This window comes from Gemmatimonadaceae bacterium (assembly GCA_019637445.1).
In the GTDB taxonomy this organism is placed as follows: domain Bacteria; phylum Gemmatimonadota; class Gemmatimonadetes; order Gemmatimonadales; family Gemmatimonadaceae; genus Pseudogemmatithrix.
The window spans coordinates 980,415-1,038,085 of record JAHBVS010000001.1 but is presented as its reverse complement, the minus strand read 5'-3'; the positions used below and the strand labels follow the sequence as shown (position 1 = coordinate 1,038,085).

The following is a 57,671-nucleotide window of genomic DNA, read 5'->3' as shown; positions in this document are numbered from 1 at the left end:
AACGAATCGAAGGCCGCGCCGGTGCCGAAGGGGCGCAGGTAGATGTAGTCGTCGATGGCGTTGCGAAAGACGCTCAGCTCGCCCGTCACGCGAGCGGCTTCGACGCGAAGGCCGAGGTCGGTGTTGAGCGACGTCTCCACACCGAGGTTGGGGTTGCCGCGCTCGAACGCACGCGTGCCCTCGTGGAATCCATAGGCGTAGAGATCCGGCGCGGCCGGCGCGCGGAAGCCGCGGCCAACGCTCGCCACAAGCGATGCCACCGGCGTCAGCCGGTAGGAGACGCCCGCCGAGCCGGTCACCGCGGAGCGGGACTGCGCATCGGCGCTGAGGCCCAGTTCCGCGTCGTCCTCGATCGAGAGGTCGCGCACATCCCAACGCGCACCGATCGTGCCGCGCAGCCGTCCGCGCTCCAGGTGCTCAAGCGCATAGACAGCGAGGCCGCGCGAGCGCGAGTTGGGAATCAACGAGGTCAGTCCACGCTTCTCGAAACGGCTGTCCATCGCGAACACGCCGATCGTGCCGCCAGCGAGCGGGCCAAGGCGATCGTGATGCAGGTGCACGAAACCCGTTGCCGTGTTCACGAGCAGGCCCAGCGTGATGTCCGAGGCGTCGGACGCCGCGAACTCGCGACGGAAGTTGCTCTCCACGCCCAGCTGCGTCTGCAGGCGCAGCGCAGGACTCAGCCACCGCTCGGCCTCCAGCGTGCCACGGTCGGTCGTGAGTCGCTGGTAGCCCGTGTAGCCGGGCACAGTCACCGGATCGTCGAAGATCTCGATGCGCTCCTCACGGCGCGCGTAGCGCAGCGAGAGCTTGCCCGTTGCGGCTGCATAGCCCAGCGCGGCATCGACGTTGCCCGTGCGATTCTCGGTGTTGCGCAGCGGACCCGTGGGCGCGCGCATATCGCCAGTGCTTCTCCCCGTGAGCGCGAGACGTGCGCCGAGGCCTTCGCGCGCGGCCTCAAGCCGAATCGTCGCGTCCGGGCCCATCACGTTGGTGTTGTATGCCGTGGTCAGCGTGCCGCGCAGGAACGGCGACTCCCCGCGCGCGCTCGGCATCGCCGGAGCGATCACGTTCACCACACCGCCCAAGGCATCGCTGCCGTAGAGCACGCTCGCCGGGCCCTTGATCACCTCCACCTGCTCCGCGTTCGCCGTCTCCACGTTCGGCGAGTGGTCGTGGCCCCACTGCTGCGTTTCGGTGCGCTGCCCGTTGTCGAGCGTGACGATGCGGTTGTGCGTGAGCCCGCGGATCACCGGCTTGCCGATGCCGGTGGTCATCGAGAGGGATCGCACGCCGGGCAGCTGCTCGAGCAACTCGCCCACCGCGGCGCCCTGGGCGCGACGAAGCTCCGCGCCGCCGAGCACCGCGACGGGCTGCGGTGCGTCGAGTACACGCGTGGGGGCGAAGGTGGCCGTCACCTGCATCGCACCAATCCGGCGGGCGGAGTCGGTGCCGACCGCGGCACGACGCAGCGAATCAACGCGGATCGAATCGAGGCGCACAGAATCGGCGGGCGCTCGCTGCTGCGCCTGGCCCACGGAGACCGCCCCAAGCAGCAGGACGGCAATATTTCGGAACGACACGTTCATTAGTTAGTATGTCCTAAATGTTGAGTATCAAGTTAGGGCAGCCTAACTTATTGTCAATGACCAATCCAGAATCCGAGCGCCCCGCGCTGACCGGTCAGGCCGAGGACTACCTCAAGGCCATCTATGAAGTCGAGCAGCGCGGATCGGCAGCGGGCACGAACGACATCGCCGCCCGACTCGGAATCGCGCCCGCCAGCGTCACCGGGATGATCCAGCGGCTTTCCCGTCTCGGACTCGTAAGCTCCGAGCGCTACAAGGGTGCGCGGCTGACCGAAGCCGGTCGCACCGCCGCGCTGCAGCTCATCCGGCGCCATCGCATCATCGAGAGCTATCTCGTGCAGCGGCTCGGTTTCGGCTGGGACAACGTGCACGACGAAGCCGAGCGTCTTGAGCACGCGGCGAGCGATGAACTGATTGACCGGATGGCCGCAGCAATCGGCAATCCCACGGAAGATCCGCACGGCGCGCCGATTCCCGCGGCGGACGGCACGGTTGATGAGTCGCGCGCCGAGCCGCTGCTTACGATCGCCGAAGGGGGACAAGCAACGGTTGTGCGCATGTCAGACCGCGACCCGGCGTTCCTGCGCTACCTCGACGAGATCGGGATCCGACCAGGCGCCAGTGTGCGCGTGGTGCATCGCGCGCCCTTCGACGGTCCCATCACGCTCACGGTGGACGGCGCCGAGCGCATTGTCGGGACGAATGTTGCGGCGCGCGTCTTCATTCGCTGAGCCGCCGAAACGCGGGCGCCCTGGACTCTGGCGCTAACGGCGTGGCGCCGCGGGTCGTCAGACGGCAACAACCATTCGACGTCCGCTGCCAGAGGACCGCCTTGCGCACGTACCACGCACTCCTGCTCGCCAGTCTCGGCGCCGCCTGCAGCGACGCCACGCTCGCGCCGGTCGACGACGGCTTCGCCGCCGTCACGGCCGTGCTGACCGTGGATCCCCGAGCGCTGCCGAACTACGCGGCGCAGGTCCTGCCGGCCTACTACACCCCGCCGCAACTCCAGCGCGAAGAGCAGAACCCGCTCGGCAACACCCTCACCAACGCGGGCGCGACACTGGGCCGCGTGCTCTTCTACGACCGGCAGCTGAGCCGCACCGCAACCGTGAGCTGTGGATCCTGCCATCAACAGTCACTCGGATTCGGCGACTCGCTGCAGTTCAGCCGCGGATTCGACGGCCTTGGCCAGACTGGCGCGCACTCGATGCGCTTGGCCAACGCGCGCTTCAACGAAAGCGGCAAGTACTTCTGGGACCTGCGTGCGCCGACGCTCGAAGCGCAGACCACGCAGCCCATTCGCGACGCGGTGGAGATGGGCTTCGACGACGCGCACGGCGGCTTCGCCGCCGTGATCGATCGCCTCTCGGCGCTGCCGTACTATCCGCCGTTGTTTCGCTTGGCCTTCGGCGACACGGTCGTGACCGAGGATCGCGTACAACGCGCGCTGGCGCAGTACGTGCGCAGCATCATTTCGGTGAATAGTCGTTGGGACCAGGCCTTCGCCCAGGTGCTTCCCGGTCCGCCGGGCGCGCCGCCGCCGTTCAACGTCCCGCTGCCCGGATTCACGGCGCAGGAACGACGCGGCCAAGAGCTGTACTTCCAGCCGCCCGCGGCCGGTGGTGCCGGCTGCCAGGGTTGCCACACGGCGCCCAGTTTTTCCTTGGCGGCGAACTCCAACGGGAATGGCTTGGATGCAGGACAGACGCAGGTGTTCCGCTCGCCGTCGCTGAAGAACCTCGGCCTCAGCCGGCGCTTCATGCACGACGGTCGCTTCGTGTCACTGGAACAGGTGGTGGAGTTCTACAACAGCGGGGTGCAGGAAGGCCCCTCGCTGGATCCGCGCTTGCGTGGGCCTGGCGCACTGCCGCAGCGACTCGCGTTGTCCGACGCCGACAAGGCAGCGCTGGTGTCGTTCCTCCGCACCTTGACCGACCAGAGCTTGCCGACGGACGCGCGCTTCGCGAACCCGTTCCGCGCGCCGTAGCTCACTCCGTCGGCGAGCCCTCGGCCTTCCAGCGACGCTCCGCCTCCTCGGTCGCGGTGCCCACGCGACCGACCGTGATCAGGATGACCGGTCCGATGAACGCGCTGCCGACCAGAATGAACACCACGCCGCTGCTCGACGGATTGCCGATGGCGGTCTGCCAGATCAGGTACTGCACGAGGAACAGCGGCAGGTGGCCGACGGCGGCGGTGATGTCGAGCGTCGCGCGCATGGCCTCGATCACCGGCGGCCGAAAGCGCGCCGGCAGGCGCAGGAATCGGTCCTTGTCCGGGAAGTTGAACCAGTGGGGCCGCCGCGGCAGCGAAGCGCGGATGAACTCCAACATCCCCTGGATCAAGAGCGCCATCAGGGGGACGAGCAGCCAGATCAGCAACGATCTCTCGCGTAGGCCCCGCGCGTTGCCCGACGCATCGATCCCGGTCGGGATCTGCTCCGGCAGCCCGCCATAGGTGCCCAGCGCGAACGCAAACAGCACCAGCACCAACGTCCACGACACGATGCGTGCGACCGGCACCGACTACTCCTTCCGGGCCAGCGCGCGCAGCGAGGCCGAGAGATAGGCAATCCGGCCATCGGGGCCCGGTATCAGCCACAGCGTCTGGCGGTCGCCCATCGGCGGCTTGATGAAGAAGCTGTTCTCGGACAGCATCAGCACCGGCAAGCGCGCGATGCCCTGCTGCAGGATCACCGAGTCGCCCTCGACCTTGAGCTCCAGCTGCGTGCGTCCCATCGCGTACACGCCGGCCATCGCGCGCGCCTCGGCGGCCGTGGGCTTGCGGCCAGGCGGCAGCGAGTCGCTGGGCACCGTGAACGGCACGCCACCGAACTCCTTGGCGAACTGCGCGCTGATGGCCGGCATCGGATTGCCACCGCGGTTGTCGAGCACCACCACGGCGAGCCGCTTGTCGGGGAACATCGTGAGCAGCGCATCGAAGCCGTTGATGGCGCCGCCGTGTTGGTAGAAGCGCTCACCACTGGTCTTGCCGCGACCGATCATCAGGCCATACGAGTAGCCGACCGTGGTGTCATTGGGGATGCGTGTGCCCGGCGTGGTCAACATGCGCACGGCATCCGCCGAGAGCACGCGACGGCCATCGAGCATGCCGCCGTCCATGATCGTGATCGCGAAGCGCGCCATGTCCTGCGCGCTGGCCATCAGGAATCCGGCCGCCCACTGCGCCGTGTTCTCGGTGAACGGCCGCACCACGGCACCAGGGTTCTGCGGCATCCCCACGTGGCCCTGTGAGAAATCGCGCGTGAGTGCGGCGAGCGGACGGAACGTTGCGTGCGGCATTCCCATCTTCGAGATCACGAGCTCATCCGCCAGCGTGCCGAAGCGCTTGCCGCCCGCCTGCTCGGCCACGTACCCGGCCATCGAATAGCTGGGATTCGAGTACGACAGGATGCGTCCGGGTTCGGTGAAGAACATGGTGTCTGAGATCTCGCGCATGACCTCGCCCAGTGCGCCCTCGCCCATCCGGCCGTAGGGGACCGCGTTGTCCAGCCATCCGGCGTTGTGCGTCATCAGCTGGTGGCTGGTGACGGTGCCGACCTTCTTGCCCTCGAGTTCAGGTACGTAACGACTGATGGGTGCGTGCAGGTCGAGCTTCCCGTCGGCGGCGAGCTGCGTGAGCACCGCGCCCGTGACCATCTTCGTCACGCTGCCGACGCGGAACAGCGTCTGCGCGCTCACGGGGCGCTGTGTCTCGATGTCGGCGACGCCGTAGCCCTTGGAGAACACGACCTTGCCGTCGAGCGCGACGGCGACCTGCACGCCCGGCGTCTTGCTGCGCTCGAGCTCGGCGGCGACGATCGAGTCGAGACGGGCAAGATTGGGGGACTGCGCGGCGACATCGACAGCGCCCACCCCAACGGCGATGAGGCTCAGCAGTAGCGCAGGCCTCGCCTGGCGCAGGCGGCGCATGGAAATATTCGGGCGGTGCGAGCGGCAGCGACTCATGCGTGTGTGCTCCATTCACGCGCGCCGCGGCAGCGCGGCACGAATACGGGTCAGGGTCTCGGCCGGATCCTCCACCTCGACGATCAGCTCGTCGTAGGCCGCGTCCGGCATGCAGTGGATGACGAGCGCCTTTGAGGCATCGCGCACGCTCCAGAAGTCGGGACGGAAGTCCGACTGGTAGAACGTACCGGCCGTGTATACGAAGGGGATGTGCGTGCCCGGGATCTTGATTCCCGGGATGAAGCGCTTCGCGCGCTCTGGGTCGTGCCGGATGTCTTTGATGTCGTGCAGCGGGATGCGCAGGCTGGACTTCATCGCCCAGAACTTGTGCATGCCCTGCACTTGGACGTCGAGCACGTCGCCGTCAACGGCTAGGGTCACCATCGCTCGCCTCCGAGAGGGTCGGCGCTATCGAGAGATGAACAGCGCCGCGACGATGCCCATCGCGAGCAGGCCGGCTGCAAGCAACACCAGGGGAACGCTCGGCGGCGGCATCGTCTTCGGATGCTGGCGCTCGTCGGCCGACGAGCGGTTCGTGCGGCCGACCAACAGGGCCACCGAGATACTCAGCACCGCGGCACCGATGGCGAGGAAGATCACTTGGGAAGCAGGCATCTACGGCTCCGGGGTTTGGTCCGCGTCCGGCACGGGTTCGTCCGGCGAGTCCTTCGCCGGACGTCCCGCACGCCGCAACGCGTCACGCAGGAGAAACTCGATCTGGCCGTTCAGGCTGCGCAGGTCGTCGTTGGCCCAGCGTTGCAGCTGGTCCAGCAACTGGCGGTCGACCCGCAGCAGGAACGCCTTCTTCTCGGCCACGTGCGAATCCGGCTAGTACAGCGTGCCGGTGTTGATGACCGGCTGTGTCGAGTGATCCGAGCACAGCACCACGAGCAGGTTGCTCACCATCGTCGCCTTGCGTTCGTCGTCGAGCTTCACGATGGACTTGGCGTTCAGGTCGTGAAGCGCCATCTCCACCATCCCCACCGCGCCCTCGACGATCTTCTGCCGGGCCGCGATGATCGCGCTCGCCTGCTGGCGCTGCAGCATCGCCGCGGCGATCTCCTGCGCGTAGGCCAGGTGGCTGATGCGCGCCTCGATCACTTCGACACCGGCCTTCTTGAGCCGATCCACCAGCGCCGCCTCGAGAGCCTGCGAGACCTCGTCGGTGTTCTGCGAGAGGGAGAGCTCGCCGTCGCTGTGCGAATCGTAGGCGTAGTGCACCGCCGTGGCGCGCAACGCGGACTCCGACTGCACCTCGACGTAGCGGGCAAAGTCATCGACCTCGAACAGCGCCTCGGCCGAGTCCACGACCTTCCACACCACGATCGCGGCGATCTCGATCGGGTTGGCGTGGTTGTCGTTCACCTTGAGCTTGGCCGTCTCGAAGTTCCGCACCCGCAGCGACACCGCCTGCTTGGTGAGGAAGGGATTCGCCCACCAGAAGCCGTCCTTGCGGACCGTGCCCTTGTAGGTGCCGAATAGCACCAGGGCCTTGGCCTCGTTTGGGTGCACGATGAACAGGCCGCCAAGCATCACGGCGATGACGATGATGGCGAGCAGGTTGGGGAACGCCAGCCAAGCGTTTTGCGCCTGGAAGCCGCTCACCATCAGGTAGCCGGCGGCGAGGCCGCCAAGCAGGAAGACGAGCAACATCACGAGGCCGTTGGCGGCCGAATACTCTTTCTCGCGGTACACGAATGACTCCGTGAGGGTGGTAGCGATATGATATCACATCGCAATCATGTCGTCAAGCACCCTTCTTGCACCGCATCTAACGAGTGTTGCGCCCTCGTTGCGGACCTGTGTGATGTGGAGCACTATAGATGGCCTCAGCCTCCGTACTTCCCCCACCATCGCCGATGATCTGCGTTCACTGCTCCACGCCCGTTCCTGCTGACGCCAAGTTCTGTCACAGCTGTGGTTCGATGGTCTCCGATGCAGGAGGCCAGGCGGCGGCCACGGCAGCGATGGACCAGTCGGCGTTCGCGCATATGGAGCGGATGCTGCGCGACGAGACCAAGGGCGAGTACACAGTGGGGAAGATGCTCGGCCGCGGCGGCATGGCGGTCGTGTATCTCGCGGAGGAGACGCGACTTGGCCGCAAGGTGGCGCTCAAGGTGCTGCCGCCGGAGCTGACCTTCGGGCACGGCGTCGACCGCTTCCTGCGCGAGGCCAAGACCGCGGCCACGCTGGACCACCCGCACATCATTCCGATTTATCGCATCGCGTCCGGGGGCAAGCTCTTCTGGTACGCGATGAAGTTCCTCGAGGGCAAGTCGCTCGAGGACGTGTTGCGCGAGCGCGGCAAGTATACGGTCGAGGAAACGATTGAAGTCCTCGAGCAGGTGGCCGATGCGCTGGATTACGCGCACGAGCATCAGGTCATCCACCGCGACATCAAGCCGGCCAACGTGATGCTGGACAGCCGGAACCGCGTGATCATCACGGACTTCGGCATCGCCAAGGCATTGTCCGAGGGCGCATTGACGGCCTCGGGCTCGGTGATCGGCACGCCGTACTTCATGAGCCCCGAGCAGGGCATGGGCAAGCCGGTCGCCGGCGCCGCCGACCAGTACTCGGTGGCGGTGATGGCGTATCGCATGCTGTCCGGCCACATCCCCTACGACGGCGATTCGGCGATCGACATCCTGCACAAGCACTGCATGATGGAGGTGCCGCGGCTCGACGAGGATGTCGAGGGCATTCCGAAGCACGTGGCGGACGCGATCGAGAAGGCGATGGCGAAGAAGGCGCCGGAGCGCTTCCCGGACATCCGCACCTTCGTGAAGGCGCTTAAGGATCCGAATCTCAAGTACACGCGGGCGAGCGCGCAGACGGTCGTCATCGACTCGAAGGAGCTGGAGAAGGCGAACAGCGGGCCGTTGCCGAAGGTGAAGGCGCGCGGGGCGGCTGCCGCGGCGGATCGCACGGTCGTGGCGTCGCCGGTGGCGGCTGGGAAGGCCGCGCCGCGTACGGCGCCGACGCCGGCGAAGTCGAGCAAGATGCCGTTGGCGGCGGCGGCGCTTGTGGTTGTGCTGGGCGGTGGTGGGTTCGGTGCGTGGAAGATGGGGTTGATTGGTGGTGGGGCGTCGGCTGCGCCGTCAGGGCAGGTGGCGAATGGTGAGCCGAACTCTGCGACGGGCACGCAGGCGAATCCCACGGTGACGCCGCCGCCTGTCGTGCCGGATACGACGGTGAATGCACCGGCGGCGCAGACGCCGCCTGCTGACAATCCGGCGCCGAGCAACCAGAAGTCAGCGCCGCCGACGAACCCGACGCGCAATCCAACGAACTCGCCGACTCGAAATCCGGCGACCACGCCGAATCGGCCAACCACGACGCCGCAGACGCAGCCGAACACCACGGCGAATACGTCGACGGGCAATCCGGCGAGTACACCCGCCTCGACGCCAGCGACCACGCCTGCCACGCCGCCTGCCGAGGCAGCGCCAACGGGTCCGGCCACGCTGCAGCTGGTGCTTTCCACGCCAGCCACGATCTTCATCGACGGCGTCTCGAAGGGAGAGCGCCGTACGCTGCAGGAACAGCTCACGCCTGGTGATCACCTGATCAAGATCCAGCGCGAGGGCTTTGTCACGGTGGACACGGCCGTCACGCTGCGCGCAGGCCCGCCACAACGCGTCAACATCACGCTTCAGCCCCGACCCTGATGCGATCGTTCCGTCTTGCTGCGCTTGCTCTCGTCGCTGCCTGCCTGCTACCGCAGTCCGCGGCGGCGCAGGACCGCGCCACCCTGATCAGCCAGTCGCGTGCCGCGACCGACGAGTTCGACACACAACGCGCGATTCGCTTGGCGCGCGCGGCGCTCGACCCCGCGCTCGGGCCGCTCGACAGTACCTGGTCAGTCGCGGTGCACGTGCTGACGCAGACACTGGTCGATGATGGGCAGCAGCAGCAGGCCGGGCTGTGGGCGCGCTGGGCCCTCCGGCAGAACCCGCAGATGCAGATCTTCACCGAGGGCTTCCTCACGTCGTTGCCCGCGCTCTTCGCGCAGGCGCGCACCGAAGTGACGCCGGAAGCGGGCGATGCATTCTCACAGTCGCGCTACACCTGGCCGAACGCGACGTCGACGGTGACGGAGGCGCGCTTTCAGGTCGCAGCGTCGGGCACACCGGTGACGGTGCTCGTCACGGGCGTGGGTCTGGTCGGCGCCGCAGGCCGCTCGCTGCCGCCTGGTTCCTACGACCTCGAAGTCAGTGCGACGGGCTTCCTCCCGCTTCGCATTCGTCGTGAGGCCCTGCCGGGCGTGACCACGGAGTTCTCGTTCACGCTCGTCTCCTCGGCATCCAACGTCATCGCCGACGACGTGCGCGACCGCCTCTTCCGCGCCACCGTGCCGCTCAATGTCACGCGCTTCGGCATGCCGCAGGCCTGCGTGGCCGGCGTCACCGCCGATGGCGGTCGTCTCGTCATCACCTCGTACCACGCCATCCGCGGCGCCGACGCCGTGGACGCCGACGGCGCCGTGCGCGTCGCCGCCTGGGATGCCACGGCAAACCTCGCCGTGTTGATGCTGCCTTCCGCGCGCCCCGACACGCTCGCGGGCGACGCGCAGATGTTGCTCGACGGGCAGGCCCTGTGGGGCGTGCAACTCGCCAACTGCAGCACGCCGAGCGCCGTGCAGACCTCGCTGGCAAGCTGGGAAGGCCGCCCGCAGGGCGCGCTGGTGCTCGACACATTGCCGCCGCTGATCATCGGTTCGCCCTTCGTGGACTTCCAGGGCCGCTACGCCGGCACGTGGAGCGGCGGGCTGCGCGCCGCGCCCGCGACGGTGATCGGCCCCCTGCTCGCGCGCGCACGAGAGAACATCATCGCGCAGAACACGCGCACGCCGCAGGAAGTCGCCACGCAGGAGAATCACCGCTATGGCACGGTGGTCGTGACCGTCACCGGCGCGCAGAACGCCTCGGTGCGGATGACGCCGCTTGAGGCCTGGCAGTGGGAGGAACTGGCTGCCAACGGGCCGGCACCGTTCACCTTCCGCGCGGCGAGTGGACGCTATCGGATGGAAGTGACCGCACCGGGTGTGCCGTCGCGCACGCAGGAGATCACCGTGGTGGCGGGCCAGACCACCCGCGCGGCCGTTCCGCTCGTCGTGGCGCAGGCCGCCGCGCAGCCGCAACGGCGCGGGATGCCGCGCTGGGCCTGGGCGGCCATCATCGGTGGAGGGGCCGCGGCCGCGCTCGCACTCGGTGGCGGTGGTGGTGGCAGTGGCAGTTCAGGCGGTTCGATCACGATTTCCGTGCCGGTCACACCGTAAGTCGACGACACCTATATGAATCGCCGTCATCTTGGCTTCGCCGCTGGGTCCGTCGCGGCTCTCCTCCTGGTCTCCTGCGATGCGCCGCTGCGCGCACCGACGGAGGGCCACATCGCACCGCGCATCGAATTGGTGCGGTTGGACACCAGCAAGGTCGCAAACGTCGTACAGCCGACCTCGGTCACGGCGCGCGTGTTCGGCACCGAGACGCGGAGCGTGGACCTCACGCAGTCGGGAGGCAACTGGACGGGCCGAATCAACGGGCTGCCCGAGGGCAGCTATGAGCTGATCATCGAGGGCCGGGCACTCGGCCAGGTGCAGTACTACGGGCGGGTGGCAGGCGTGCAGGTACAGCGCGGCCAGACGTCCACGCCGACGGTGCCGTACGCCGAGGCGGCGCCCGCGCTCGACATTCCCGCCATTCCGGACGTGTCGAGCTTCACGCAGCGGATTCCGTTCGCCACGTTGCCGGCCGCGACGGGATACACCCTGCAGTACTCCACGGACGCGACCTTTGCGACTGATCCCGGCACGACGCGCTTGTTCGCTCCCAGCGAGTTGCCGGCCCTGATCCAAGTCACGGGGCCCGGCACCTGGTTCGTACGTGGTCGTGCGACGTTCCCGCGCCTCAACGCGGATGACGTGCCGTGGTCGAATACCCGGCAATGGAACGTGGTGGAGGCAGCGCCAGTGCCGCTGCCGCCGCTGGTCCCGGAGCAGCCGGAAGTCGTCACGGGTCGCAATCTCACCGGTGCCAAGCCGTCTGATTGGTACAACGTCGATCTCCGCGCTGGCGACTCGCTCTTCGTGGAGACGCGGGCGCGTCGGCTCACCGAGAACCCGTCGCCGCTCGACACGCGCGTCACGCTGTTCCGCAATGACTCAGTCACGCAGGTGGCGCAGGACGACAACGGCGCGGGTAGCGACTCGCGGCTCGTGTTTGTCCCGACCAACACGGAGGTGCACAAGCTCCGCGTGGACGGCGTCGCGCCGAGTACCGTTGGCCACTATGAACTGACGGTCGAGATCCGTCGCCTACCGCTGGCGCCGAGCGCGCTGGGCGCGACGGTCGCCTCGGGTACGCAGGTGGACCTCACCTGGACCGACAACTCGGACAACGAGACGGGCTTCATTATCGAGCGCTGCCTGGGCACCACCTGCACGCCGGCGCCCGTTGACACGGTCCCGGCGAACACCGTCGCCTACAGCGACGACGCGCTGACGCAAGACAACAACTACCGCTGGCGCGTGCGCGCGCTCAACGCGGTGGGCACGTCGAACGCGACCGCCGTGGTCGCCGCAAACACCTTCGGTCCGGCGGCGCCCACGGGGCTGGCCGCCACGACCGTGTCCGTCACGCAGATCGACCTCGCGTGGAACGACATCGCGACGAACGAGACGGGCTACGAAGTCGAGCGCTGCGCCGGCGCGGGTTGCGACACGTTCACGAACATCGCGACGCTACCGGCCGGCGCGACGAGCTACAGCAACACCACGGGCATCGTCTACAACCAGACCTATCGCTATCGCGTCCGCGCCATCAACAACGTGATGGCCTCGGCCTACTCCACGGAGGAGGAGGCCAACACCATCCCGCCGGCCACCGCCACGGGTGTCACGGCCACGACGGTCAGCGGCACGCGGATCGACCTCAGCTGGACCGACAACGCCACAACGGAAACCGGCTATCGCATCGAGCGTTGCACCGGCGCGGGCTGCACCACGGGCTTCGCGCAGGTCGCCGACGTCGCGTCCAACGTCACCAGCTTCCAGGACACGGGCGTCACTTTCGGCAACGACTACGGCTACCGTATCCGCGCCTTCAATGCGGTGGTGTCCACGGCGACCTCGACCATCGTCGCGGGAAACACGCGCGCGCCGCTGGCCCCGACGACGCTGACAGCTACGCTCGTAAACGGCACGCGGATCGATCTCGCCTGGACGGATGCGTCGATCGCTGACGCGCCGTCGACCGGCTTCATCATCGAACGCTGCTCAGGCGGCGGTTGCACGGGCTTCGCGGCGATCGACACGGTGGCGACGACCCCGGTGTCGTTCTCCGACCTGACGGTCGTTGTCGGCGTGACGTACCGCTACCAGGTGCGGGCCACGGGCGTGGCCGGCAACTCGGCCTACACCAACATCGCCACGGCGAACACGCTGCTGCCGGATGCGCCGACGACCTTGTCGGCGACGACCATCAGCGCCACGCGCATCGACCTGGCCTGGGTGGACGCCTCGAACAACGAGAACGGCTTCGAGATCCAGCGCTGCACCGGCGTGGGCTGCGTGGGCTTCACGCCCTACGACACGGTCGCGGCCGATGTCTTCAACTACTCCGATGTCGGTGCCACCGCCGGCGCGGACTACGAGTACCGTCTCCGCGCGTTCAACCTGGCCGGCAACTCCGGCTTCTCGAACACGGCGTCGGCCAACACCCAGCTGCCTGCTGCGCCGAGCACGCTGACGGCAGTCGCGGTCTCAGCCACGCAGGTGGACCTGGCGTGGACGAACAACACCACGAACGCAACGCAGATCGAGATTGAGCGCTGCACCGGCGCAGGCTGCGCGGACTTCGCGCCTCTGCAGACGCTGCCGCCGGGGATCACCGCGTTCTCGGACGGCACGGTGACGCAGGGCAACGTCTACCAGTATCAGATCCGCGCGACCAACTCATCTGGATCGTCGGCCTACGCCGGTCCGGCCACGGCGACGACGCAGGTCCCGACCGCGCCGGCGACCTTGTTCTCTGGGGTCACCTCGGGCACCGAGATCAACCTCTTCTGGACGCTCTCCACAGGCCCGAACGTGACCTCGCAGGAGATCCTGCGCTGCACGGGCGTCGGCTGCACGAACCTCACGGTCATCGACACGGCAGACCCGGCGGACGGCGTCTACTCGGACATCACCGTCACGCCGGGCAACGACTATCGCTATGTCATTCGCGCGCTGAACGTGTCGGGCACGGGTGCGCCGTCGGACACGGTGGCGGCCAACACGCGCACGCCGGCCGACCCGACGGGCCTGAGCTACTCGGTCACCACGGGCCAGGTGCTCGTCACCTGGACGGACAACGCCGACAACGAGACGGGCTTCACGCTCGAGCGCTGCGACCTGTCCGACTGCTCGAACATCGTGGAGTCGTACGCCATCCCGGCGGCGGATTCCACGGCCTTCGTGGACGCCTCAGTCGTGGCGAACACCCTCTACTTCTTCCGCGTCCGGGCCGTCAACAACGTCGGGCCGTCGAACTACACGGCGGCCGCGGCCCTGGCGACGATCGTCGCCAACGCGCCGACGGCCTTGGTGACGACGACCCAGAGCCAGACGGAGATCGCACTGGCCTGGTTGGACAACTCGGGTGACGAGAACGGCTTCGTCATCGAGCGCTGCGTCGGTGCGGCCTGCGCGGACTTCACCGTGCTCGACTCGCTGCCGGCCGATGTGGTGGCGTACAACGACACCGGCCTCTCGGCGGACGAGTCCTACACGTATCGCGTGAGCGCGGCAACGTTGTTCGGCCGCTCGGCGCCGACCAACGAGGCCACCTCGACGACCTTCGTGCCGACGGCGCCGAGTGGCCTCGCGGCCACGACCACGACGGAGACCTCGGCCGACCTGGTCTGGACGGACGAGTCCAACAACGAAGCGGGCTTCAGCATCGAGCGCTGCGACGGCGTGGACTGCACGGACTTCACGGAGATCGCGACGGTCGGTGCGGATGTCGTGGTCTACTCCGACCTCACCCTGTCGGCGGACACGCGCTTCACGTATCGCGTGCGCGCGTTCAACGCCTCGGGCTTCTCCGGGTTCTCCGCCCTGTCGACGGTGAGCACGCAGGATCCGCCGGTGCCGACGGAGCTCACGCTGGTCGCGAACCCGGCCACCGTCCAGGTCTACTGGACCGTCGGCGTGGATCCGGCTGTGGGACCGGTCGTCTCCACGATCATCGAGCGCTGCGAGGGCGTCGATTGCCTGTCGTTCGCCCAGGTCGGGGCTGTCTTGGCCACCGATCCGCAGGTCTTCGAGGATGCGACCATCACGCCGGGCCTGACCTACCGGTACCGCGTCGCGCACTCGAACTTCGCCGATCTTTCCGCCTACACGGCCCCGGTGTCGATCCTCGTGGCCGCGCCCGCGGCGCCGTCGAACGCCATCGCCACGACGCTGTCCGGGACGTCCATCGGGATCAGCTGGACGGACCCCTCGGACAACGAGAACGAGTTCGTGATCGAGCGCTGTACGGGCCAGGCCTGCGTGGACTTCGCGCAGATCGGGGCCGTGCCGCGCGACTCGACCTCGTACACTGATGATACGGTCGCGCCGGATCTCTACTACGCGTACCGCGTGCTGTCGAACAACGCGGTGGGCTGGTCGCCGGTCTCGAACGTGACCTCGGCGAACACCTTCCTGCCGGACGCGCCGAGCGCCCTGGTTGCCACGACGTTCTCGTCGACGCGGATCGACCTCGCGTGGACGGACAACGGGCCGTTTGAGACCGCGTTCGAGGTCGAGCGCTGCGAAGGCGCCGCCTGCTCGGACTTCGTGCTCGTCGGCACCACCGGGGCCAGCGCCGTGGCGTACACGGATGCGGGCCTCACGGCCGGCGTGTTGTACCGCTACCGCCTACGTGCCGTGAATGCGGTCGGCATGTCGGCGTACTCCGGCACCGCCCAGGCCGAGACGAACCTGCCCGCCGATCCGTCGGACCTGACGGCCGTCGCGGCCTCGGCCACGCAGGTCAACCTCGCGTGGACGGACAACGCGAACAACGAGACGCAGTACATCATCGAGCGCTGCGTCGGCGCCGGTTGCGTGAGCTTTGCCCAGATCGCGCTGCTCGGCCCCAACAATACGTCGTATCCCGACGGGACCGCGCTGGCCGACCAGAGCTACAGCTATCGGGTCCAGGCGCTGAACGGCAACGGCATCTCGGGCTACAGCAACGTCTCGTCGACGAACACCTTCGCCCCGGCGGCCCCGACCGCGCTGTCGGCGACGACCATCAACGGCACGCAGATCGACCTGGCCTGGACGGAGAACGCAAACAACGAGCTCTCGATCTCGGTCGAGCGCTGCACGGGCGCGGCCTGCTCCGACTTCGCGGAGATCGTGTCGCTGCCGCCGAACAGCGCCAGCTACGAGGACACGAGCGTCCCGGTGGATGGCGAGTACCGCTACCGCGTGCGCGCCATCAACAACGTCGCGAACTCGGCCTACACCGCGGAGGCCAGCGCGAACACGCTGCGTCCGTTCTCACCGTCGAACTTCGTCGCGACCACGGTCTCGGCGACGCAGATCAACCTCGCCTGGGACGACAACGCCCCGAACGAGGACCTGTACCGGATTGAGCGCTGCGAAGGCGTGTCTTGCACGGACTTCACAACGCTGATCGATCTCCCGCCCAACACGAACATCTACGAAGACCTCTCGGTCTCCGAGGAGACGGCGTATCGCTACCGTATCTTCGGCATCAACGTGTCGGGCGCCTCGGACGCGATTCCCGAGGTCGAGGCGACGACGCTGCTGCCGGGCGTGCCGGCGAGCGTCACCGCCGCGGTGATCTCCGGCTCGCAGATCGACATCTCCTGGGCCGACGCGGCCGACAACGAGGACGGCTACCGTATCGAGCAGTGCTCGGGCGCGGGCTGCTCGTCCTTCATTGAAGTGGGCACGGTCGGGCCGGACGAGACCTTCTTCTCGAGCACCGGCTTGGCGTTGAGCACCTTCTACTCGTTCCGCGTGCGCGCCTACAACGCCGCCGGTGCGTCGGCCTACGCGCCGACGGTGCTGGCGAACACCTTCTCGCCGGTGGCGCCCTCGGGCCTCGGCGCGACGACGGTGTTTGGCGACCGGATCGACCTCGCCTGGACGGACGTCGCGGGCAACGAGTCGGGCTACCGCATCGAGCGCTGCGCGGGTGCAGCCTGCTCGGACTTCGTTGAGGTGGCGACGACGGGTGAGAACTCCGTCAGCTACTCTGACCTCGATCTCTCGGTGGGGACCGTGTACCGGTATCGCGTGCGCGCCTACAACGGCGTGAGTGCCTCCGGCTACAGCAACACCGGCCAGGCCTCCACCGCCGTGCCCGCCACGCCCACCGGCCTTGCGGGTGTGGCCACGTCGACAACCTCGACGAGCCTCTCATGGACGGACGACGCGACGGATGAGACGGGCTATCGCGTCGAGCGCTGCGCGGGCGCTGGCTGCTCGGACTACACGGAGATCGCCACGCTTGGCGCCGACGCGACGTCGTATGACGACGCCGGGCTGCCGGGCGAGGAGCAGTATCGCTACCGCGTCCGTGCGATCGGCAACGGATCCTCGTTCTATTCGACCGAGGTGACCGTGTCGACGCTGCTGCCGGCCGCGCCGAGTGCGCTCACCGCCACGTCGGCGTCTCCGTCGGAGATCGAGCTGGCCTGGACGGACCTCTCGGACAACGAGTCGGGCTTCGAGATCGCCCGCTGCGCGGGCGATGGGTGCACGCCGACGGCTGTCGTCGCGACAGTCGGGGCCAATGTCACGAGCTATCTCGATGAGGCGCTGACGCCGGGTGAGACGTATGCGTACCGCGTGCGCGCCATCAACGGTGCCGGCACGTCGGCGTACTCCGAGCCGCCGCAGCAGGCAATCACCAACGTGCCGTCGATTCCGTCGGCCCTGATGGCCAACACGGATTCGGACACGCAGATCTCGCTGAGCTGGACGGACAACAGCGGTGACGAGACGGGCTTTGTCGTCGAGCGCTGCACGGGCTTGGCCTGCACGGACTTCGCGCCGGCGGCGACCACCGCCGCCGACGCGACGGTGTATGCCGACGCTTCACTGGCGGCCGCGACAACGTATCGCTTCCGCATCCGGGCCGAGAACGCGAATGGCGTCTCGAACCCCTCGGAGGTGGTGACCATCAGCACGTCAGTGCCGGCGCAGCCGACGAGCTTGGTCGCGACTACGGTCTCGGGTTCGCAGATTGCGTTGACCTGGGTCGACGCGGCGGACAACGAGACGGGCTATACCGTGGAACGTTGCGTGGGGGCGGCGTGCAGCAGCTTCTCGCTGCTGACGGCGCTACCCGCCGGTAGCCAGGCGTACAGCGACACCGGGCTCGATCCCGAGGAGTCGTTCACGTATCGGGTCTACGCCTCCAACGACGCGGGCGACTCGCCGGTGTCGGCGGAAGCCACGGCCACGACCATCACGCCGGCGGCGCCGACGGACCTGGCGGCCACAACCATCTCCGCGACGCAGATCGACCTGGCGTGGACGGACAACGCCGACAATGAAGCCGAGTACCGCGTCGAGCGCTGCTTGGGCGCTGGCTGCAGCAGCTACGCGCTCGTCGCCACGCTCGGCGCCGACGCGACGAGCTACCAGGATATGGGCCTCGCCGACGGAGAGGACTACCAGTACCGCATCTACGCCGCGAATGCGGCGGGCGTCTCGGCCTTCTCGGCCGAGGTCCCGGCCAGCACGGACTTCCCGCTGCCGCCGACGGCCTTGAGTGCCGTGACGACCAGCGGCACGCAGATCGACATCAGTTGGACGGACAACTCGGGCAACGAGGACGAGTTCATCGTCCAGCGCTGCGTCGGCTCGCCCTGCGTGGACGACATTGACTTCGTGCAGGTGGCGACCGTGGCCGCCGATGGCACGGGCTACTCCGATACGGACGTCTCGGTGGGCAACGAGTATCGTTATCGCGTGCAGGCCAGCAACCTGGCCGGCGTGACCACGTTTACCAACGTGGCGTATGCGAACACCATCCTGCCTGGCGATCCGCTGATCACGACCTCGCAGGCGATGTCCACGACCTCGATCCAGATTGCCTGGACGGCCGACACCTTGGCGACGGACACCGAGATTGAGCGTTGCCAAGGCATCCCCTGCGGCGCCTTTGCGCCCGTCACGACGGTCACCAGCCCGACGGTGACCTATCTGGACGAGTCGCTGACGCCGGGCGAGACCTATGAGTACCGCGTCCGGCACGTGAACGCGGCCGGGACGAGCAACTACTCGGCGGCGGTCGCGGTCGGGCTGATTGTGCCGATCCCGCCCTCGGCTCTCGATGGCTTCGCGCTCTCGGGCACGCAGTCGCGCCTGGGCTGGACGGACAACTCGACTGACGAGACGGGCTTCACGGTGCAGCGCTGCGCCGGCGTGGGCTGCGTGGTCTTTGACGTGACGGTCGGCACGACGGGCGCGGATACGCTGCGCATCGATGACGCCGGCCTCGCGCCGGGGCAGACTTATGGCTACCGCGTGATGGCGTCGAACGCCATCGGCAACTCGACGCCATCGGCGACGTTCTACCTGACGATGGTGGTGCCCACCGCCGCCAGCGGACTTTCTGCCACGACGCTCAGCGGATCGTCGATCGGACTGAGCTGGACCGACAACTCGGACAACGAGCGCGGCTTCTCGATCGAGCGCTGCGCCGGTGCCGCCTGCCTCGACTTCTCGCCGGTGGCGACGGTTGGACCGAACATCACGACCTTCAACAACAACACGGGCCTCAGCCTCAACACGACGTACCGGTACCGGGTGCGGTCCTTCAACAACATTGGTCCGGCGGCGGGCTACACGAACATCGCCGCGGCCAACACCAACGTGCCGCTGGCAGCCACCGCCCTGGCGACGCAGGCGCTGTCGGGGACCAGCGTGCGCCTGACCTGGACCGATAACGCCATCACGGAGACGGGATACCGCGTCTTCCGCTGCGAGACCGGATGCGGTGACCCGCTCAACTTCACGCAGGTGGCGGATATCGCGCCGAACAGCGTGACGTATGACGACACCGGCCTGACCTACGGGACGTCGTACACGTATGTGGTGCGAGCCTTCAACATTGCGGGTCCGTCGCTGCCGTCGAACGCCTCGGCGGTGTCGACCGGCCTGCCGGTTCCGGCCTCGTCGGTGGCCAAGACGGCGGACCGCACCTCGGTGACGCTGCGTTGGACCGACAACGCGCCGTTCGAGAGCGGCTTCGAGGTCGAGGGCTGCGAAGGCGCGGCCTGCACGGACTTCGCGCTGCTCGGCACAACGGCGGCCAATGCTAGCGAGTACACGGCGACGGGTCTCAACCCGGCATCCGAGTATCGCTTCCGCGTGCGTGCGGTCAGCCCCGACGGCAACGGCGACTACTCGCCGGCGCGCCTGGCGCGCACGCCGATCGAGGTGGCGAACGACGCGGTGGTGAACGGCATCTCCGACGTTGGCGGCGGGGAGCGCCACTATGTGTTCTCGATTCCGGGCGGCCAGCCGCAGCTCCGCGTGATGATGCTCGGCGGCAGCGGCGATCCGGACCTGTACCTGCGGATCGGGCAGAGCCCGCAGGTGCTCGACTACTTCGAGAGCGATACCCTCTGCGCCCCGTACATCGGTGGGACGGTCGAGACCTGTACGATCGCCAACCCGGGTGCGGGCGACTGGTACGTGATGCTCCAGGGCTTCTCGGCCTACACGAACGTCACCTTTGCGGTGATTGTCGGCAATACGGAGTTCACCTTCACGAACTGCACGCAGGCCGGCGCGACGGGGCCGTCGCAGGCCCAGTGCAACACGGCGTACACGGGCACCGCGCTGGCGGGCGGTGTCACGGTGGCCGGCGGCATCCAGACCTTTACGCTGCCGTTCACCGGGCGGTATGAGATCACCGCGGTCGGTGCGCAGGGTGCGAACGGCAATCCATTGTTCGTCGGTGGACGCGGCGCGTCGATGCGCGGTGAGTTCGAGTTCAGCCAGGGCACGCAGTTGCAGCTGGCGGTGGGCCAGGCCGGCGTGGGTCAGGGCAGTAACCAGAACGGCGGTGGCGGCGGCGGCAGCTTCGTCGTCGACATGTCGAACACCCCGCTGCTTGTCGGCGGCGGTGGTGCTGGCGCGCGCGCGAGTTCGTCGCAGAATGGCTGCGATGCCACCACGGTTGGCTACGGCGGCGTGGGCAGCGGCGAATCGCCGTCCAACGTCTGCGCGGTCAAGACCACCGAGCTCGGGTTGGGCGGCCTGCTCACGTCGCCGTATGCGTACGGCTCGGGTGGCGGCGGGTTCTTCGGCAATGGTGCCGATGACTACGCCGACTGGTGGGCCGCGTTCGTCGGCTTCGGTGGCCGCTCCTGGGCCAACGGACTGCTCGGCGGCACCCAGGCCCTCGTCAGCGGGAATGACGCCCAGGGCGGCTTCGGTGCCGGCGGCGCGGGCAACGGTGACTACGGCGGCGGCGGTGGCGGTGGCTACTCCGGCGGCGACGGCGGTTGGGTCGCCGGCGGCGGCGGCTCGCTCAACACCGGCACCAACCAGGTGAACACCGCCGCGGTTGGCGTTGGGAACGGCCAGATCATCATCCGCTACCTCGGCCCGGTCGTCCCGTAAGGCGTTGTCGCTGCACCTCGGTTGCCAGGGTTGGAACTACCCCGCGTGGGTCGGGCCGATGTATCCGGCCCGCACCCGCGCGGTGGACTTTCTGGCCACCTACGCGCGGGCCTTCGATACCGTAGAGGTTGACTCCACCTTCTACGCCATCCCAGCGGTCAAGAACGTGCGCGGATGGCGCGACCGCACGCCCGAGCACTTCGTCTTTGCGCTCAAGCTGCCGCAGGAGATCACGCACGAGCGGCGCTTCGACGAGAGCGCGCTAGAGGTTGCGCAGCGGTTCTTCGACGTGGCGCGGGAGCTCGGGCCCAAGCTCGGCCCCATCCTGATCCAGTGCGGGCCTGACTTCGCGCCGCACGAGATTGACCCGCTCGAGGACTTCCTGCACGCGTTGCCGGACGACCTCCGTTTCGCCATCGAGTTCCGGCAAAAGGGCTGGATCAACGAGCGAACGCACGAACTGCTCTCGCAGCGCAACGTGGCGCTGGCCTTGGTCGATGCGCGCTGGATCCCGCGGAAGTGGATGCTCGAGCTCGCTACGCGGCCGACGAGCACGACACACGCCTATGTGCGCTGGATGGGACCCGACCGGAAGATCACGGACTACTCACACGTGCAGGTGGATCGCACGGCGGAGTTGGAGGCCTGGGCCGAGGTGCTGCCCGCGCTATCGGTTCGCGTGCCTGTGTACGGGTATGTGAACAACCACTTCAGTGGGCATTCGCCGGCGAATGTGCGCTGGCTGCAGGCGGCACTGGGGCAGGTGCCGACGGACCCTGCCCAGCTTGGCGAGCAGCTCGGGCTGTTCTAACTGCATTGCCACAGAGGCACAGAGACACAGAGGACTGCTACGGGTGAGCGTCAGCGTGCGAGGGCGTTACGGGTACGCTCCGCAGCTACCGGTTAATGTGCCGGACCCGGTCGCGCTTGGAATGGGGTTGTCGCAGGTGCCTTGTACGTTGATGGTGCCCGAGACGAACTCGAACGTGCCGGCCATCTCCACGCGCGCGTGAATGGTGCTGGTTCCCGTCCCGCTCGACTTTCGGATAGTACCACCAGCCAGCACCTGAATTACGTTGGCGTCTGGCGCGGTGTCGGTGCCCGTGCCGGAGAGATCTCGGGCCGTCGCGCCGTGCAGGATGTCGAACACGCCGCCGCTGCGGACGAGCATCGACGTGTACTGCCCGCTGCTGGGATCTGTCGAGAAGGTCAAGTTCCAGTCGCCCCACTCCAGTGTGCCCGCCACGTCCAGCAACCATCCGCGCACGGGGCCCTGCAGGCTTGCCGTTGCCCCCGACAACACCGCAAGCGTCCCGCTGCCGTCCATGTTTCCGATCTGACCGACGAACGACTCCCGCACGCCGACCACGCCCGTTCCGCTGAAGACCCCGCCGCCTAGGTACACACCTCGTCCCACGAACATCGTGTCCACCGGCGAATTGAACTCCATCGTCACGTTCTGCACGACCAACGAGTCGATTTCCATCCCCGCCTCGACGTTCACCGAAACCGCGTTGACGGCGTGCACCGCTCCGGTGCCCGTCAGGCTTCCATAGAACGCGTGGATACCGGTGTCCGGGCCGAGGCCGCCGGATTCGAGCTGCAGTCGCCCGCCCGTGGAAACGCTCATCGTGCCGTACGACTCGGCCGCGCCGCGCAGGTTCAGCGCCGCCCCGTCCGCGATGTTGGTGTCATAGAGCAATGAGGGCGACACCATGATCAGCGTACCGCTCTGCACGTCGAGGACGCCATCGAGGCCAATGGTGGTGAACCAGTGGATCTGCACCGTGTCCGCCGGCGCGCCGGCGATGCGCAGTGTGCCGTCCACGTACAGCGACGGATCGCCCGTGCCCACGGTCAGCGTGCGCGTGTCGGGGATCGTGAGCTCGCCGCCCGCCATCACGTAGAGCGTGGGGAAGTTCTCCACGAACAGCTGGGCCGAACCCATCGTCGCCGTGCCGCCGATCAACAGCACGCGGTCGTCGAGCACGATGTCGTCCACCGAGCCCAGCGTCGCCGTCCCACCTGCTGCCACGCTGGTGCTCCCGAAGCCCGTCATCCAGCCGTCCTGCCAGTCCAGGTTGCCAAACACCACCAAGCTGCCGTCGCCCGTGAGTTCGGCGCCGCCGCCAATGCGCAGGGTGGACGTTGTCCCGAAGAACGACAGGCTGTCGATTTGTAGGACGAACCCGGCCGTGTGCAGGAACTCCACGGCCGATGACTCCCCGACGTGGAGGTAGGCCACGTCCGCGTTGGCGTCGAGCGTGACCGTCACCGGCCCGCCGGGATTGATGACTACGCTGTCCATTGCCAGGGGCGCACGCCCTTCGCTCCAGTTGGCGGCCGTGGCCCAGAGGCCGTCCGCGCCGCCGCCTGTCCAATAGTTCGGCGTGAAGGCGCCGGGCTCCGCGGCGTCCCACCCGGGAACGCGACCTTCGCCAAGCACCGCGAGACGCCCGCCGTGGTACAGTGGCGTGATGGCACTGGCGAGCAAGGTCAGCGAGTCACCATCGACGGAGATGTCCTGCACGTCGACGAACGGCCCCGTGTGTGACGCAGTCGTATCGAAGGTCAGGATGCCGACCGTGAGCGTGTCGCCCGCGCGCTCAAGGTCGAGTTGCGGCATTGTCCCCACCATCTGCTCGAAGGTGAGGTTGCCGGTGAGGGTCATCGGCGCCGCGCCGGCGATCTGGAGGTGCACGCCGCGGAACGTGAGGTCGCGCTCGACGCTGAGGCCCTGGACCGCCAGTACCTGCGACGACGCCGAGGACACCACGGCATTCGGCCCGCCGACGGGCTGGATCAGCGAACCGCTGACGGCGGTCGGGGACTGCAGGTACCACTCCGGGGTCTCGAGCTGCAGGTCGCCGAAGTGCGAGCTGCCGGCGCCGAGCTCCGGGGTGGCGAAGAAGTTCGGCTGCAGGACACTCGCCGTAAGCTGTGTGAGGTGGCCAGGGTCAGCGGCAAACGCCTCTGCGCTGTATGTGGCGAGCTGCTGGAACTCCCCGCTGAGGAAGATCGTGCCAGCGGTGAGCAGGCCGGCCGTCGACCCGCCGTGGAAGAACGCGCCGCCGTTGGCGTAGAGCGTGGCGGCTGGATCCGTCATCCGCAGCGTGCCCTGCTGATCCGTGACCAAGTCGCCGGAAACGAAGAGCTCCTGGTTGCGCAGATCCAGCTGCGCCGTGCCGGTGATCTCGAGGCTGTCGCCCACGCTGCTGTAGCCAGCGGGAGCCGCGACGCCGGATGTCACGCGCACATCGCAACCCAGCAAGTCGCCGGTGAAGAGCAGGGTGTCCGTGGGGGCGAACACAATGCGGCCGGCGGGGCCGCACTGCAGCCCGGCGCCGTCTGAGCCTGCCGAGACGCGCTCGAGGATCGTGAGAACATCGTTGACCCCGACCACGCCCGGGTTCGCCTGGTGCAGCAGCACGCGCACCGTGGCCGGCGCCGAGATGGTCGGCATCGTCGCGACTTGCGGGATGACTACCGAGTCCGCCGCGGTCGGCACCACACCCTGCACCCAGTTGTCGGGATCAAACCAGTCCACGCTGACCGAGCCGTTCCACACAATCTCTGCGAAGCCCGGCCAGCCGGTGATCCGCGCTCCATTGGCCTCGATGATGCCACCCCCGTGCAGCTGAGGGGCTGGGTTCGAGATGGCGACGGTCAGCGTATCCAGGTCACCGGGGTTGCCATCCTCGACCTCCAGGTACGCACCACCGCTCAACACGGGATCGAAGGTCGGCGACTGCAACAGAATGGTCCCGCCCGCGCGCAGGATCCGCATCTGCGAGATCGCCGGATCCATGCCCGAGAAGACGAGGTTGAACAGTGCGCCAACGACCGGCTGCGTGTCCTGCAACTCCCATTGGACCGCCGCAAACGTCACGTCGGCGACATTGATGGCGCCGCGGGTGAGCAGCCGGTTGTTCGAGCCGTTGATCCAGTATGGGTTGTTGCCGCGGGTCTCGAGCGCGCCCGATGCGTAGATGTCGCTCCCGATGTCCATGCTCGACGAGATCGGGTGCTCGAACACGAAGGTTCCGAACTGCGATTCCGTCGGTGCGAACCCGGGGTTCGCGAACGTCACGGTGAAGCTCGCATTGCCGGCAAACACCGTCTCATGCGCCGGCGCAGCGCGGAACGCGTCCGCATTTGTGTGCTGCGCGAAGTCACCCTGCACGATCAACGCGCCGTTGGTCAGCAGCGACGGTCCGCCGGCAAACTCCACACTGCCGGCCACCACGAGCGTGTCTGCGGCATCCGACATCTGCAGCACGCCATTGTCGCGCGTGTAGAAGCCGGCGCCGACCTCAGTGGCCCCGACGATATCGAGCGCGCCACCAGCCCCCACGATGATCGCGCCGCTGTGCACGGCGTTCAGCTCGCGCGCACCCGCCACCAATGTCGGGATCGCGTCCACACTGACCACCGGCCACGGCGTGCCGGCGTTGAATGCCACCAACGTGTCCACAATGCGCGTGCTGCCGAGCAGCAGGTTGTCCGAGTACGCCACGCGCTGCGCGGAGACAACCGTGGTGTTCAGGTCCATCGTGACGGCACCGATCAGCGTGTGCCCACTCGCGCCGATGGTGTCGCCCGAGATCTGCATGCCGTTGATCGCCTTCGCGTGGCTCGCGAACACCAAGCCACCGTCGCCGATCCCCTTGAGCGACGTGAGCCGCCCGAAGCAGGCCGCCGAACAGGTCGCGCTGTAGGTGGTGTCTGCGTCGGTGATGGCCACGGTCTGCAACCCGACGCCCACCAGGTTGACCGTGTGGTCGACGGCTGCCGCGAAGGTGGTGCCGGCAGAGAAGTCTCCCTGCACGGTCATGGTGCCGCCCTGCAGGCGCCCCGCGCTGCCGTCACCCTGCAGCGAGGCATTGCGCGTGACCTGTACGTCGGAGAACGCCGGCATCACAAGTGCGCCCACACCTGACGTGAACAGGTCTCGACCCACCCCAAGCGTCCACAGTCCGACGTCGAGCACACCGCCGGTGATCGAGAGATCAAGCGTCGTGATCAGCGCGCCGTTGAGTGCGTAGCCGCCGTCGGCGATGACCACCAGCGGGATGTTGCCACGAATGCTGTGCGCCCCGGCGCCGTTGGCGATCACGCGCCCGCCTGGCGATGTGATGCCGCCTGGCGATTCCACGGTGACATTGCCGCCGACGTACAGATCGCCGATGTCCATCGCGATATTGGCACCACTGCGCACCGTGAGGCCGCCGATAGTGACATCGCTGCCCGACAGATCGCCAAAGTCCGGATAACTCGGCCGGCCCGCTGGGATCAGCACAGAGTCGGTGGCGGCAGGGATCACGCCGCCAGCCCAGTTGCCCGTGTCGAACCAGGCGCCGTTGAGCGCGTCGCCGGTCCAGCTGCGGTTCGCGACGTTTGGCAGCGGCGTGGCCGTGAACGCCAGCGCCGTGAAGCCCGGGTATGCCGCCTCGACGGTCTGCGTCGCCAACGTGTCGGGGCCCAGCGTCCACGTCACTTGCGCATCGCCGTTGGCATCGGTCAGGGCGGTGTCCACGACGAATCCGTTGCCGAGCACGCCGGCGCCACTGGTCACGGTGAAAATCACCGTGTCACCGACGACGGGGTTCGTCAGGGCATCGAGCAGTCGCACCACCAGCGGTGCCGGAAGCAGCGCAGAGGTGGGACCGGCCTGGCCGTTGCCCGACTCGATCGTGAAGCTGGCCGGCGGACCCGGGATGACCTCGAGGCTCGCGCCGATGGTCAGATCACCGCTCGCAAACTCGATGAGCCAGGGGCCCGGTGTGCCGAAGACGAGATCATCGAAGCTCGCGACGCCTCCGACCGCGGCGCGCGTCGTCGTGCCGGCGGTGAAGGCGCCGTCAGGCGCGTCCGTCGGTGTGACCGTGACGTCGTCCACGAACCAGGTGACAAGGTTGCCGTGGATGTCACGCGCCTCGACCTCGAGTGGCGGCGGCACGACGCCGCTGACAACGGTGTCAGGTGCACTCACGACCACGAGCGCCGACGGCGCGCCGGCAATGGCCGTCATCGTGAACGGCACCGGCGACCCACTCAGTCCGGCGACGCTGGCTGTGGCGCTCTGGGCGCCGGCTACCGTACCCAACGTGTACGCGATCGCGGCCTCACCACTTGCAGACGTCAGCGCGGTCGCGGCGGACACCGAGCCGCCTGTCGCCGCCCAATCGACGGACACGTTCGGTACTGGATTGCCAAAGGAGTCACGCACAAGCACGCGCAGCGAGTCGGCAAGCTCCACACCGACCGTATCCTGCTGTGCATCGCCGAGCAGGTACTCCAGGCTGAATGCCGTGGCCGCCGTGATCGTGACGTTGAACGTCGCCGGCGTCGCACCGGCAGCGTCGGCACCGATGGTGCCCGCCCCCGCCGTGGACGATGCGACGGCGGTCGTCTGCGCCTCGCCGTTGAGGTCGGTCACCACCGTGGTGTCGCTGAAGCTGGCCGCACCTGTCTGTACGTCGAACGTGACGCTCACGCCGGGCACCGGATTGCCGTGGATGTCCTCGACGCGTACGACAAACGGATTCGCATACGCCGCGCCCGCCGTCGCCGTCTGTTCATCGCCGGTCAGCGCCTGCACCACCACCGGGATGTCTGGCGTCGCGGTGGCATCGAAGAGCACCGGTGATCCGGCCACGCCGTCCACCAAGGCCTCGAACTGCACGGCGCCGGCGACCGTCCCGAGAATGGCGACGGTGCTCGCGACGCCGGCAGCGTCCGTGGTGCTTGTGGTGTCCGTGAACTGTCCCTGTCCGGCGCTCACGCCCCAGAGCACCGTGACGCCGGCGATGCCGTTGCCGAAGCCGTCCGTGACGCGCACCGACAGCGGCGTCGGCAGCGGGAGGTCCACGGTCTCCGTCTGCGTGTTGCCATCGACCAGCACGATCGATGCGGGTGCGCCTGGGGCAACATCAACGTCGAACTGCAGCACGGTGGCCAGGCCGGCGGTGGTGACGCCCACGCCGGGCTGGCCGTCGCCGGCCGTCGTGCCGAAGGTCGCGCCATTCTGCGCCTCGCCCGCGGCATCAGTGAGCACCGTGACGGCGTCGACGGCGCTTGCCCCCGCCAGCGACGTCCACGTCGTCGTGTGCCCTGGCACAGGATTGCCGAAGCCGTCGAGGACGCGCACGACCATCGGTGTCGGGAAGGCCGTGCCCACCTGGCCCGATTGTGGTGTTCCGGAGACGATCTCGAAGGTTGCGGCCGCCGCCGCGCCAACGACGAACACCGCCGATGTGGCGTTGCTCAGCGCGCCGGCGCTCAGCTCAAACTGGTAACCGGCGCCGCTCGCGGGAATCGTCGGCGCCAGGCTGGCCACGCCGCCGACGAACGCAGCGCTCGTCGTACCGCCGAGCGTAGTGAGCGTGGGATTGACCAGCAGCGTGATGTTCGCCGTCCCGACGTACGTCGGGACGAGGTTGCCGAGCGCGTCGCGCGCTTCGACCAGGATCGGGATGGTCGCGCCGGCCTCCACCGTGTCGGCGGGCTGCTGCGTGACGACCAACTGCGAAGCCGGGCCCACGGTCGCCGTGGCGGACACATCGAGCGTCACTGCCGGCACTCCCGTGAGCGAGACCCGCAGTGTCTGCGTGCCGAGCGTTGCGCCCAGCGTCCAGTTGGCGACGGCGCGCCCGGAGGTGTCGGCGGTTGTCGTCGGCGGGACGACATCACCGCCGCCCGTCAGGATGCTGAACGTGACACCAGCGCCCGGCACACGATTGCCAAAGGCGTCCACGGTGCGCAGCGCAATCACATCGGGCAGCAGCGTCGCGGCCACGGCAGTCTGTCCGTCGCCGCCGAGCAAGGTCAGTCCGGCAACGGCTGCCGGCGTGATCGTGAACGCGGTTGTGGTGTCTGGCTGCAGCGCGCCGCTGAACGCGCGCAGGGTATACGCATCGCCGATCAGGTCGACGCTGAGGTCAGCGAAGGTCGCGACGCCGGCCACTGCAGCCACGCTCGTCGTGCCACCCAGCGTGCCCGTGCCATCCAGCAACTGCAGCGAGATGCTGCCCGTGAAGCCTGTCGCGTCGTTTCCGAACGCATCGAGCGCCCGCACGGTCGTGGTGGGCGCCAGCGTCGTGCCGGCGACTCCACCGGACGGCCAGGTGATGAAGGTCAGCCGGGCGGCGGCCGCCGCGGTGACGGTGATGGCCGCCGTGGTGTCGGGCGTCAGCGCGCCGCTCGTGGCGATGAGGCCGTACGCGCCGACGATGTCGAGGTTGAGGTCGTTGAACGTCGCGAGGCCGGCGACGGCATTCACCGTCGTCGTGCCGCCGAGCGTGGCGTCGGCAGCGGGCGGCAACGCGAGCGTCACGGCACCCGTGAAGGTCTCGACGAGGTTGCCCTGCTCGTCCTCGACGGCAATGACGATGGCGGGCGCCAGGGTCTCGCCGGCCACACCTGCGACCGGCTGCGAGACGACGGCGAGCTGTGCGGGCGCTCCTGCGCTCGCAGTGGCACTGACAGTGAGCGGTGAGCCGCTGAGGCCCGCGGCCGTTGCGGTGATGGTCTGCACACCGAAGGCGCTGCCCAGTGTCCATCCGGTGGAGACCTCGCCGTTGGTGTCGGACGTGTCGGTCGTGACCGTCAGCGAGCCGCCGCCCGTGCTCACGGCGAAGCTGACGATCACGCCGGAGACGGGGACCGCGTCGCTCGCTAGTGTGCGAAGGACAATCGGCGCGCCGAGTGGGTTGCCGAGTGGCGCAGTCTGGAGGTCGCCAGAGCCGAGGACCAACTGCGAGGCGGGCAGCGTGACGCTGATGCTCGCGGTGTCTGCCCGCGAACCGTCCGGCAGCGCGGCGACGATGCGTGCCGTCCCGCGCGACGGCAGCCAGGTCGTGGCGCCGGTCGAGGGGTTGGTGACGGACGCTCGCGTGGAGTCGAGCGTGTAGAACAGCAGCGGCGTACCCGCGATCGGCTGGCTTTGGCCGTCGAGTGCGGTCGCCGTGAATCCGCTGGAGCTCCCGGCCACTCGCGTTCCGGTGTCCGGCGTGATCTGCACCGACGCGGCACCGGCGCCAACACCGGTATAGCGAATCGGCGTGCTCACGGGCGGCTGGGTCACCCCGTCGCGGACGGGAGGGACAAGCACCGACTGCGGCCCGGCCCTGAAGACGGTGTCGCCCGCCGCATTGATGTACGCCATCGCGAGCGCCATCGACACGCCCTCAGCGGGCGCGTTGACCGGCAGTGGAACCAGGAACGCCAACGTGAGTGAATCCACGGTGGCGGGGAAGGCAATCAGGGTGTCCAGCGCCACGGCACCGTCCGTGCGGCGCAGCACCAGCCGCACACGCTCGAAGGGCACCACTTGGCTCCCGCCGAGTACGGAGGCCATCAACGACGGATACTCGGGGGCCACCGCCAGGGCACCGACGCGACGCCCGCCGCTGAAGACGCCGTTCTCCGGGCCCGTCACCTCACGGCCGCAGGAAAGGAGCGAGAGCAGGAACACCGCCGCGGGAATCGCGAGGCGGCCGGGGGCCGTGGCGCGCAAGGAAGGTGGGGCTGGAGGTGAGCGACAAAACTAGGCGCGCTGCCCCCTCGCCGACAGTATTACGGATGCGCTTTCTGGGGTGACTCTGGTCACCGAGTCGCTAGCTTTGGCGGATGCGAATCAAGTCCGCGCTCGCCCTCGTCATCCCGCTGGCCTGCTCGGCCCTCTTTGTCCGGCTTGGCGTCTGGCAGCTGGATCGGCACGCCGAAAAGGCGGCGTTCAATAGTGGATTGACCGAACGGCTAGCAACTGCTCCTGTGGCGGTGCGGTCGGTGTGGTCGGATACGGCACTGGCTCGCTGGAGACAGGTCGCAGCCGAAGGTCTATTCCGATTTGACCTAGAGCAGGTGCACGCAAGCCGCGCAAACAACGGATCTCCAGGTGTGCACTTGATTACACCGTTGGAGTTTGAAGGTACTGATACTGTTGTTATGGTGGCTCGTGGATGGGTCTATTCACCCGATGCGTCCACCGTCGATCTCGCACGGTGGCGAGAGCCAGACTCAGTGAGCCTGCGCGGCTACTTGCTGCCGTTGCTAGACAGCGGCCCTCCGGCACCTACCGAACGATCAGCGCCTCTCCGTAGTCTCAATCGGGCCGCACTCGAGTCCAGGATTCGCCGACCCGTCGCGCCCGTCCTGCTCATGATGACCTCGGACTCCGCCGCCCGCGCCGACTCGGTGCCGAGACGCCTCGAACCCCCGGTACTCGACAACGGCCCGCATCGCTCGTACGCGATCCAGTGGTTCTCCTTCGCCCTCATCGCCCTCATTGGCGGCATCGTGCTGTTCCGGCGCAGTGCCGTTGTGCGGCCGGGCGCCGACGGGTAGCTATAGATACGCTGCGGGAAGCCCTGCGACCCGCCATTGCTGGACCCACAATCCTGGAGGTGGCCCCCGTGGCCGACCAATCCCACGCCCTCGCCTCCGAGCAGGAGGCCCGCGACGTCGCCGAAGACGCGCGCGAATCCGAATGGGCGCACCCGAGCTTCGTGAAGGAGCTCTTCCTCGGCCGATTCCGGCCTGAGCTCATCCATCCATTCCCGGCCAGCGACAACGCCGACGCCGCCGACGCCAAGGTCTTCCTCGGCAAGCTCGCCGAGTTTCTGGGGCGTTACGACGCGGATATGGTGGACCGCACCGGCGACATTCCCGAAGCCTACGTGCAGGAACTGCGCGAGATTGGCGCCTTCGGCATCAAGATCCCGAAGGAGTACGGCGGACTCGGCCTCTCGCAGATGACCTACGTGAAGGCAATGGAGCTGGTCACCGCCAAGTGCGGCTCGCTCTGCGCGTTGCTCTCCGCCTCGCAGTCCATCGGCGTGCCGCAGCCGCTCAAGCTCTTCGGCACGGACGAACAGAAGAAGGAATTCTTCCCGCGCATCGCCAAGGGCGGCATCACGGCCTTCGCGCTGACCGAAGTGAACGCGGGTTCGGATCCCGCCAACATGAGCACCACCGCCACGCCCAGCGAGGATGGCACGCACTGGGTGCTCAACGGCGAGAAGCTCTGGTGCACGAACGGCACGCGGGCCGACCTCTTCGTCGTGATGGCGCGCACGCCGGACCGCATGGTGAACGGCAGGCTGCGCAAGAAGCAGATCACGGCGTTCATCGTAGATGCCAAGTCGGCGGGCATCTCCATCAAGCACCGCTGCCGCTTCATGGGCCTCAAGGCGATCGAGAACGGCTGGCTGTCCTTCGAGAACGTCAAGGTGCCGAGCAAGAACATCCTCTGGGGCGAGGGCAAGGGACTCAAGCTCGCGCTCATCACGCTCAACACCGGACGCCTGACGATTCCCGCCAGCGTGGCGGGCGCCACCAAGGCGCTGCTCAACGGCGTACGGCAGTGGGCCAACGAACGAGTGCAGTGGGGCCAGCCGATCGCCAAGCACGAGGCGATTGCGCAGAAGATTGCGCGGCTCGGGGCCAGTGCCTTCGCGATGGAATCCGTGGCCTACCTCTCCACCGCGCTCTACGAGCGTGGCGGGACGGACATCCGGCTCGAGGCGGCGATCGCCAAGATGTTCAACACGGAGCTGGCCTGGCACAGCGTGGATGACGCGCTGCAGATCCGCGGCGGCCGCGGTTACGAGACCGCCGATTCACTCCGTGCGCGCGGCGAGACGCCGTTCCCGGTCGAGCGCGCGATGCGCGACTCGCGCATCAACCTGATCTTCGAGGGCTCGAGCGAGATCATGCGGCTGTTCATCGCCCGCGAGGCAGTGGACGCGCACTTCTCGATCGCCTTCCCGATTGTGGACCCGAAGAGCTCCTTCGGCACGCGGGTGAAGTACCTGCTGAAGGCGGCGCCATTCTACGCCACCTGGTATCCGGCGCGCTGGATCCCCTCGCTCGGGCTCTACGGTGAGTTCGGCCGCAATGCCAAGCACGCGCGCTACGTGGCGCGCGCCACGAACCGGCTCGGCCGCGCATTGTTCCACGCGATGCTGCGTTTCGGTCCCGCGCTGGAGAAGCGACAGATGGTGCTCTTCCGCGCGGTGGACATCGGCGCCGAGCTGTATGCGATGAGCGCGACGCTCTCGCGCGCGCAGATGCTGGCCAAAGAGGGCAACAAGGAAGCCTTGGCGCTCGCCGATGCCTTCTGCCGCGAGTCCCGCGACCGCATCGAGGCGTCGTTCCGCAACCTGTTCGGCAAGCACGATCCCACGCTGTACAAGCTTGCGCAGGCCATCGTGCGCGGCGAGCACGCCTGGTTGGAGCGGGGCGTGGTCGAGCCGACGCCGTACGAGCAGATGCTGGAGCCCGTGCCGGCGTCGGCTGAACCTGCGCGTGAAGTGGCTAGTGTCTAGCTGATCCCGCGGCTATCTGCCGCGCATTCACGTAGGCCGCGATTGCCGCAGCCTCGGGGGCCGTCACCTCGAGCTGCGGCATCGTCGCATTCGCGCTGATGCCGACACTGCGCTGCGACGCTGGGTCGAGGATTTTCCGCTCCACCCAGCCGGCGGGATACGTGCGCCCCGTGAGGTTGGGACCGACTTGCACGACGCGGATCTCTTCAAGCGCATTGTCGTCGGTCTTGGCGTGGCAGCCGGCGCAGCCCTTCGCAACGAACAACTGCTGGCCGCGCGACAACGGGCCGTGCGCTGCGCCAGCCAGGGTCGCGGTGGCAGACGAGCCATTCGTCACGGCTCCGTTCGCGCGCACCGCCAGCGGCAGCATCGGCGCCGTCCACCCGTAGAAATCGGTATCCACACTGACCCGCAGCTCGCCGGCCTCCTCAGGCGTGAAGGTCGCGCGGTACACCCCCGGCTGCTCGGTACGCTGGGTGCGCAGCTTCTCCCGGCTGCCGAGCAGGCCAGGGGCCTTCAATTGCAGCACGGGTTCGCGGCCGGCGAGCAGTTCCTCGCCGTGCTGCCGCATCGAGAACGTCAATGTGGTCGCCTTGCCGGCCTCGAGCGCCTCGGGCCATTCGTGCATCGTCACGATCACCCAGCCGCCGTGGTACGGTACTGCCGCCATCGCCATCGCCATCGCTGCCGCCATCGGCACGAGCACCCGCGTTCTCCAGCGTCGCATCACACACCTCCGGGGATGAAGTCAGTCCATCGCCCAGAGCCAGAGTTTGCGACCGAGGGCGACCCAGACCGGTGCGTCCTCCTCCCCCCACATCGGGTTCAGACTCCGGCGCCAGTCGTCGAGCATACGACGGTCCAGGGCGACGATTCCTTCCGTGGTCACGCCGGTCGGGGCCGGGTTGAGCTGCGCGAGGGCCTGCACCAGCGGCGCCCGCAGGTCGGCTTCGACGCGCTGCAGCGCGTGCCACAGCGTGATCCCCGCGAGTTGCCGCGTCACCACGGCGGCCTCGGGCGCGGGCATCGCCGCAACGAGCAGTGCGACATCGTCCGCCGTGCCCTGCGAGCGATCGATGCGCGCCAGGGCGTCTCGCGCGCCGGCTGGAAGCTCGGCAACTACAGGAGTGCCCGGCACGCCATCGGCTGCAACGGATGCTTCCATACCAGCCGGCACGAGTGAGCGCCGGCCGTTCTCGCCGAGCTCTACCCAACCGGCAGTGACGGCGAGGCGAGTCGCGCCGCCCTCGGCGACCTCCAACGTGTACGCGCAACCAAGATCGGTGGCAAGCACCCGAGGCGTCTGCACGAAGAACAACCGCGGCGGTGCCTCAATGATGACGTCGAGGCTTCCGCGCTCGAGCGACAGCCGATGCTCGCTCCACTTGCCGCGCTCGAGTCGCAGCCGGCTGTCGGGTCCCACATCGGCCGTGCCGATGCGTCCGACCTGCAAACGCAGGCGCTGGTCCGAGTCGGTCTCCAGCCACTCGCCTGCCGTGAGCGCGGAGGGTGCCGCATCGCTGCCGAACGACACGACCCGCCAAGCGTCTGGTGCCGCGTATTGTCGCACGGCACCCGCGAGGCCGCCGAGCATCAGCGCAGCAAGTCCAGCGGCTACTGCCAGCGAACGCGGTACGCGTCGGCGTGCGAAACCATCGTCCGCGCGAGAAGGCCGCTGCAGTTCGGCCTGGATGTCGCGCCAGCGGGCCTCGGGGTCTGGCAGGGCATCGTGACGCCGAGTGGCTTCGGAGAGTCGGGCCTCGATGCGGCGCACAGCGTCGTTGCTGTCGCCGGTCACCAGGCGCTGGTTGCGCTCGAGATCAGACACGGGCCGCCTCCGGTTCCGGCGCGAGTAGTTCCGCCAACGCTGCGTGCGCGCGGCTTAGGCGCGAGGCCACGGTGCCGCTCGTGGTCTCCAACGCCGCCGCAATCTCATCGTAGCTCAGTTCATCGAAGTATCGCATCAGCACCACCAGGCGCAGCTTGGGCGAAAGTTTGGCCACGGCGGCCAGCACGGCCGAGCGCTCGGAGTCGTCCGTCGGTTCGACCGCTGGATGCAGGTGCTCGGCGACATCGCCAAACACGAAACGTCGCCGTCGCCGCAGCTCGTCCGTACAGGCATTGGCCACCGCGCGGTACAAGTAGGTGGACAGCCGCGCATCGGCGCGGAAGTTTGGCGCGGCACGGAAGAAGCGCACGAAGACCTCCTGGGTCACGTCCTGTGCGGCGTCGTGGTCGCCGCGCAGGAAATGCAACGCAATGGAGTGCACGCGGTCGCGATAGCGGTCGAAGCACGCGCGCTGCGCGTCCGGCTCGCCACGGCGGCAGCCGGCCACAAGCGTTGCCTCGGCGTCACTCGCCGTCGCTCCGCGGGTCGTCATCCGGCTATGGGACGTGCCATGCGCCCAAATCCTTCCCTGGCGTTTCGAGGCCGCCTACGCGCGCCCGGTGAGGCCCCGGGATGCCGCGTGGCTAGGCGACGCGGTCCCGGCGGAACTGCAGTAGCACCACCGCCGCCACGATCAGCGCACCGCCCAGCATCGTCGGCAGCGTGAGCGCCTGTGAGAGCACCACCACGCCAAGCAGGGCCGTGAGGAAGGGCTCAACGGTGGAGACGATGGCCGTGCGTACGGGGCCGAGGCGGATCAGGCCCATCAGGAAGAACACGCCCGGCAGCACCGTGCTGAAGATCGTGAGGATCAGCAGCACGCCCCACGTCTCAAGTGGGATCTGGTAGGTGAAGCTCTGCGTGAAAGACGCGACGACGAGGAATGCCACGGCCGAGCCGATCTTCGTGTACGCAGACACGGGCGCAACCGGATGGTCCTTCGTGAGCACGCGCATCATCGGGATGTAGGCACCGTAGATCAGCGCCGCGCCGAGGGCCAGTGCCACACCGCGCCAGTCGATGCCCGCCGTGCCCGGCATCCCGACCATCACGCCGATGCCGACGAAGCTGAGTGCCAGCGCTGTGGCACGACGCGCATCCAGCTTCTCTGCGCCGCGGATGGACTGAAAGAGCGCCACCCACGCCGGATACGTATAGAAGAGAAAGGCCAGCGTTGCCGCGGGGATGTACCGAAGCGCGCTGAGGGCCACCCCAACGAGCAACGCTTGGCCGAAGCCTCCCGCGCTGAGTAGCACCAACATCTCACGCGGAGGAATGCGCTTGTAGTTGTGCAGTCCCACCCACACGGTGAGCACCACGGCGGAGAGCGTGTAGCGCCAAGCCAGCACCGTGGCCAACGAGAGCCCCGCGGCCGTGGCCAGCGAGGTAAGGATGGCGACCGCCGCAAAGCCGGCCGCCGCAAGCAGTGTGAAGAAGGTGCCGGCGCCGAAGGCGGCCGGGTCGATCTTCAACTCGCGGGAGGACGTGGTCATCGCTGGCTCAGCTTAGGCGGGCGCTGGGGCGTCCACGGTTGGTGGGGTGGCGCGCTCGAGGACGAGGATCGCCGCCACAATGCAAGTGCCGCCGAGGATGGTTGGCATGCCGAGCGGCTGGGCGAGAATTGCCAGTGCCAGCACCGACGTGAACAACGGCTCGGTCGTCGAGAGGATCGCCGATCGCACGGGCCCAAGCGCTTCGAGGCCACGCAGGAACGTGAGGAACGCCACGACGGTGCAATACAGTGCTATCCAGGCCACGAAGCCCCAACCCGCAGGCGTGCTCGGCACCACGAACGCGTTCTCGTACAGCGCCATCGCGATGAAGATCGCTGCCGCGCCGACGATCAACCACGCGGAGGCCGTGGCGGGATCCAGCGGGCCGCGCAGCCGATGCAACAGCGGGATGTACAGCGCGTACACCACGGCGGCGCCGAGCGCGCGGATGACGCCGGGGAAGGGCAGTGCGAGATCCCAGGGCGCCCCAACCATCAAGGTGATGCCGAACAACGCAAGCGTGAGCGCGCCAATGCGTGTGGGCGTGAGTCGCTCGAGCCCCGTCACGGCGGCAAAGACCGCGACCCAAGCTGGATACGTATAGAAGAGGAAACCCAGCGATGCCGCCGGCAGCCACTCCAGCGCGGACAGCGAGAGGTAGGTGACCACTGCCTGTCCGCCACCGCCGAGAGCGAGCAGCGCGAGGATCCGCCGCAGCGGCACCGAGAACACCGCCTTCGGTCCGGCGATGCCAGCGAGCACCGGTGCCGCCAGCGCGTACCGCCACGCCATCAGCGCCAACAGTGTGATGCCAGCCTGTCCCGCCAGCGTCGTCACGATGCTCAGCGACCCGTAGGCGCTGGCCGAGATGACGATCAACAGCGTGGCCCGCCGCGTGGTGATCAGAGCAGCGTCCCGCGCAGGATGGCGATGGCGGTCGAGAAGTAGAGCACCACGCCGGTGACGTCCACCAGCGTGGCAACCAGCGGCGCCGAGGCGCTGGCAGGGTCGAAGCCGAGTCGCCGGAGCACGAAGGGCAGCATCGCGCCGGTGAGGGTGCCGAAGAGCACCACGCCGACCACGGTCACGCCGATGGTGGTGGCGAGCAGCGTGTAGTGCTCGCCGAATCCGTAGAGGCCCGCCCATTCCCAGATGAGGATGCGCAGCACGCCGACGGCGGCGAGCATCAGGCCGAGGACCAAGCCCATCCCGGCCTCGCGTAGCATCACGCGCGTCCAGTCGCGGGCGCCGAGTTCCTGCAGGGCCATCGCGCGGATGATCAACGACGTGGCCTGCGAGCCGGAGTTGCCGCCGGAGGAAATGATGAGCGGCACGAAGAGCGCGAGCACCGTGGCCGTGTTGATGGCGTCCTCGAAGTAGCCCATCGCCGCGGCGGTGAACATCTGGCCGACGAAGAGCACCAGCAGCCAGGGCGTGCGCTTCTTGAGCAGGTGGACGAAGCTCACGTGCAGGTAGGGCTCCTCGAGCGCCTCCATGCCGCCGAACTTCTGCGCGTCCTCCGTCGACTCCTCCTGGATGACGTCGATGACGTCGTCCACCGTGACGACACCCAGCAAGTGCCGCGTCTCGTCCACCACCGGCACGGCGACGAGGTCGTAGTTGGACGTGAGCTGTGCGACGGCCTCGCGGTCGGCCTCCGGGTGCACCGTGACGATTTCCGTCCACGCGATCTCGGCGAGCTTGGTGCCGGCCGAGGCCGCCAGCAGTTCGCGCAGCGAGAGCACGCCGGTGAGGGCGCCGCGGCTGTCCACTGCGTAGATGGTGCCCATCGCCTCGCGGCGTCCCGCGCGGGCAATCGTGCGCACCGCGGCCAGCGCGTCGTCGGAGGTGAGTTGGTCGTGCAGCGAGACGAACTCCGTGGTCATCAGGCCGCCGGCGGTGTCTGGCTCGTACTGCAGCAGCCGCTCGGTCTCGGCGCGTTCGCGCTCGGGGATTGCCTCTAGGATCTCGTCGGCGACCTCCTCGTCCATCTCCTCGAGGGCGTCGGCGCGCTCGTCCGGCGTCATCCGCGAGATCAGCGCCGCCGCCTGCTCCGGCTCCATCGTCTCGAGCAGTTCGGCGCGCAGTTCGTCGTCGAGGTACTCGAGGACCTGGGCGGCGCGCGGCAGCGGCAGCGCGCCGAGCAGGCGCGGGACGAGCTCCGGCTCAAGCAGCTCGGCGACGTCGGCGAGGTCGGCGGCGTGCAGCTCCTCCGTCTCCGCGGCGATGGCCCGCGGATCCGTCTCGAGCAGGTCGAGGATGTCGGGGGCGACCAGGGCGGCGACAGACCGCTCGGAATCGCGCTCGTCTTGGTGCACGGGGACCTCGCCGGAAGCCGGGCTCGCGCGCGCGAGTCCTTATAGGGGCGGGAGGGGACACCCGAAGGTAACGGCGGCGCGGAAGGCGTGGAACCCGCCGTCACGGACGGGTCACAGGCGGGCCAGAACGTGCCTGGGGGAAGAACCGGCGCAACCCTTTCGTCGAAAGGACTGTCGAACCCCACGAAACCCGAGACCGCGCGCAGGCGTAGGCCTGCGTACATCGCTCCACCGGCGCCCGACCCCCACCGGGACCCCATCCCGGACCATTTTCATGTTGCTGCCGCTCGTTCTCGCCTTGCAGTCGGCTGTCGCCGCCGGCCCAACCGCCCCGCCCCGTACTGGAGTCGTCAGCAGCCCCGATCCCGTCGTGATCCCCGCGCCGACCGCGCGCGCGGCCACGGCGGCCCGCGCCGAGACACCTCCGGTGCTCGACGGCAAGGATACGGATGAGATCTGGCGCGTTGCGCCGGCCATCACGCAGTTCCGCCAGCACGATCCCGTTGAGGATGGCGATCCGCGCTTCCGGACGGAGGCGAAGGTCGCCTACGACGCCAAGTACCTCTACGTGTACGTGCGCGCCTTCGATCCGTCGCCGGACTCGGTGATGGCCTTCCTCTCGCGGCGCGACCAGCGCACGCAGAGCGACTACATCCACCTGATGGTGGACGCCTACAACGACAAGCGCACGGGCTTCCGCTTCTCCGTGAACCCGCGCGGCGTGAAGCGCGACTTCTACCTGTCGAACGACAGCAACGAGGATGCGTCCTGGGACGGTGTCTGGGACGTGGTGACCGCGGTGGATGAGCAGGGCTGGACCGCGGAGTTCCGCGTGCCGTTCAACCAGCTGCGCTTCCCGGCGGCCGACGAGCATACGTTCGGATTCGCGATCTGGCGCGATGTGGCGCGCTACAACGAGCGCGTGTCCTGGCCGCTGTACCGCCGCAGCCAGACCGGCCTCGTGTCGCAGTGGGGCGAGGTGGACGGCTTTGCGGGCATCGCCTCGCCGCGCCGTCTCGAGATGCTGCCCTACACGGTCTCGTCGAACGCGCCGCGCCCGCGGGCCGGCGGAGGATTCGAGCGCTACCAGCAGACGACCGTGGGTGCCGACCTCAAGTACGGTATCACCTCGAACCTCACGCTCGACGCCACGGTGAACCCGGACTTCGGCCAGGTCGAGGCGGATCCTGGCGTGCTCAACCTGTCGGCCTTCGAGCAGTTCTTCGAGGAGCGGCGGCCCTTCTTCCTGGAAGGTGCGGGCATCTTCTCGTTTGCCAACAACCTGTTCTATTCGCGTCGCGTGGGCCGTTCACCGCAGCTCAGCGGCACCTACTACGACGTGCACAACCCGCAGAACAGCACCATCCTCGGCGCGGCCAAGATCACGGGCCGCACGGCCGGTGGGCTGAACGTGGGCTTCCTCAATGCGGTGACCCAGCGCGAGCTGGGCGCCAGCAACCGGACGATCGAGCCGCAGACCAACTATCTGGTCGCCCGCCTGCAGCAGGACCTGCGCGGCGGCAACTCCGGCGTCGGCATGATGGTCACGGCCACGAATCGGTCGCTGGACGACGATTCGCGCGACTACCTGCGTGACGGCGCGTACGCGTTCGGCATCGACGCGCGGCATCGCTTCTGGAACAACAACTATCAGGTCAGCGGCTCCGCCGTGGGCTCGTACGTGACTGGTAGTCCCGAGGCGATGCTGCGCACGCAGCTCACCTCGGTGCACCAGTACCAGCGGCCGGACTCGCGCTTCACCGTGGACTCCGCGATGACGTCGATGGGGGGATCGCGCATCAACGCCGGCGTGAGCAAGACGGGCGGCGGCATCACGCGGTTCAACTTCGGGGCCACGCGCACCAGCGCCGGCTACGAGGTCAACGACGCCGGATTCCTGTCGCGGGCCGACATCCTGCAGAACGGCAACTGGTACGGCCTGCAGTTCCAGACGCCGACCAAGTACTACCGCCGCATGTTCGTGAACTTCAACCAGTGGAACGACTGGAACACGCAGGGGATGCGGCTCAACTCCGGTGCGAACGTCAATATCAACGGCGAGCTGCCCAACCAGTGGTGGTTCTGGACGGGCTGGAACGTGAATGGCATCGGCGAGGTCTACGACGACCGCTCCGCCCGCGGCGGTCCGGCGCTACGCCGCAACCTCCGGCAGAACGGCTGGTTCGGCTTTGAGACGGACGGTCGCAAGCCGATCAGCCTCGTGCTCCAGGGATTCTTCGTGCTGCCGGACGCCAGCGAGACCAGCGAGTGGGGCGTCGATCCGTCGATTGCCTTCCGCATCGCCAGCAGCGTGCAGGGCAGCCTGGGCCTCGGCTACTACTGGAGCAAGAACGACCAGCAGTGGTACGGCAACTTCGATACGCCGACCGGTCGGGCCTACACGTTTGCCCGCCTGGACCAGCGGACCACCTCGTTGACGGCACGGCTGGACTACACGATGACGCCGACGCTGTCGCTGCAGCTGTACGCCCAGCCGTTCATCACCTCGGGCGACTACTCGAACCTGCGCGAGATGGCCGACCCGACGGCGGACCGCTACGAGGACCGCTTCCAGCCGTACACGGCAACCACCCCGGACGACTTCAACTTCAAGCAGTTCCGTTCCAATACCGTGCTGCGCTGGGAGTACCGGCCCGGCTCCGTGCTCTTCCTGGTCTGGCAGCAGGGGCGCGAGGACTTCTCGAATCCGGGCACCTTCGACTTCGGCCGCGACTACCGCGACCTGTTCCAGACCCGGGCCAGCAACACGTTCCTGATCAAGGCCTCGTATTGGTTCTCGATGTAGCGGCGGGGGTCCTGAAACCCGGTAAACCCTCGGGCCGTACAGGGTGTCAGAAGGAGTGAAGGACGTTGGCCGGCAGGTGGGTGCAGGCCGGTGCTGGTGGGGGGCCGGCCGGCCCCCTGTCGGGCCAACGGGGTAGAACTGACCGCAGGTGCAACACCAACATCGATCCGCCACGCACTGAGGTGAAGGGCAGTGCGTGGCGGTTCGTGCGTCTGGGGCCTGGTCTAGGGCTCGCCGAGCGTCGGCAGCTGGCGCGGGAGTTCGCGAACTCGCTGCAGTGAGAAGCCTGCGGCCGAGAGCGCCTCGCGAAGCGCCTGCACACGGGCCGTCTGTGCCGCGGCGGGGGCGGAGGCGGGCTCCATTCCTGTGGGGTTCGCGCCTGAGGCCTCCGCGCCAGCGGACACCACGCCGTCGAATTCGACCACGGCCCGCCCAAGCTCCACCTCCGCCCCGCGGAGGCCCTCGACGGCAGCGAGCGCGGTGAACACCGCGTGCCGCGCGTGCACCGCCAGCATCCCGTCGATCGTGAGCTCGAGCCGCATCACGCAATCTGCTCGCGACGAACCGCGTCGCACTACCCCAAGGCAGGGCCGTGGGCGCATCTTCACCCTCACTATGAACGTCGCCTTTCTCGGACTGGGCGCCATCGGAACGCCGATGGCGCGACACCTCGCCAAGCCGCCGTTTGCGCTCCGCGTGTGGAACCGCAGCGCGCAGAAGGCAGCGGACTTCGTCGCCGCGCACTCGGCGCAAGGCGCCGTGCAGGCCAAGACGCCCGCCGATGCCGCGCGTGGGGCCGAGGTGGTAGTCACCTGCTTTCCGGTATCGGCGGATGTCGAGGGCCTGCTCGACGGCGCCGATGGTCTCCTCGCGGGACTCTCGAGTGCTGCCGTGCTCGTGGACTGCACGTCCGGCGACCCGGCCACCTCCCGCCGCATCGCGGCGCGACTCGCTGAGCGCGGCATCGGCTTCCTCGACGCGCCAGTCTCCGGCGGCGTAGTCGGGGCGGAGCAGGGCAAGCTCACCGTGATGGTCGGTGGCGATGCCGCGACCCTTGAACGCGTGCGGCCCGTGCTCGAGGCCTTCGGCACGCGCATCGTGCCCTGTGGCCCCATCGGCGCCGGAGATGCCGTGAAGGCCGTGAACAACGCGCTGCTTGCCCAGCACATCATCGGCACGGCCGAGGGGTTATTGGCGCTGGCCAAGGCGGGTGTCTCACCCAGCGTCGCGCTCGAGGTCATCAACGCCTCCAGCGGCCGCTCGAACGCCAGCATGAACCTCTTCCCCGAGCGTGTGCTGAGCCGCGCCTTTCCGCGCACGTTCCGCCTCGCACTGCTCGACAAGGACGTCGGCATCGCCACGGGCGTGGCCGACGAGCAGGGCGTGGAGGCGCCGATGCTCGCGCTCGCCTCGCAACTCTACCGCGAGGCCCGGCGCGCGCTTGGCGAGGAGGCCGACCACGTCGAGATCGTGCGCTGGCTGGAGCAGCGCGCCGGCGTCGAGTTGCACGGCGACCCCAACCACGCCTGACGTGCCGTCCCGCACTGAAGGAATCCGTGCCCACTTCCCGGCGCTCGAACGCCGGTACAACGGCCTGCCGATCGCCTACTTCGACGGCCCCGGCGGCACGCAGGTGCCGCGGCAGGTCGTGGACGCGATGGCCGACTACCTCACGCGCCACAACGCGAACACGCACTGGGCGTATCCGACCAGTGCCGAGACGGACGCGATGCTCGACGCGGCGCGCGCGGCGCTGGCGGACTTCCTCAATGCATCGCCGCGCGAAGTGAGCTTCGCCAACAACATGACCACGGGCACCTTCCACTTGGCCCGCGCGCTGGGCCGTGGCTGGAGTGCGGGCGATGAAGTGCTGGTCACGGATCTCGACCACCACGCGAACGTGGCGCCCTGGCGCGCGTTGGAGCGCGAGCGGGGTGTGGTCGTGAGAAGCGTGCGCGTGGATGTCGAGCGCGGCGTGCTCGACTGGACGTCCCTCGAGGAGTCGCTGAGCTCGCGCACGCGGCTGCTGGCCATCGGGGCGGGCTCCAATGCGCTGGGCACGATCACCGACGTGGCGCGGGCCACGGAGCTGGCGCATCGCGCCGGCGCGCTCGTGTACGTGGATGCCGTGCACTACGCCCCGCACGCCCTCGTCGACGTGCGTGCCATCGGTTGTGATTTCCTCGGCTGCTCGGCGTACAAGTTCTACGGTCCGCACGTTGGCGTGATCTACGGTCGTGAGGCGCTGCTCGTGGAGCTCGACGTGCCGCGACTCGAGCCGGCTCCGGACTACGCGCCGGACCGTCTGGAGACGGGCACGCAGAACCACGAAGGCATCGTGGGCTCGGCGGCGGCCGTCGATTTCCTCGCTTCGTTGGGGCAGGGGGCGACTCGCCGGGCGCGACTGGCGTCGGCATACGCGCATCTCCACGAGGATTCGATGGCGCTGTTCCGGCGGCTCTGGGACGGTTTGGGCGACATCCCTGGCGTCACGCGCTTCGGGCCGACGCCGGACCAGCCGCGCACGCCGACCGTCGGCTTCGTGGTGAGGGGCGTGGACAGCGAGTCCGTGACGCGGAGCCTGGCCGAGCGCGCGGTGTTCGTCAGCCACGGCGACTTCTACGCGTCCACCATCGTGCGCCTCCTCGGCCACGCCGACGATGGCTTGGTGCGTGCCGGGCTCTCCTGCTACACGAGCGCGGACGAGGTCGAGCGCCTGCTCGAGGGCGTACGGGCGATCGCAGCCTGACGCTTATATTCCGCCGTATGCTCCGTCGTGCGACTGTCTGCGCGCTCCTGCTCACCGCCCTGGCCTGTGAGCGCGTGGAGACGCCGCCGCCCGCGCCGCAGGCGGAGTTCGTGGTCGCGGCCGGGGACTCGGTGTTCTGGATCCGCTCCGACGCCGATGGCATTCGCGTCCGCGGGGCCCCGATGGTGCTAGCGCAGATCGGCGGGCGCTTCGCCGAGCTCTACATCACCGACGAGGACCACTCGTTCTACGACGCCGTGTACGTGGGCCAGCGGCTGTATCGCCGCGACCTGATCAGCGGCGACTCGCTGCTGCTGGCGAGCGACACCTTGATGCGTATCCTCGCGCGCGGCTACGCGGTGGCGAACCCTGACGAGCGCCCGCTGGCCTTCGACGAACAGGGCAGCGAGAACCCGCGCACCATCGCGAGTGCCGAGCTCTTCGTGCTGGATGTGATGGGTCCTTGGGTGTCCTACGAGTACCGCACGGACGTGGATGTCGTCGGCGGCTCGACCTCACACGGCCTGCGCCGTGGCGTGGTGGACGCGCGCACGGGTGTCGGTGCCACGCTCGAGGCGTTGTTCGGCCGCAGTGAATCGCGTCGACTGGCCAGCGAGGGCCAGCGGCAGTGGCGGCAGCAGCGGGACTCGACGCTGGCGGCGGCTCCGGAGGATCTTGAACTGCGCGAGCAGTTGGAGCGGCTGTCGTTCGATCCCCGCAGCTACTCGTTGGAGGTGGAGCGGCGCGAACCGCGCGTGCGCTTCGCACTGGCACAGTCGGCGGCGCGCCTGCCGGCCGCGGCACAGCCGCTGGTGCCGCTCGCCGTGGATCCGCCGGCCTGGTGGGACGGCGTCCGCAATGAGCACCCGGAGACCGCGGAGAATGGCGAGCGCGTCTGGGAGCGCGATGCGTACACGGTGGTAGGGCGCGCGGTCACCGAGCCGTCGCCGCGCGTGGCGTTTGCGCTGCGTGATGCGGGCGGGCAGGAATGGCGGCTCGGCTTCGTGCCCGCGCCGGTGCTTCGCGTGATGTGGCTCGACGACAGCGTCGTGGCGCCGGGCACCCACGAGGCCTTGGTGCGCGCCTTCGACGAGGCCGCGTTCTATTCCCAGAATACGCGCATCGTGCGGAACACGCGCCCGCGTGCGGCGCCCACTGTGCGCTACTCGTTGGCCGCCAGGCCAGCGCGTCCTGTCAGCGTGCCGCGGCGTCATGCAGCGGCACGCGGGAGGCCTTGAGATGGTCGATCGCGACGCACACACCATCACTGCGGACGAGCCGTGGACGCCGGAGCGTGCCAACAAGGCGCTGCCGCTCGTGCGCCGCATCACGGACGACGTGGTGATGGCGTTCCGGAAGTGGCAGGAACTCGTCGAGCGTTTTGAGCTCGCGTCGCTGCGCAGCACGCCTGACGCGCAGGATCCCGAGGCGGAACGCCTGCAGCGAGAGGTGCAGATGGCGGCGCGTGAGGTGCAGGGCTTCGTGGCCGAGCTCGGGTCGCTCGGCGTGGAGTGTAAGAGTTACGAACTCGGCCTGGTGGATTTTCCCGGCGAGCGCGACGGCGAGCCTGTGTACTACTGCTGGCAGCGAGGCGAACCTGAGGTCGCGCACTGGCACGCGCGAGATGCGGGGTTCGCGGGACGGCAGCCGCTCTAGGCGCAAGGCGTCGCCAGCGCCGCGGCGCTGGGCCGCTCGGATCGGCTAGCCGTCGGTCGTCACCGGGGCATCGCGGTACGGCAGCTCCAACTCCATCCCGTCCCGGGCCATCACCAGTTCTCCGTTGAACTCCTCGCGCGCCTCGCGCTCGAGGTCCCGCGTGTCGCGGGAGTAGCGCGCGGAGAAGTGCGTGAGCGCCAGTCGGCGCACACCGGCCATCCGCGCCACCTGCGCCGCCTCGCGGGCGGTGGCGTGCATCGTCTCGGCAGCGCGTGCTGCCTCCTCGTCGCCGAAGGTCGCCTCGTGCACGAGAAGGTCGGCCCCGAGCGCGGCGTCGATTGTCGCCTTGCAGGGGCGCGTGTCGCCGGAGAAGACCACGCTGCGGCCAGGACGCGTGGGCCCAACCAACTCGCTGGGCGCGACCACGCGGCCATCGTCGAGCGTGACCGACTCGCCCTTGTGGATGCGGCCCCAGAGCGGCCCTTCGGGAATGCCGAGGGCGCGCGCGTGGTCCGGGTCGAAGCGACCCAGCCGATCGTGCTCCTTGAGCGCGAAGCCCAGCGCGGCGCCCTGCCGATGCTCCACGGCGAAGGCGTGGATGTCGTATTCCTTCCGCTTGATCACCGCGCCGTCCTCGAGATCCGTCACGGTCAGCGGAAACGTGAGCTTCTCGTTGCCCAGGCCCTCGGCGCGCTTGAGCAGGTTCTGGGCGCCGCGCGGCCCCCAGATGTTCAGCGGCTGTTCACGCCCCTGCAGCGCCATCGTCTTCAGCAGGCCCAGCACGCCGAGAAAATGGTCGGTGTGGAAGTGCGTGAAGAGGATGTCGCCGAGCGTGAAGCCCACGCCCCAGCGCATCATCTGGCGCTGGGTGCCCTCGCCGCAGTCGATGAGCATCGTCTCACCCTCGCGCACGAGGGCGACGGCCGAGACCCCGCGCTCCACGGTGGGGCGCGAGGCGGAAGTGCCGAGGAAGTGGACGGAGAGGCTCATGGGGGCAGACGTGTGCGCAGGGAAGATAACCCAAGCGGAGGCTGCCCCCTCCCCCCTCCCTGCCTCTGCGAGCGGCGCACCGCTAGGCTTCTCTCGCTCTCCCCGGAAACCACCCTCGCCTTGGACACAACGATGCGTCGCCTCGCTGCCGCCCTGCTCGGTCTCCTGCTCAGCGTCCCGCTGGCCGCCCAGCAGGCAGGTGTGTCGGCGCGGCCAAGCTCCCGAGAGGCCAGTGCCGCCCAGCCAGCCACTCCGTGGACGTTCGGCTGGGTCGTGGATGCCACCTTCGAGTTCGGTGGCGACGAGGTCGCCGAGGTGTTTTTCACCAGCGGCGACTCACAGAAGATCACGGCCGGGAACGGCGGGACCTTCTCCGCCGGCTTCGAACTGCATCCGCGCGCGATGCCAAAGCTCGGCCTGCGCACCTTGGTGGGTTGGAAGTTCTCCACCTCGGCGGCCGAGAACGTGAATATCATGTTCACGCGCTTCCCGATCGAGGCGGTAGCGAGCTATTCCCTGAACAGCGATTGGCGAGTGGGTGCAGGCGTGACGCACCACGCGGGCATCAACCTCGACTTCGACGGACTGGCATCGAACGTCGCGTTCGATCCGGCCACCGGCGCCACGCTCGAGTTCGCTTGGAAGTGGGCGGCGCTGACCTACACCGCGATGAACTACCGCGCGGAGGACGGCACGGAGTTTGGCGCCAATGCCATCGGCGTCTCCGTGAGTTACGTCTTCGGCAAGCGCTAGTCCGCGCCGCTCACAACGTCGCGCCAGCGTGAAGGCGGGATGTTGGCGCCGCTCACCGTGACGGCCACCGGGAACGCCTGCGGCTTGAGCGCGCCCTCGCGCAAAGCGGCCACGCCGACGGCTCCTGAGCCCTCAACCGTCTCGCCGTGCGCTACGTGCAGGAACTTGATCGCGGCGGCCACCGCATCCTCGGTCGCGGTGGCGATGCCGTCGAGCGCCGCCTTGCCCTGCGCGAACATCTCGGCGTCCACGCGGCCTGCCAGGCCGTCGCAGAGCGTGGGGAGGTCGGGGACGTCCACGGCGCCGTTGCGCTGCAGGGCCAGCGACATCGCGTTCGTACGTTCGCTTTGCGCGCCGAGGATGCGTACGCCGGCGGCCGCGTCTTGGACGAAGCCGCCGATGCCGCCGACGAGCCCGCCACCGCCGACACAGACGACCACCGTGCGGGCGATGGGCAGCGACTCGAAGATCTCCAAGGCCACGGTCCCGGCGCCCGCGAGCAGCGCGCGGCCAGTGCAGGGACTCACGAAGGTAGCGCCGTGTTCGGCGGCGAAGGCGCGCGCCGCATCCTCGGCGGCGTCGTAGTGCGGCTGGCTGGCGTCAACCGCGGCGCCGAGTGCGGCGATCTTCTCGCGCTTGATGTCAGGCGCGGACGCCGGCACGAAGATTGTCGCGCGAATCCCAAGCTTTGCCGCGGCGATGGCAACCCCGATGCCGTGGTTGCCGGCGGAGCTGGCGACGACGCCGGCGGCGCGTTCGGCGTCGTTGAGGGACAGCAAGGCGTTGAGTGCCCCGCGAAGCTTGAACGAACCGCCTTCCTGCCGGTTCTCCAGTTTGAGATAGACCTCGCCACCAACCGCATCCGTCAGCGCCGGCGACGGAATCAACGGCGTACGGATGATGTGCGCGCCGATGCGCGAGTAGGCCTCGCGCACCTCGTTGGCGGAGGGGAGGATGCGGGTCACGGGGCTGAATGTAGCGCGAAGGGGCGCGCGGTCACGACCGCGGCACGGCGGGCCGCAATGCGCACTCTCACGTCGGCGGAAACATCCGCATGTACGCCGTTGCATCGAACTTCTCCCGCGCGCGGGCCAGCGACATCGGGCGAATGACGCCGAATACCGGCTTGTCGAACCAGGGCCGATCGAACTTGCCGAAGCACCACTGGATGCCGCCGTAGCTCGACGGGTCACGTCCGTCGAGCCCGTACTTGTTGTTGAGCAGGATCAAGTGCTCGAGGGCATGCTTGTAGCGCTTGGTCCAGAGCAGTACTGATTTGCCCCAGAGCATCCGCGTGACGTTGTGCATGTAGCCCGTGCGCAGCAGCTCGCGTTGCGCCGCGTTCCAGAGCTCGTCGTGCGTGTCGGCGTCTTCGAGCTGTCGCAGTGAGTAGATGGCCTCGCGCTCGTCGTCCTTGTGCTTCTCCATCGAGCGGTGCACCCAGTCGGGCAGGCCGCGGAGTTTGCCGTAGTTCGGGTTGCGCAGGCAGAAGTTGAGCGCGAGCTCCCGCCAGGTGACGAGTTCGTCCTGGAACTTGGCGGCGGCCGCGGCGCTGGCGGCCTCACGGACGCTGCGCAGCACTTCGGCGGCGCTGATCTGGCCGAAGTGCAGATACGGTGAGAGGCGCGACGTGCCTTCGGTGTCGCTGGGTTCGTTGCGACGCAGCTCGTAGTCGCGGAGCCCATCGCGGCAAAACGCGGCTAGCCGCGCGCGGGCGCCGTCGAGGCCGCTGGCGAACGGAACGGGCGGGACGCCGTGGTCGATCTCGCAGCACGCCACCTCCGCGGCGACATCGACGCGATCGAGATCGAGACGCTCCGCCTCGAGCGACTTCCACACGCGTTCCGGCAACGCGACGCGCGGCGCCCGATCCTCAACCGGCTCCATCGCCAACTCAATCAGCTTGGCGATCTTGGGCCTGATGGTCCGCGCCGCGTACTCCTCGCGCTGGAAGCTTCCGCTTGGCACGATGCCGTGTGACTCCACCATCTCCACGCGACAGGGCGCGCGCGCAGCGAATCGCGCCGTACGCTCCGCGATGCCCGCCGTGGGGAAATGGTCGGTGACCACCACCGCGGCCTGCGCCGCGAGCCGATCCACCACGCGGCGGTCGTCCTCGCGTCGGCGACGCAGCACGAACTGGTAGCGCAGGCCCAGTGCGTCCGCCCGGCGATGGAGTGCACGCGCATTCTCGAGGATGACCGTGTGGATGCGGTCGTTGGCGTGCTCGTAGGTGGGATCCACGCCGTGGTGGATGAGCAGCGGCTTGCCGAGTCTGTCCGCCTCGCGGACGGCGTGTCGCAGCGCCCAGTTCTCCTCGAAGCGCTGCGTGCTCTGCATCCAGTAGAGGATATAAAGTCCTTCGGGGACCAGCCGAACCTTATTGGCAGGCGTGATACGCAGCGCCAGCTGGTCGGTGACGAATTGGCTCTCGAGCGGGTGAGGACGGGTCACGTTCCCCAAAGGCTAGGGGCTGGCGTTGGGTTCCCGCTCCGGCTAGACTTCACGGACTGGCGGCCTCGTCCTCGCAGTACTGGGCGGGGCCGTATGCGTGACCGGAACCTTTGGTGTTCGTCTGGGATATGTTGGCCAGACAGGGACCTGACCGGTGCGCGATCCGGGGCTGTAGCTCAGCTGGGAGAGCGCTGCAATCGCACTGCAGAGGTCAGGGGTTCGATCCCCCTCAGCTCCATACGTAGTCTCGCTGGTTTCCTTGCAGGACAAGATGCCCGCCGCCGATCGGTAGGACGTAGAGTTCCAATGACGGCGTGCGTGGCTCCCTGCAGGACCGGCTGAAATGGCAACGGCGCGGACTCAGGTCCGCGCCGTTTGGCGTTTCTGGGGCCTGGTTGCACGCGCCTGGCCGCCGCGCGAGGAAGGCGAGCCCTCGCGCCTCCCGTGGACCTACCAGCCTTCACGCGCCCGAAGCGCCGTCACGTGTGCCGTGTGGTGCCGGCCGTGCCAGGCATAGTTCGAGAGCGCGGTGTCGATGGTCTGCGCTCCGGTCTCTGGGTGCTGGAACGGCCGCCCGAACTCGGCGGGTGTGAGTGAGCGCAGCACCGACACCCAGCGCGCGTGCAACGGCTCGAGCAGCCGCAGCGAGACCTCGATGGGCATCCGCATATCCGCCAGCTCGGCCCAGCGCGCCTCGTCGTACGGCCGGATGGTCGGATTGTCCTCGGTCAGCGCCAGCTTGAACCGGACCATGGCGTTGATGTGCGAGTCGGCGACGTGGTGCACGACTTGCCGGACGGTCCAGCCGCCGGGACGGTAGGGCGTGTCGAGCTGGGCATCGGAGAGCCCGGCCACGGCCGAGGAGAGCTCCTGTGGATGCTTGCCGATGGCCGCGATCCACTCCTCGCGCTGGCTGGCCGTGACGCCCGTGGGACGCTCCCAGGGGCCGATGGGGTAGCGGAGGTCGGTGCTCATCACCTGAAGCTAGCGTGGGCCGCGGCACCCTGCGCAGGAGCAGCGGAGCGCGCAATCGCAGTAAGTTTGCGTCATGTTTGCGATGCCTGGGGCAGTTCGCGTCCTTCGGCCACTCGGTGCCCTCTGCGTCCTGGCCGTGCTCGCCTGCGGCGAGGACGCCGGACCTCCCACCAACCTGGCGCCCGAGGCGGCGGTTATCGGGCCGCTGCCGGCCCTCCAGTGGTCGGGCGGTGACACCATCGGCGTGCTCGTCGCGGGCAGCGATCCGGAGCAGGGCTCGCTCCCGGCGTCCGCGCTGTCGTGGTGGGTGGAACTGCACCACGGTACGCACACGCATCCGTTCCACCCTGTCACCCCAGGGTCTGCCGGTGCGCTCGGAATCCCGCGCCTCGGCCACACGGAGGCGGAGGTGTTTCTCCGCATCTACGCGCGGGCGGTCGACGCGGACGGCGCGGCAGACACCGCCTTCGTCGACATCGCGCCGCTGCTGTCCGAGCTGACGCTGCTTTCCGAGCCCTCCGGATTGCAGGTCTCGTTGGATGGCCAGCCGCGGTCCACGCCGTACACGGAGACCGCGATCGTCGGGATGCGGCGGAGCCTACGCCCGGTGGATCCGCAGGAGTTCGGCGAAGGCGAGTTTTCCTTCCGCGAGTGGTCGGACGGAGGCGTGTTCGAGCGCGAGGTCGTCGTGCCCGCGACAGCGCTGTCGGTCGAGGCGCGCTTTGATTCGATCGGCGCGGCCAACGCGGCACCCAGTGTCGCGCTGCTCGGACCAGGGGCCGGAGCGACGGTGACCCTCGGCGAGGCAATCGCCGTCAGCGCGCAGGTCTCAGACGCCGATGGGGACGCATTCACCCTCGAAGCCCTCCTTGATGGCGACGTGGTCGCGAGCGTGGCATCGCAACCCGGGCAATCCAGCTACGCGATGAACGTCACGCCCCTGGGCACGGGCCGCCTGCAGCTCACGCTCCGTGCCGAGGACGCACGCGGCAAGTCGCGTTCGACCGAACCGGTGGAGGTCGTGGTGCAGGCCGCTGATGGATCGGACGCGGTGCCGCCCGTCGCGACGCTGACCTCGCCGACGGCGGACACCCGCGGACTCAGCGGAAGCATCAACCTCGCGGCGACGGCCACAGATGACGTGGGTGTCGTCGAAGTGCAGTTCGCCATCGACGATTCCGTGTTCGCCGTCGACGGGTCGCCGCCATACACCGCGACACTGCTCACAACGGCGAGCTACGCCTCCGGAAGGCACACGTTCCGCGCGCGCGCGCGCGACGCCGCCGGGAACTGGTCCGAGTGGTCGCGCGCGCCGGTGGAGTTCTCCGGCGCGGTTGAACTCGAGGCCGGCTTCTGGAGCAGCGTCTGGGTTTCGGGCTTCAGCGGCTATCCGACAGCGATGGCCTTCGCGCCGGACGGCCGACTGTTCGTCACCGAGCAGGGCGGGGCGCTTCGGGTGATCAAGGACGGCCTGCTCCTGCCGACGCCGTTCGTGACGGTGCCGTCGAATGCCGACGGCGAGCGCGGGCTGCTCGGCGTCGCCTTCGATCCCGACTTCGCGACCACGGGGTGGGTCTACCTCTACTACACAAGCGAGGAGGACGGCGCGGCGGCGCACAATCGCATCGTGCGCTTCACCGCCGACGGCGACGTGGCGCTGCCCGGCAGCGCCACGGTCCTGCTCGAGCTGCCGCCACTTGGCGAGGTCGCCAAGCACAATGGCGGTGCGATGCACTTCGGCGCGGACGGCAAGCTCTACATCGCCGTCGGCGATGCGACGATGCCGTTGAATGCGCAGGATCTGGGTACGCCATTCGGGAAGATCCTGCGCCTGAACCGGAATGGGACGATTCCGGCGGACAACCCGTTCCTGGCGCAGACCACCGGCGTGGCACGCGCGATATGGGCCATCGGCCTGCGCAACCCGTTCACGTTCAGCATTTCGCCGGCCACGGGCCGCATGCACATCAACGACGTGGGCGCGGCGGCCTGGGAGGAAATCAACGTCGGACGGGCCGGCGCCAACTTCGGTTGGCCGCAGGCGGAAGGCGTGACCGAGACGCCGTTGCTGGATGCGCCGCTGCTGGCCTACGGCCACAGCGCATCACCGACGCTTTTTGACGGTGACGCCGTCATCGGCGGCGATTTCTATCCCGCCGGCGGTTCCTTCGGCGAACGCTTTGCGGGCGACTATTTCTTTGCCGATTTCGGGCGCGGCTGGGTCTACCGCCTCGACGCCGCCGACGGATGGCGGCCGGCGGCGTTCGCCCAGCTGAAGGAGTACATCACCGGCTTGGCCGTGGGGCCGGATGGCGCGCTCTATGTGCTGGCGGCGCCCAGCATCATTCGTATCGCCCGCTAGCGGTTCGCCACGGTCTGCGAACGGTTGGCCCCGCAGCCGAGGCCTGGTGCCGTCCCGCGCGCCATCGTCCGGTATGCGATACGCCCTTGCCTCCCTGCTCGTCGGCGTCCTCGGCTGCCTGCCGCTGGGACTGCCCGACCCAAAAATCCCCCGGGCGGTCGGCGACCGGGCCGTGCTCTTCATCGGCAACTCGCACACGTATGTGAACGACCTGCCGGGTATGGTCCGGTGGATGGCCCGTCAGGTCGGCGATACGGGGCTGCGGACGGGTGAGGTGTCGGCGCCGAACTTCGCGCTCGAGGACCATCTCGCGATTGGGCAGGCGGCCAAGGCGCTGCAGGACTCGCGATGGAAGTGGGTCGTGCTGCAGCAAGGCACCAGTGCGCTGCCTGAGAGCCAGGCGAATCTCGAGTACTACACGCGAATCTTCGGGCCCGCGATCCGCGAGGCCGGTGCCGACCCCGTCCTCTACCAGATCTGGCCGTTTGCGTCGCGCCGCTTTGATGCGGACGCCGCGCTCACGAGCTACTGGAACGCGGCGTTCGCGGTGCAGGGCATCCTCGCGCCGGCCGGTGATGCCTTCACCGCGGCCTTGGAGAGCGACCCACCGATCAACGTGTACCACGATGACGGTCTGCACGCGTCCCCTTTGGGCACCTATCTCGCGGCGGCGGTCATCTACGCGCGTCTGGCGGGCGTGTCGCCGGAATCCCTCCCGGCCACTTTCCCCTCCGGCAGCGTGGACAGCGCGACCGTCCGCGCCTTGCAGCGGGCCGCCAGCACGGCGCTGGCGCGTTCGCCAGCACGGCCGACCGCGCGTCGGGTGGTGAAGGACACGACGGCCGGGCTGCGCGACAGCTTGAGCGCACCGCGCCTCGTCATCGATGACACGACCTTCTTTCCCGAGGGCCTCGATGTCGATCCCCGCGACGGCACGATGTACGTCACGAGCATCCGGCACCGCACGGTCTATCGGGTACGGCCCGGCGCAGCGGCCGAGCCCGTGCTGGCGTCGGGCGCCGAAGGCCTCGGGGCCGCGATGGGTGTCCGGCTCGATGTGCGGCGCAACTTGCTGTGGGTGACGGCCGCCGACCTGCCGTACATGCGGCGCGACGGGCTGCCGCCAACACCGGGTGCGGAACTGGTGGCCTTCGACCTTGCCAGCGGACGCGTGGCGCAACGCCACCTGCTCGGCGATGGCAGCGGTGCCCCCGGCGAGCTGGCGTTGGCCAGCGACGGAACGGTACTGGTCAGTGACGGTCTGCGCGCGCAGCTCTATCGCCTGCGGCCTGGTGCGAGGGCCATCGAGGTGCTGCGCCCCGAAGGACTCAGGTCGCCGCAGGGCATCGCCGTGTCACCGGATGCTGCGGTGGCCTGGGTGGCGGACTGGTCGCGCGGCCTGTTCCGCTGGGACCTGCGTTCCGATGTCGTCGCGCCAGTGACCACGGCTGCCGGCGGGCGCATCGGCGGCATGGACGGCCTGCTGCGCGCGGCGGATGGCAGCCTGGTGGCCGTGCAGAACGGCGGTTCCCGTCCGCGGGTCCTGCAGCTGCTGCTCAACGCGACGGGCGACGGCCTCGAGGACGTTCGAGTGCTCGAGGAGCGAGACGCGTACGAAGGCGAGCCGACCGTCGGGGCCCTGCTGGGCGATCGCTATTTCTTCGTGTCGTCGAGTGCCTGGCCCTTCTGGGACGAGCAGGGCGGGCGCAAGTCCGAGCGAGGGCCGTTGCCGCAGGTGATCCTGCGCGAACTGGCCTTGCCGAAGCAGCGCTAGCGGATCACCGGCTTCGGACCGACGCCGGTGACGCGGCGGCACTGCCCCTCGCGGGCAGTCGCACGACGGCGTCGGTGCCTCCGACGGAGTTGGGCTGCAGGTCCACCGAGGCGGTGACGCCGTGCAGGCGCTCGAGGCGCGCCCGTAGGTTGGCGAGCGCAATACCGGCGCCATTCGAGCGCTGCTGCGGCACGCCCGGCGCCGCCGTCGTGCTCGCCGCGCTCCCATCGCGCACCACGAGCTCGAGCGTCCCGTTTTCGCAGCGCGTGATCACCTCCACGCTTCCCGGTCCCTGCCGGCGGCCGAGCCCGTGCTTGAGGGCGTTTTCCACCAAGGGCTGCAGTGTGAACGCGGGGACTGCGAGCTCATTCGCACCCGGGTCCAGCGTCCACTGCACGTTCAGCCGGTCCGCGAAGCGCACCTGCTCGATCTCGAGATAGTGCGCCACCAGCGCGATCTCCTGCGCCACCGTGGTTTCCTGGGCGTCGCCCGCGGCCAGCGTCGCACGCAGCAGGTCCGAGAGTCGCACGAGCATCGCGCGCGCCGTGCTGGCGTCGCGCCCGATCAGCGTGACCACCGAGTTCAGTGCGTTGAAGAGGAAATGCGGGTTGAGCTGCGCGCGCAGGGCCTGCAGGCTGGCCGTGGCGAGGTCCTCGCGCAGTTGAGCGGCCCGCAGCGATTCCTCCTGCCAGCGCGCGTGCCAGGCGAGTCCTGCCTGGGCGCCGACCACGGCCCAGTACACCACCATCAACAAGTCGCCGTACTGCCGGATGCCGATGAGTACGCGGCTGTCGAAGCCGCGGGGTTCGTTCATCCCGAAGGCGAGACTGACCTCCCAGATGATGAGGATCTGCGCGACGATCACCGCCGGGCTGAGGATGGCGTGTGCCGCCAGCGCGCGTCCGATGCGACCGCGCTCAAAGGGCACGCGCTCGCAGACCGCGACGATGAGCGCCGACCAACCCGCCCAGGGCAGCCAGATCAGCAACTGCGAGGCAAAGACCTCGACAAGCGTCAGGTCGGGGTTCAGGCGGGAGGGCACGAGGCGAAGGCCCAGCGTTGCCACGGCGGCTGGCAGCAGCCAAAACGCAATCAGCAGGGCCCTGCTGCTGATCACCCCGTGGCCGAGACGAGTGCCGCCCGATCTCGGCGCGGTCACGTCGCGCGCGGTGCTCACCTCGCGCGCCGTGCTCACGCGCGACCCGCCAGCCGCGCCGCGACGGCCTCGCGCCGTGTGCGCGAGACGCGAAGCTTGGTGCCGTCGCGAAGGATCAGTACCTGGTCGCCGGCAAACCACGGCTGGAGTTCCCTGATGGCGTCGATGGCCACGATGACGCGTCGGTGCACCCGGACGAAGCGGGCGGGATCCAGCTGCTCCTCCAGCGTGGCCAGCGTCTCGCGGACGCTGTGCTTGCCGGTCGCGGTGAAGAGGTCGGCATAGTTGCCATCGCTTTGGATCCAGCGCACGTCCTGCACCGGCACGAGCAGGGTGCGTTCGCCGACGCGCACCAGGAAGCGCTCGAGGTAGCGCCCGGCGTCGGTGGCCGGCCGCGCCACGGAAGTGAGCAGTTCGGCGAGCCGGCGGGCCTCATCCGCGAGGCCGTTGGTCGCCCGCCCCGCCGTGAGCCGGCGCCAGGCTGCGTGGAATCGTGCGTCGTCGAAGGGCTTCAGCAGGTAGTCCACGGCAGCGACCTCGAAGGCGCGCAGCGCGTGCTGGTCATAGGCCGTCACGAAGGCGGTGGGCGGCATGCGCTCCGGACCGATGCGCTCAACCACGCCGAAACCATCGCAGCCGGGCATCTGGATGTCGAGGAACACCACCTGCGGCCGCCAGTCGCGCACATGGGCAATGGCTTCGTCGCCGTGGCCGGCCTCTCGAATCTCCGCGGAGGGCTCCGCTTCGAGCACCAGGTCA

At 68.4% G+C, this 57,671-nt stretch carries 37 protein-coding genes and 1 tRNA gene (2 of these 38 cut by a window edge); 17 read left to right on the top strand and 21 right to left on the bottom strand.

Translation table 11 applies throughout. The annotated features are described in order from the left end of the window. Positions 1-1,583: the 5' portion of a TonB-dependent receptor gene (locus KF709_04770; GenBank protein MBX3173699.1), read on the bottom strand. 463 nt of this gene lie to the left of the window's left edge; only the first 1,583 of its 2,046 coding nucleotides appear in the window; its start codon is at positions 1,581-1,583; the stop codon falls past the left edge of the window. A gap of 62 nt (positions 1,584-1,645) precedes the next feature. Between KF709_04770 and KF709_04765 the strand changes: the two genes are divergently transcribed. Both KF709_04765 and KF709_04760 read left to right on the top strand, forming a co-directional pair. Beyond that, the gene (locus KF709_04765; protein ID MBX3173698.1) at positions 1,646-2,320 is read left to right on the top strand and encodes a metal-dependent transcriptional regulator; all 675 of its coding nucleotides are present in this window, start codon (positions 1,646-1,648) and stop codon (positions 2,318-2,320) included. 101 nt (positions 2,321-2,421) lie between these two features. Then, complete coding sequence (locus KF709_04760) at positions 2,422-3,579, top strand: hypothetical protein (GenBank protein MBX3173697.1); 1,158 nt, start codon at positions 2,422-2,424, stop codon at positions 3,577-3,579. Between the two features lies 1 nt (position 3,580). On the opposite strand, the gene KF709_04755 is transcribed toward KF709_04760, so the two are convergent. The 6 genes from KF709_04755 to KF709_04730 are packed head-to-tail and all read right to left on the bottom strand — an operon-like array spanning position 3,581 to position 7,213. Further along, positions 3,581-4,114: a hypothetical protein gene (locus KF709_04755; protein MBX3173696.1), complete on the bottom strand. Its 534-nt coding sequence runs from the start codon at positions 4,112-4,114 to the stop codon at positions 3,581-3,583. A gap of 3 nt (positions 4,115-4,117) precedes the next feature. Next, positions 4,118-5,524, bottom strand: a complete 1,407-nt coding sequence (locus KF709_04750; GenBank protein MBX3173695.1) for a beta-lactamase family protein — start codon at positions 5,522-5,524, stop codon at positions 4,118-4,120. Positions 5,525-5,575: 51 nt separating this feature from the next. Continuing rightward, positions 5,576-5,941: a hypothetical protein gene (locus KF709_04745; protein MBX3173694.1), complete on the bottom strand. Its 366-nt coding sequence runs from the start codon at positions 5,939-5,941 to the stop codon at positions 5,576-5,578. Positions 5,942-5,968: 27 nt separating this feature from the next. After that, a complete protein-coding gene (locus KF709_04740) occupies positions 5,969-6,175 on the bottom strand; it encodes a hypothetical protein (GenBank protein MBX3173693.1) in 207 nt (68 codons plus the stop codon). Next, the gene (locus KF709_04735) at positions 6,176-6,376 is read right to left on the bottom strand and encodes a PTS ascorbate transporter subunit IIC (GenBank protein MBX3173692.1); all 201 of its coding nucleotides are present in this window, start codon (positions 6,374-6,376) and stop codon (positions 6,176-6,178) included. 12 nt (positions 6,377-6,388) lie between these two features. Then, entirely contained in the window at positions 6,389-7,213 is an 825-nt protein-coding gene (locus tag KF709_04730) for an SPFH domain-containing protein (GenBank protein MBX3173691.1), read from the bottom strand. A gap of 272 nt (positions 7,214-7,485) precedes the next feature. Here KF709_04730 and KF709_04725 point away from each other — a divergent pair, with 272 nt between their 5' ends. Genes KF709_04725 through KF709_04710 form a run of 4 tightly spaced genes read left to right on the top strand, consistent with a single transcriptional unit; the run spans position 7,486 to position 22,020 of the window. After that, positions 7,486-9,231 carry a serine/threonine protein kinase gene (locus tag KF709_04725; protein ID MBX3173690.1) on the top strand — a complete coding sequence of 582 codons (1,746 nt, stop codon included), beginning with the start codon at positions 7,486-7,488 and terminating at the stop codon, positions 9,229-9,231. Beyond that, a complete protein-coding gene (locus tag KF709_04720; GenBank protein MBX3173689.1) occupies positions 9,231-10,841 on the top strand; it encodes a hypothetical protein in 1,611 nt (536 codons plus the stop codon). Before KF709_04725 ends, KF709_04720 begins: the two co-directional genes overlap by 1 nt. A 15-nt stretch (positions 10,842-10,856) precedes the next feature. Beyond that, on the top strand, positions 10,857-21,209 hold the full coding sequence (locus tag KF709_04715) for a fibronectin type III domain-containing protein (GenBank protein MBX3173688.1): 10,353 nt from the start codon (positions 10,857-10,859) through the stop codon (positions 21,207-21,209). Positions 21,210-21,213: 4 nt separating this feature from the next. Continuing rightward, a complete protein-coding gene (locus tag KF709_04710; protein ID MBX3173687.1) occupies positions 21,214-22,020 on the top strand; it encodes a DUF72 domain-containing protein in 807 nt (268 codons plus the stop codon). Between the two features lie 66 nt (positions 22,021-22,086). Here the strand turns inward: KF709_04710 and KF709_04705 are convergent, their stop codons facing one another. Further along, positions 22,087-30,726 (bottom strand): Ig-like domain-containing protein, encoded by an 8,640-nt coding sequence (locus KF709_04705; protein MBX3173686.1) that lies wholly within the window; start codon positions 30,724-30,726, stop codon positions 22,087-22,089. A gap of 113 nt (positions 30,727-30,839) precedes the next feature. Here KF709_04705 and KF709_04700 point away from each other — a divergent pair, with 113 nt between their 5' ends. Together KF709_04700 and KF709_04695 are read left to right on the top strand one after the other, a co-directional pair. Beyond that, positions 30,840-31,556 carry an SURF1 family protein gene (locus KF709_04700; protein MBX3173685.1) on the top strand — a complete coding sequence of 239 codons (717 nt, stop codon included), beginning with the start codon at positions 30,840-30,842 and terminating at the stop codon, positions 31,554-31,556. A gap of 68 nt (positions 31,557-31,624) precedes the next feature. Next, on the top strand, positions 31,625-33,538 hold the full coding sequence (locus KF709_04695) for an acyl-CoA dehydrogenase family protein (GenBank protein ID MBX3173684.1): 1,914 nt from the start codon (positions 31,625-31,627) through the stop codon (positions 33,536-33,538). On the opposite strand, the gene KF709_04690 is transcribed toward KF709_04695, so the two are convergent. The 6 genes from KF709_04690 to mgtE all read right to left on the bottom strand — a co-directional run bounded on the left by KF709_04690 (position 33,528) and on the right by mgtE (position 39,237). Further along, a complete protein-coding gene (locus KF709_04690; GenBank protein MBX3173683.1) occupies positions 33,528-34,265 on the bottom strand; it encodes a cytochrome c in 738 nt (245 codons plus the stop codon). The two genes, KF709_04695 and KF709_04690, sit on opposite strands and share 11 nt — an antisense overlap. A gap of 21 nt (positions 34,266-34,286) precedes the next feature. Next, on the bottom strand, positions 34,287-35,366 hold the full coding sequence (locus tag KF709_04685; protein ID MBX3173682.1) for a hypothetical protein: 1,080 nt from the start codon (positions 35,364-35,366) through the stop codon (positions 34,287-34,289). Then, positions 35,359-35,919 carry a sigma-70 family RNA polymerase sigma factor gene (locus tag KF709_04680; protein ID MBX3173681.1) on the bottom strand — a complete coding sequence of 187 codons (561 nt, stop codon included), beginning with the start codon at positions 35,917-35,919 and terminating at the stop codon, positions 35,359-35,361. The genes KF709_04685 and KF709_04680 overlap by 8 nt, the downstream gene beginning before the upstream one ends. Positions 35,920-36,010: 91 nt before the next feature. Beyond that, on the bottom strand, positions 36,011-36,919 hold the full coding sequence (locus tag KF709_04675) for a DMT family transporter (protein MBX3173680.1): 909 nt from the start codon (positions 36,917-36,919) through the stop codon (positions 36,011-36,013). A gap of 12 nt (positions 36,920-36,931) precedes the next feature. After that, positions 36,932-37,798: a DMT family transporter gene (locus tag KF709_04670; GenBank protein ID MBX3173679.1), complete on the bottom strand. Its 867-nt coding sequence runs from the start codon at positions 37,796-37,798 to the stop codon at positions 36,932-36,934. A gap of 23 nt (positions 37,799-37,821) precedes the next feature. Then, entirely contained in the window at positions 37,822-39,237 is a 1,416-nt protein-coding gene (gene mgtE / locus KF709_04665; GenBank protein ID MBX3173678.1) for a magnesium transporter, read from the bottom strand. 370 nt (positions 39,238-39,607) lie between these two features. Here mgtE and KF709_04660 point away from each other — a divergent pair, with 370 nt between their 5' ends. Further along, positions 39,608-42,043: a carbohydrate binding family 9 domain-containing protein gene (locus KF709_04660; GenBank protein ID MBX3173677.1), complete on the top strand. Its 2,436-nt coding sequence runs from the start codon at positions 39,608-39,610 to the stop codon at positions 42,041-42,043. A 224-nt stretch (positions 42,044-42,267) separates the two neighbouring features. On the opposite strand, the gene KF709_04655 is transcribed toward KF709_04660, so the two are convergent. Further along, positions 42,268-42,585 (bottom strand): hypothetical protein, encoded by a 318-nt coding sequence (locus tag KF709_04655; GenBank protein MBX3173676.1) that lies wholly within the window; start codon positions 42,583-42,585, stop codon positions 42,268-42,270. A 73-nt stretch (positions 42,586-42,658) separates the two neighbouring features. Between KF709_04655 and KF709_04650 the strand changes: the two genes are divergently transcribed. The 4 genes from KF709_04650 to KF709_04635 are packed head-to-tail and all read left to right on the top strand — an operon-like array spanning position 42,659 to position 46,448. Continuing rightward, positions 42,659-43,573: an NAD(P)-dependent oxidoreductase gene (locus KF709_04650; GenBank protein MBX3173675.1), complete on the top strand. Its 915-nt coding sequence runs from the start codon at positions 42,659-42,661 to the stop codon at positions 43,571-43,573. A gap of 1 nt (position 43,574) precedes the next feature. Then, entirely contained in the window at positions 43,575-44,792 is a 1,218-nt protein-coding gene (locus KF709_04645) for a cysteine desulfurase-like protein (protein MBX3173674.1), read from the top strand. A 17-nt stretch (positions 44,793-44,809) separates the two neighbouring features. After that, positions 44,810-46,030 (top strand): hypothetical protein, encoded by a 1,221-nt coding sequence (locus KF709_04640; GenBank protein MBX3173673.1) that lies wholly within the window; start codon positions 44,810-44,812, stop codon positions 46,028-46,030. A gap of 1 nt (position 46,031) precedes the next feature. After that, complete coding sequence (locus tag KF709_04635) at positions 46,032-46,448, top strand: DUF2203 domain-containing protein (protein MBX3173672.1); 417 nt, start codon at positions 46,032-46,034, stop codon at positions 46,446-46,448. Between the two features lie 45 nt (positions 46,449-46,493). Here the strand turns inward: KF709_04635 and rnz are convergent, their stop codons facing one another. Beyond that, the gene (rnz, locus tag KF709_04630) at positions 46,494-47,438 is read right to left on the bottom strand and encodes a ribonuclease Z (protein MBX3173671.1); all 945 of its coding nucleotides are present in this window, start codon (positions 47,436-47,438) and stop codon (positions 46,494-46,496) included. Positions 47,439-47,570: 132 nt separating this feature from the next. Between rnz and KF709_04625 the strand changes: the two genes are divergently transcribed. Next, positions 47,571-48,191, top strand: coding sequence for a hypothetical protein (locus KF709_04625; protein ID MBX3173670.1), 621 nt, complete (start codon positions 47,571-47,573; stop codon positions 48,189-48,191). Here KF709_04625 and KF709_04620 read toward each other — a convergent pair. Together KF709_04620 and KF709_04615 are read right to left on the bottom strand one after the other, a co-directional pair. Beyond that, entirely contained in the window at positions 48,188-49,156 is a 969-nt protein-coding gene (locus KF709_04620; GenBank protein MBX3173669.1) for a pyridoxal-phosphate dependent enzyme, read from the bottom strand. The two genes, KF709_04625 and KF709_04620, sit on opposite strands and share 4 nt — an antisense overlap. 67 nt (positions 49,157-49,223) lie before the next feature. After that, positions 49,224-50,645: a deoxyribodipyrimidine photo-lyase gene (locus tag KF709_04615; GenBank protein MBX3173668.1), complete on the bottom strand. Its 1,422-nt coding sequence runs from the start codon at positions 50,643-50,645 to the stop codon at positions 49,224-49,226. A gap of 165 nt (positions 50,646-50,810) precedes the next feature. On the opposite strand from KF709_04615, the gene KF709_04610 reads away from it, so the two are divergent. Next, a tRNA-Ala gene (locus tag KF709_04610) sits at positions 50,811-50,883 on the top strand. Between the two features lie 212 nt (positions 50,884-51,095). Here the strand turns inward: KF709_04610 and bstA are convergent. Next, positions 51,096-51,623, bottom strand: coding sequence for a bacillithiol transferase BstA (gene bstA, locus KF709_04605; GenBank protein ID MBX3173667.1), 528 nt, complete (start codon positions 51,621-51,623; stop codon positions 51,096-51,098). A gap of 79 nt (positions 51,624-51,702) precedes the next feature. Between bstA and KF709_04600 the strand changes: the two genes are divergently transcribed. Both KF709_04600 and KF709_04595 read left to right on the top strand, forming a co-directional pair. Next, positions 51,703-53,982: a PQQ-dependent sugar dehydrogenase gene (locus tag KF709_04600; GenBank protein MBX3173666.1), complete on the top strand. Its 2,280-nt coding sequence runs from the start codon at positions 51,703-51,705 to the stop codon at positions 53,980-53,982. 73 nt (positions 53,983-54,055) lie between these two features. Next, positions 54,056-55,756, top strand: a complete 1,701-nt coding sequence (locus KF709_04595) for a hypothetical protein (GenBank protein ID MBX3173665.1) — start codon at positions 54,056-54,058, stop codon at positions 55,754-55,756. 4 nt (positions 55,757-55,760) lie between these two features. Here KF709_04595 and KF709_04590 read toward each other — a convergent pair whose 3' ends face one another. Together KF709_04590 and KF709_04585 are read right to left on the bottom strand one after the other, a co-directional pair. Next, positions 55,761-56,951, bottom strand: coding sequence for a histidine kinase (locus tag KF709_04590; GenBank protein ID MBX3173664.1), 1,191 nt, complete (start codon positions 56,949-56,951; stop codon positions 55,761-55,763). Beyond that, positions 56,948-57,671: the 3' portion of a response regulator transcription factor gene (locus KF709_04585; GenBank protein MBX3173663.1), read on the bottom strand. It continues 56 nt past the right edge of the window; the window shows 724 of its 780 coding nt (coding positions 57-780); the start codon falls outside the window, past its right edge; it ends in the stop codon at positions 56,948-56,950. The genes KF709_04590 and KF709_04585 overlap by 4 nt, the downstream gene beginning before the upstream one ends.

Excerpts from the sequence above, each read along its gene's own strand:
- KF709_04765 (MBX3173698.1), top strand. The coding sequence starts at position 1,646 with ATGACCAATCCAGAATCCGAGCGCCCCGCGCTGACCGGTCAGGCCGAG.
- KF709_04750 (MBX3173695.1), bottom strand. The coding sequence starts at position 5,524 with ATGCGCCGCCTGCGCCAGGCGAGGCCTGCGCTACTGCTGAGCCTCATC.
- KF709_04740 (MBX3173693.1), bottom strand. The coding sequence starts at position 6,175 with ATGCCTGCTTCCCAAGTGATCTTCCTCGCCATCGGTGCCGCGGTGCTG.
- KF709_04730 (MBX3173691.1), bottom strand. The coding sequence starts at position 7,213 with ATGTTGCTCGTCTTCCTGCTTGGCGGCCTCGCCGCCGGCTACCTGATG.
- KF709_04725 (MBX3173690.1), top strand. The coding sequence starts at position 7,486 with ATGGTCTCCGATGCAGGAGGCCAGGCGGCGGCCACGGCAGCGATGGAC.
- KF709_04720 (MBX3173689.1), top strand. The coding sequence starts at position 9,231 with ATGCGATCGTTCCGTCTTGCTGCGCTTGCTCTCGTCGCTGCCTGCCTG.
- KF709_04715 (MBX3173688.1), top strand. The coding sequence starts at position 10,857 with ATGAATCGCCGTCATCTTGGCTTCGCCGCTGGGTCCGTCGCGGCTCTC.
- KF709_04700 (MBX3173685.1), top strand. The coding sequence starts at position 30,840 with ATGCGAATCAAGTCCGCGCTCGCCCTCGTCATCCCGCTGGCCTGCTCG.
- KF709_04690 (MBX3173683.1), bottom strand. The coding sequence starts at position 34,265 with ATGCGACGCTGGAGAACGCGGGTGCTCGTGCCGATGGCGGCAGCGATG.
- KF709_04680 (MBX3173681.1), bottom strand. The coding sequence starts at position 35,919 with ATGACGACCCGCGGAGCGACGGCGAGTGACGCCGAGGCAACGCTTGTG.
- KF709_04675 (MBX3173680.1), bottom strand. The coding sequence starts at position 36,919 with ATGACCACGTCCTCCCGCGAGTTGAAGATCGACCCGGCCGCCTTCGGC.
- KF709_04655 (MBX3173676.1), bottom strand. The coding sequence starts at position 42,585 with ATGCGGCTCGAGCTCACGATCGACGGGATGCTGGCGGTGCACGCGCGG.
- KF709_04650 (MBX3173675.1), top strand. The coding sequence starts at position 42,659 with ATGAACGTCGCCTTTCTCGGACTGGGCGCCATCGGAACGCCGATGGCG.
- KF709_04640 (MBX3173673.1), top strand. The coding sequence starts at position 44,810 with ATGCTCCGTCGTGCGACTGTCTGCGCGCTCCTGCTCACCGCCCTGGCC.
- KF709_04635 (MBX3173672.1), top strand. The coding sequence starts at position 46,032 with ATGGTCGATCGCGACGCACACACCATCACTGCGGACGAGCCGTGGACG.
- rnz (MBX3173671.1), bottom strand. The coding sequence starts at position 47,438 with ATGAGCCTCTCCGTCCACTTCCTCGGCACTTCCGCCTCGCGCCCCACC.
- KF709_04625 (MBX3173670.1), top strand. The coding sequence starts at position 47,571 with ATGCGTCGCCTCGCTGCCGCCCTGCTCGGTCTCCTGCTCAGCGTCCCG.
- KF709_04600 (MBX3173666.1), top strand. The coding sequence starts at position 51,703 with ATGCCTGGGGCAGTTCGCGTCCTTCGGCCACTCGGTGCCCTCTGCGTC.
- KF709_04595 (MBX3173665.1), top strand. The coding sequence starts at position 54,056 with ATGCGATACGCCCTTGCCTCCCTGCTCGTCGGCGTCCTCGGCTGCCTG.